This window comes from Pontibacter sp. GD13, from assembly GCF_058216355.1.
Window position 1 is genome coordinate 1 of record NZ_JBYZMQ010000012.1, and the last position, 57,671, is coordinate 57,671.

Below are 57,671 nucleotides of genomic sequence, written 5' to 3' on the forward strand. Positions count from 1 at the left end.
ATGCTCATCTGTTCAATCTTTTAGCCTGTAAAGACAACAAACAAAAGAAGCATATAAGTCAGGGAACAAAAAAACAGCCCCCATACAAAAAATGGTCGGAATTTCTTCCGACCACTCCTGGGCATACACTCGCCTTTTTGAATGTGCTATTTATAAAGTTAAAAACCCGGTGATCCGATTTTCGCCTATTAACCCACTGCGTCTACAGAAACATTCTTCCAAACTTGCAAGGCAGACAGCACTCTGTTTTACTCGTATCGTAACGATTCGATCGGGTCTAGCTTGGAGGCTTTGAAAGCGGGGTAATAGCCGGAAATAACACCGACGACCACACAGATGGTGAGGCCGACCAGAACCCAAAGCCAGGGCACGATAAAACCGCCTTCTCCGATCAGCGAGGCAATGCCGTTACCCATCAGTATACCGAAAAGGATCCCGACCAGGCCACCCAGGATACAGATCACCACTGCCTCGATCAGGAACTGCTGCCTGATTTGCACAGCGGTAGCACCCAGGGCCTTCCGTACGCCAATTTCGCGGGTGCGTTCGCTCACCGATACCATCATGATGTTCATCAAACCAACAGAAGCACCCAGCAAGGTGATAAAGCCGATCACGAAACCACCCACCTTTAGGTATCCCGAGATCTCGTTCAGGCTTTGCAAAGCGGAATCGCTTCTGCGTATCTCAAAAGAGTCCGCTTGCCCTAAATTATCCTGCCGCACGTTCCGCATAATGCCCGTTGCCTCACCCATCACGTAATTCAGTTCTTCCGGCTTTGGTATGGCCGTTTTAATGTCATAATTCAAGCGTGAGCCCTGGGTCGGAATCTGTCTGCCTGTTTCGAGCGGAATAACAATCCGCCTGTCCCCGCTTCCACCCATGCTGCTCCCTTTTGCCTCTAATTGCCCGATGATTTTAAACCGGCGACCCAAAAAAGTGATGTATTCCCCGATCGGATCTTTGCCCTTAAATAAAGTCTGTTGAATCTCATCCCCAATGATCGCCACATTGGACCCGAACTCATGCTCGAAGCTAGAGAAACCTCGGCCCGAGGCAAGGTTTAAGTTCTGTATCTGAAGGTAATATTCGTCCCCGCCTACCACACTGATGTTAGGGTTTGTTTTTTCAGTTGTGCTTTTTACCACTGTGGCGCCGGAAATAAAAGCTGAAAGACTAACATTTGCATTCCCTGACATCCTATCTTTATACTCGGAAGCCTGTTCGTACGTGATCTCCGGGTATACTTTTTCAACGCGGCCCTGCTGGCTTCCGCGGTTGTTGAAGCCTTTCCGGCGTATGTCAAAAGCATTGGCGCCCAGGCTCGAGAAAGTGGCGGTAAGGGAATGTTTCATGCTGTCAACGGCAGTCAGGATACCGACCAATGACATGATGCCGATGGAGATGATCAGGCCGGTGAGGATGGTTCGAAGCAGGTTGCCGTGAATGGCCCTGAGGCTTTCGCGTATATTTTCGAGCAGGTTCATCTATCATCAATATTTATGTGCGCTTTTTACTGAACTTTCGTTATACTATAAAAATGCGGCGTGCTCATAAATATAGCCTCATTATATGAAATAAGAATCAATTTTCTACAGTCGACTATATTTTGATGACGAATCAAATGATTTTCCGCACTTTCATCCTTTTTCTGGTTTGCCTGGCGGCCTCCTTTTCCTCTCTGGCCAGCACCATCCTGGTTCCGATGGACGAATCTCAGAAGGACCACCTGAAATCTTATGGCGCTGCCTATTGGGTGCTCGGCAAGCAGGTATCCGTAGACTGGCTGTTGAACTACCGCGGGGGCAGTTTTGCTTTCCAGTATGCGCAGCCACTGGAGAACGAGCTCATCGTGCGTGGTGTCAGCTACAACGTCATCTCCGACGCACAGTACAACAGCATCCTGACCGAGATCAGCAACCCTGATGCCAACATGGATGTGATGAAGCTGGAGAAGGTGCCTAAAATCGCGGTATACACCCCCAAATCTAAAATGCCCTGGGACGATGCCGTTACCCTGGTGCTAACCTATGCCGAGATCCCGTACGATGTGATCTATGACAAAGAGATTATTCAGGGGGACTTGCCCAAGTATGACTGGATACACCTGCACCACGAGGATTTTACCGGCCAGTACGGAAAGTTTTACGCCAGCTACCGCCACTACCCCTGGTATCAGGAACAACAGCGCGAAGCGGAGGAATCGGCCACTGCGCTAGGTTTCAAAAAAGTATCTGAGTTGAAGCTGGCTGTGGTGAACAAGATAAAGGACTTTTGCGCCGGCGGGGGGTTTCTGTTTGCCATGTGCTCGGCAACGGACACCTACGATATTGCCTTGGCCGCCGAAGGAGTTGACATTGTGGAGGCCATGTTCGACGGGGATGCTGCTGACCCTGATGCGCAACGTAAGCTGAACTATGATAAAACATTTGCTTTCAAAGACTTTATACTTTCCCGCAACCCCCTGGAGTATGAGTACTCTACCATCGACATGCAACCGCAGGAACGGCCGGTAACTGAGGCAAACGATTATTTTCAGCTGTTCACCTTCTCCGCCAAATGGGACCCCATCCCGACCATGCTCACCCAGAACCATGTTAAAACAATAAAGGGGTTCATGGGGCAGACCACCGCATTTCGTAAAGGCCTGGTGAAACCAGAGGTGGTGGTGATGGGGGAAAACAAGGAGTTGGGTGAGATCCGGTACATGCACGGCACCTACGCCCGCGGCACCTGGACTTTTTACGGAGGCCACGACCCGGAAGACTACCAGCACCTGGTAGGAGAAGATCCCACAGACCTGGCCCTACACCCTAACTCTCCCGGTTATCGCCTGATCCTGAACAACATCCTGTTTCCGGCGGCTAAAAAGAAGAAACAAAAGACCTGATTGGTAGCTTCATGGTGGGTTTTTACAGAACCGTTCCAGTGCCTTATACTGTACGATTAATGCATTCTATCGGGCCGGGGCTCCAGGTCGCGCATGATAGCGGCTTCTATTTGTAGCAGTTCTTTTAGCCTGGCATCCACTTCTTCTGCAGGCATGTACTCTTTTGCCAGCTTCACAAAGCCCACATAATGGCCGGCTTCTGAAACCATCAGTTCGTAATAGAATTTTTGCAACTCCTCATCCTGTATGTTTTTCCAGAGCAGCTTGAATCGCTCGCAGCTGCGTGCCTCGATAAGTGCATTAATCAGCAGCTGATCCATGAGCTGACGCTCCCGCAACCCTCCTTTCCGGATATGCTTCACGAGCTCTACAACGTACTCATCGGGGCGGTTACGGCCTAGGCTGAAACCCCGCTTCTTCAACTGGTCCAGCACCCGTTCAAAATGACTCCACTCCTCTGCCACCAGTTCTGTCATCTCCTCTACCAGCCTCGTTTTGTCGGGGTACTTCACGATCAGCGAAATAGCTGAGGAGGCTGCTTTTTGCTCACAATAAGCATGGTCCACCAGTATATCCTCGATATTTTTCTCGGCTATGTTTACCCACCTTGGGTCAGTGGGCAATTCCAGACGAAGTATGGTTTTAGTTGGCTGTGAAGTCATGAATGATGGTGTAGGGAATTGTAGAAGGAATAGAGGTCTGTTCAAGCTTAATCAAAGAACATCCATTTTAAACCAAACACAAAACTGCGGCGCATGCCTGGGTAGAACGGTGTCACAAAATAACCTGGTTCCCAGAGCTCATTGTTCACATGGCTCATCTTCAGGAACACGTTCAGCGTCTTGATATCGGCATTGATAAATACATCAATAACAGGATAGGTAAGCAGCTTAAAGTTATTTTGCAGGTAAAACTGTTGTGTAACTGGCATGTAGGCATCTGCATAGTACCCGGTAGGCATGGTGGCCTGCACCCCAAACTGACCAAACAAGGCTTTCTTAAAAATGTAACCCTCATAATAAAGCTTCGAATCCACAAGCCACTCCGGCACCCTGATCTTGTCTGCTTCATCGGTATTGGTATACGCCACAAAATTTTCGAAATGAACCGGGCCGAAGCGGATATGATGTGTCAGTTCGGCCCCTAAAATGCGTTGTGTATTTGTGAGCTGTTCAGGCACAGCCTCTTCATTAAAATATACCAAACGATTGATATTAATAAAGTTACCAGCCAAACGCAGGAATTGCCGATCCCCCAGCTTTCCTTCGTAGGAAACCCTGGACCTGTCGTACACGGTGTTCAGAAACTGGTCGTTATCCCACAAAAAATGATTGCTTAACATAAAGTGCTCCACCAAAGAGGGCGAACGAAGCACGCGCTCCTGCGAAAACCGCAGGCCTGCCAAAGTTCCCTGGGCCTTTACCCGGTAATCTGAGGTGATCTGAAACTCGCCATCCACCAGGATCTCAGCCTTGTTCTCGTAAAAAAGCCTTAACTGCCCCCCTACAAACAATTGATTATACGTTGCGCCCTGCGAGGGCCTGATCTCCTGCGAACTGGAATCGTTTTTCACAAAATCCAGCACACTGTAGTCGATGCTGGACAGCCGGTGCTTTAAATATGCCTTGTAAAAAGAGATTTTACTGTTGCCCGTCACGCCAAACAGGTTTTGCGCCTCCTTGTAATTGGTCCGGTCCTTGGTCCGGACAGAGGAAAAAATTGTATCCGGGTAAAAGACCAGCCTGCTGCTGCCGTTAATATCCTCACTCTGTAAATCGCTGTCGTTGTACGTATCCACCTGGCGGTGCAGATCCAAGGTATGGTATACTTTCAGGTTCTCACCGGCCAGTTTATAGATATTTGTCACATGCAGGTTGTTGCGCGACTCCTCCGTGGCTGCCTGGTTCAGAAATACAGCCTCCGTCTCATAGCCGAATAAATCATCTCGGGTAGTGTCGCCTGCCTGCGGCCGCACGCCGCCAAACTCCACCTGCTCATGTTTCATGAGCGAGTAATTAAAGAAGATGTCGTACTTTTCGTTTTTAGAGCTGTAGTGCGAGAACAGCTTCACTGCCTGGTTATCGATCAGGCCATCGCGCCGGCCTGTAACCCCGATCTGTTTGTTAGCGGACAATATCTGGTAAGCTGCGCCGGCGTTCCAGCGCTTGGTGATGTTGCGGGCGTACATGCCTTCAAAAACCTGTTCGCCGCGTTGCCCCTGCACATAGTATAAATGGGAGTATGGCGAGCGCGTATCAAAATAATTGATGCGCTCCGGGTCATAGGCATAACGGTCAAACACATTTTTACCCAAGCGTTTGCCGATTTTATCGGGCATCCGGAACAAGAGCGGCTTTGCTGAGGTGCCTACATTGCCCAAGTGCTGGAAATAGGAGGTATCGTTGAACCAGAACCGCTCATTCTGCAGGTTTTGGATAGAGGTATCGACCCGGCGACGCTCCAGAATGCCCTCCAGCACATCTTTCTCATACAGTTGCAAGGTAGTACGAGGGCTATAGAGGACTCTGGTGGTATCATCAATGATCTGCGCAGCGGCGCTATAACCTGACAGCAGGCAGACGAGGAGGATTATTTTGACTAATAACTTTCGATTCACAGTTCAAAATTAGTGATTTTCACAAAACAAGCATACTTCTACCCCATCTATACTTTGCGGTGGCCTAGCCAGCCCTCATACTTTGTAATTTGTCCTGTACGTGCGTGCGAACAAGATCATCAAAGGATGAGCCATTTTGTAAAAACTCAACCTGAATGGGAAGGTAAAAGGCGGGGAGTTCACGGGTAAGGTGCTCCAGGCTCTCATCCATCAATTTAACGGCATCTTTACGGGTCATAATCACACTGATTTCATGCTCCTTGTACCGAGTTGCATACTTTTTAACTTTAGCCATATCCTGGGGGGTATACAGGTGGTGGTCCGGGTAGATCAGCTCCGCTACCACCTGGTAGTTTTGTGCTTGCAGGTACTCACGCAAAGGCCCCGGATTAGCAATACCCGTTAGCAGCAGTACCTGTCGGCTTATTTTTTTCCGGTGCCCCATGGCAACGGGTGCCCCATAGTTGAAATGGGTGAAAAACACCTGGCAACCTGCGCTGGTGTAGCGGCTGATCGAAACGTGCAGCTGGTTCATCTCGGTATCTGCCAACTCATGGGGGCATTTGGTTACCACCACCGCATCAGCACGCGCGGCCCCGGTTCTGAACTCACGCAGCCGTCCGGCGGGCAGCACCAGATCATTCGTAAAAAGGCGCTCGTAATCTGTGAGCATGATGTTCAGGGATGGTTTAATGGCGCGGTGTTGCATCGCATCATCCAGTAAGATGACCTCTAAGCCCGCCACGCGCTGGAGTAGCTGTTGCACGCCAGCAACCCTGCTCTCGCTAACGGCTACCTTTACCTCCGGAAAATCGCTGTGATACTGAAAAGGCTCATCTCCCAGCATGGCAGGCGTAGATTCGGCATCGGCAAGTATAAATCCTTTTGTGTTGCGCTTATACCCCCTGCTCAGTGTAGCCAGTTTGTAAGTTTGCAACAACCGTAGCAGGTATTCCACATGAGGCGTTTTACCGGTGCCACCCACCGTCAGGTTTCCCACGGCTATAACGGGGAGTTCAAAGTGGTGTGTAGCCTTTAGTCCCTCATCATACAAATGGTTGCGCACGGCCATAATTCCTCCGTATACTAGCGAGAAGGGCCACAGCGCATATTTTAGAAATTTTATCATCTGAATTTCAGCTAAAGCAAAATTAAGACTAATTTTATTGCAGCACGCTAAAGTATAGGAATTCGTAAAACTATGATCACATCAATTCAAGAGGTTACACAAGTACTGGAAAAGCTGGCGCCCCTCAGTTACCAGGAAAGTTACGACAATGCCGGCCTCCAGACCGGAAATCCGGCTACTGAAGTACGGGGCGTGCTGGTAACCCTCGACTGTACCGAGGAAGTGGTTGAGGAAGCCATTGAACGAGGCTGCAACCTGATCGTGGCGCACCACCCGGTCATTTTTAAGGGTTTGAAGTCCTTGACGGGGCGCAGCTACGTGGAGCGCACCATTATAAAGGCCATTCAGCATGATATTGCCATATACGCCAGCCATACCAACCTGGACAGCGTGGTGGGGGGAGTAAACACGAAGATCGCGGATAAGCTACAGCTACAGAACCAGCGGCTGTTGGTTAAAAAACCACAGACGCTCCTGCAACTCACCGCGTTTGTCCCGGTTCCGGATACCGATCACGTACTGCAGGCCCTGCACCAGGCTGGCGCGGGCAATATCGGGGAATACAGCAACTGCAGTTTCCAGGTACAGGGCACGGGCCGCTTTCAGCCCTCTGTTAACGCCAACCCGACGATTGGGAAAGCGGCCAAACCGGAGCAGGTGCAGGAAAACAGAATCGAGGTCATCTTCCCGGCGTACCTGCAGAAACAGGTCATGGCTGCCCTTAAAAAAGCCCATCCTTACGAGGAAGTGGCCCATTACCTGCACCCCCTCAAAAACCAGAACCAGGAAGTGGGTACCGGCATGCTCGGAGAGCTTCCCCAGGCCGTGGCGGTTCAGGAATTCCTGGCGTATGTGAAGGAGAAAATGCAACTACCCGGTATACGCTACACCCTGTCCGATACCGATCGTGTTAAAACGGTGGCCGTTTGCGGCGGAGCAGGAAGCTTTCTGATAAAAGATGCGCTGCGGCAGGGCGCGGATGCTTTTGTGACCGGCGATGTGAAGTACCATGAGTTCTTCGACGCTGAAAAGAAGCTGCTGATCGCAGACATTGGGCATTATGAAAGCGAAGTATTTACAAAGGAGATTTTTTATGATACAATTTCCGAAAACTTTGCTAATTTTGCAGTCTATTTATCGGAAGTAAACACAAACCCTATCAGATACACCTATTAATACATGGAAAGTACTGTAGCCAGCAAATTGGACGCATTATTAAAGCTTCAAACCATCGATTCGCAGCTTGATGAGATCAGACGCGTAAGGGGTGACCTGCCCGAAGAGGTTCAGGACCTGGAGGATGAAATTGAAGGCTATGAGGTAAGGGTTCGTAAATTTGATGATGAGGTTGCCGCCTTGAACGAGTCGATCGCGCAGCGCAAGCAGTCTATCAAAGATGCAGAGGGCCTAATTCGCAAGTATGAAGATCAGCAGCAGAATGTTCGCAATAACCGAGAATATGATGCCATTACCAAAGAGGTAGAGCTTCAGAAACTGGAAATGCAGATCGCAGAGAAGAAGATCAAGGAAGCCTATTACCAGATAGAGCAGAAAAATACGGACATCGAAGGCACCAAGCTCCGCCTTGACGAACGCAAGAAAGACCTGACCAACAAAAAGCACGAGCTTGATCAGATCGTTTCTGAAAGCGAAGACGAAGAGTCGAAGCTGGAAGTAGAGCGCAATGCTGCAGCCTCTAACATCGAGGATCGCCTATTGAGCGCTTATTCGCGCATTCGCAAGAACGTAAGAAACGGCCTGGCCGTGGTTACGGTAAAGCGCGATGCTTGTGGCGGTTGCTTCAACACGGTTCCACCGCAGCGCCAGGCAGACATTGCCGCGCAGAAGAAAGTGATTGTATGCGAACACTGCGGCCGTATACTGGCGGGTGTAGAACTGCGTGTATACTAAATACCGAAGTACCTTGAGCGCAAAACGCTTTTATACTATAGTAAAAAGGATGGCTCTGAACCATCCTTTTTTTTTGGTGCTGTTTTTCAGCTGCGCCTTTTGCTGTGAAGCGGCGGCGGCCTCGTCTTCCTATACCCCTGTCGTTTTTAGGGCACACCAGGAATATCTAAAGCTAAAGGTTGTTGCCGGCGATGCTTATTCCCGAAAGGCCCTGCAGGCGGAACCAAAAAACGCATCGGCCCTGCTCATCCAGAACTACGGTGATTTCCTGACGCTGTGCGTGCAACAGGATGCCTCTGCCTACAACAAATTGCTGCAAAACCAGGAAAGGCGGTTAGAGCATTTGGAAAGTATGAGCGAGCGCTCCGCCTGGCGAAATTTCGCGCTGGCAGAGGTCAGGATGCAGGTCGGCATCAGCAAGTTGTTGTTTGGCAACAGGTTAAGTGCTGCCTGGGACATCCGGCAGGCATACCTGCAGTACGAGGCGAATGCCCGGTATTACCCGCAGTTCATTCCGAATAAAAAAACCCTGGGCATGCTGCAAGTGCTTATCGGGTCGGTGCCGGATAATTACCGCTGGTTCCTGAATATCATTGGCATGAAAGGCGATGTGAAAACCGGGATGGAGAACCTCAAACTGGTTGCCACCCGCGAAAACCCTTTTCAGGAGGAGGCACAGTTGATCTATGCGCTCTCGCTGCAACTTCTAGAGCAGGAGCAGGAACAACTGGCCATCAACATGGTGGAGCAACTCGTTGAAAATGAACCGGACAACCTGCTGTATCGCTTCACTGCCATCCATTTACTTAAAAAGACGAAGCACGCCGAGCAAGCCCTTCAGCATTATGCCAGGCGAAAGCAGGGCAGCCAGTACCTCTCTTTCCCTTACCTCCGGCACATGGCCGCCGATTTATACCTTTTTCAGGGGAACTACGGGGCATCCGAAAGGGAAAACCTGCTTTTCCTGGAGCAGCACAAAGGGGAACATTATATCAAGGCAGCTAATTTTAAGCTCTACCTGGCTTATTTCCTGGATAGGCACCAGCCACAGGCGCTCTGGTTTTACAAGCAGATCAACCGCGCGGGCACCACAGAAATTGAGGAGGACAAGTATGCCGCCCGCTTTGTAGAGAAACAGGAAAGGCCGGATAGGAACCTGCTGCTGGCGCGCCTGCGTTCGGACGGGGGGTATTACCGCGAAGCGCTGCTTGCCCTGGAAGAGGTAGACACTACGGCCAGTTCCCCCCTGCCGATTCGTGCCGAGTACCTTTACCGAAAGGCCAGGATCTTCCATGGCATGGAGGATACCCTGCAATCGATCCGGTATTACAAGCATGCCATCACGGCTTGCGGCACATCAGGACTTTATTTTGCCCCAAACGCCGCCTTGCAATTGGGCTACCTGTACGAGGAACTGCATCGGAAAGACCTGGCGCGCGCATACTTTAAGAAAGCCATGGGCTATAAAGGGCATGAGTATAAGAGCAGCATTGACGCGAAAGCAAAGCTCGCCCTCTCTGCGCTGTAAACAGGTTTAACAGATGTACTCAACCAAACTCACCCATGCTGAACTCCCTGTTAGCCCTGAGGCCTTCCGGCAGCAGGCGCTAGCCTGGGCGCAGCAATATCCCCTGGTCGCCTATTATAATCCCCAGGACATCCCCTACCCGCACCAGGGCTTTCAGCATCTGCTTGCCGTTTCGGGTAGCCAGCCCCTCCCGCTTAACCAGCATGATAGCTTCAGGAGCCTTCGGAAAGAACTGCAGCGACAGCACCCCTTGCTTTGCGGCTACCTGGGCTATGATCTGAAGAACCAACTGGAGAAACTGCACAGTGAACATCCGGATGGGCTGAATTTTCCGAATATTTTTTTCTTCTGCCCGGAAGTGGTGTTATACTTTAGCCCGGACCAAATACTTGTTTGCTGCTCAACCGATAGCACGCCGGCAGTTATAGGTGCTATACTTGCCACCCCGCCCTCCTTGCCCCTACAACCGCTGCACATAGAGCCGATGCAACGGGTATCTCCCGAAAAATACATTTCCCAGGTTGCGCGCATAAAAAAGCATATACTGGAAGGAGACGTATATGAGCTGAACTACTGTATGGAATTTTTTGCCGAACAAGTTGAGGTGCCGCCTTTGCCGCTGTTCCTGGCCTTGAGCGCGGCCTCCCCCGCCCCATTTTCTGGATTTTTAAAGTATGACAGCAAATATTTACTGTGCGCCTCCCCGGAGCGTTTCCTGAAAAAAGATGGCAATAAACTGATTTCACAGCCTATTAAAGGCACCATCCGGCGCGGGAAAACAGCTGCGGAAGACAAGGCCTTGCAGCATCGGCTAAGGCACGACGAGAAAGAACTTGCTGAGAACATGATGATCGTAGACCTGGTCCGGAATGACTTGAGCAGGTCCTGCGCCATCGGCACGGTACAAGTGGAGGAGCTGTTCGGCATCTATGGCTTTAAGCAGGTATCGCAAATGATCTCCACCATCACGGGGCAATTGAAGCCCGAACACGATCTGGTGGATGCGATGATGGGGGCCTTCCCGATGGGCAGCATGACGGGGGCACCCAAAATAAGCGCCATGCAACTGATCGAGGAGCTGGAAGAGACCAAACGAGGACTTTATTCCGGTGCTTTCGGATACATAACCGGACAGCAGGACTGTGATTTTAATGTAGTGATCAGAAGCATACAGTACAATGCCTATAAAAAGTACCTCTCCTTTATGGTGGGCAGCGCCATTACCATCGACTCGGACCCACAACAAGAGTATGAAGAGTGCCTTTTGAAAGCGGCGGCGATATTAAAGGTGCTGAACAAGGCAGCTTTTTAATCCAACTTTTCCTGAATTCTAATTTTTTGGCCGGTATTAGCTAAAAGAGCCTGTCATTCTGTCACGGTTTGTTCAGATTATCGTATATTTGCTGCTGTAAAAGTTTAAGTATGGATCCGATTATAGATTTAGATTTTATAGACAACCGCACCCCGGAACAAGCCGCCGCCTGTGACACGCATGTTACCCAGGCAACGCACACGGGCAAATCGCGCAAGCTATACATAGAGAGTTACGGCTGCGCCATGAACTTTTCAGACAGCGAGATCGTGTCGTCGATCATGTTTGAGCAGGGTTTTGACACGACTTCCCAAATTGAGGAGGCTGATCTGGTTTTTCTGAATACCTGCTCTATCCGTGAGAAAGCGGAGCAAACCGTTCGCAACAGGCTAAGCCAGATCAATTATTATAAGAAGAAAAAACCGGCGATGATGGTGGGTGTGCTGGGCTGCATGGCTGAGCGCCTCAAAAAATCGTTGCTGGAGGAAGAAAAGATCGTGGACATGGTGGTTGGCCCCGATGCTTACCGCGACCTGCCTAACCTGATTAGTGAAGTGGACGGGGGGCAAAAAGCCGTAAACGTACTACTTTCACGGGAGGAGACTTACGCCGACATCAACCCTATCCGCTTGAACACGAACGGGGTAAGCGCCTTTATCTCCATCATGCGCGGGTGCGATAACATGTGCTCGTTTTGTGTGGTTCCGTTCACCCGGGGGCGTGAGCGCAGCCGGGATGCCCACTCTATTGTGCGGGAGGCTCAGACCCTGGTTAGCCAGGGCTACAAGGAGGTTACTTTATTAGGGCAGAATGTGGACTCCTATAAATGGACATCAGCGGATGGTTCGGAGCAGATCAATTTTGCGCAACTGCTGGAACTGGTGGCCCTCGTGTCGCCTGAACTGCGGGTCAGGTTCTCTACCTCCCACCCCAAAGACATCACAGATGAAGTACTTTACACCATTAAAAAGTATGACAATATCTGCAAGTACATCCATTTGCCGGCACAAAGTGGAAACTCCCGCGTGCTGGAGCTGATGAACCGTACCTATGACCGGGAATGGTACCTCAATAGAGTGGACGCCATCCGAAGCATACTGGGCGAGGACTGCGGTATTTCATCAGACATGATCGCGGGTTTCTGCACGGAGACGGAAGAGGAGCACCTGGATACGCTCTCACTGATGGACTATGTGCAGTACGATTACTCCTACATGTTCTTTTACTCAGAACGCCCCGGAACCCTGGCCGCACGCAAATTCGAGGACGACATACCTTTGGAAGTAAAGAAACGCCGCCTCGATGAGATCATTACCAAGCAACGCGAAACCTCTCTTGCCCGCAATAAACGCGACATAGGTAAAATACACCGCGTGCTGGTAGAGAACTTTTCTAAGAAGTCGGTGGAGCAGCTAAGTGGCCGCAACGACCAGAACAAAGTGGTCATCTTCGATAAAAAGCATTACAAAAAAGGCGACTATGTGAACGTGTTTGTGCATGACTGCAGCGTAGGCACCTTATTCGGGGAAGCAATAATTTAATGTGCTAAGGATGGCCTGACAAAAACGCTGACCGGAGGCTTTTGCCGGAAAGTCGCGATTCACCTTATGCCATCATCGGCTCATATCCTTCAAGCACGTTATAACATGCGTAATATCGATATCCAAAGTATAAAACAACGTTTTGGCATCATAGGCAACTCACCGCTACTGAACCACGCCATTCAGGTAGCCGCTCAGGTGGCTCCCACCGAAATGACGGTGCTGATCACTGGCGAGAGCGGAAGCGGTAAAGAGTCCTTTTCCAAGATCATCCACCAGTTAAGTCCCCGCAAGCATGGGCAGTTCATCGCCATTAACTGCGGCGCTATCCCGGAGGGCACCATCGATTCTGAGCTGTTCGGGCACGAGAAAGGATCTTTTACAGGCGCCTCCGAAACCCGCAAAGGCTATTTTGAAGTAACTGACGGGGGAACCATCTTTTTGGATGAGATAGGTGAAATGCCGCTGGGAACCCAAGCCAGGCTGCTGCGTGTTCTCGAGAACGGTGAATTTATCAAAGTGGGCTCCTCTAAGGTACAGAAGACGGATGTCCGCGTGGTAGCCGCCACGAACGTGAATCTGATCAATGCCGTGGAAAAAGGCAAGTTTCGGGAAGACCTCTACTACCGGCTCAACACGGTGCCGATTACGGTGCCCTCGCTCCGAGAACGCGGTGACGATGTGTACCTGTTGTTCAGAAAGTTCGCTTCCGATTTTTCTGAAAAGTATAAGGTAAAGCCCATTACCCTTACCCCGGATGCGATACAGGTGCTGCTCTCTTTCCGCTTTCCTGGCAACATCCGGCAATTGAAAAATATTGTGGAGCAAATATCGGTGCTGGAGTATGACCGTGAGATTGATGGCAGCAAGCTGAAACATTATCTGCCCAAGGAACAAAGCAACAGCCTGCCGGCGCTTTTTAACAAGGAGGCATCCTCGGATCAACCTTTTTCGGAGCGGGATCTGCTCTATAAAGTGCTTTTTGACATGCGCCGCGACGTCTCGGAACTTAAAAAGCTGGTGTTTGACATCATGACGCACCAGCCAAACGACCAGGACCTGATCAAAGAGCATGGCCATTTGTTCGATAACCTGGAAACAGTGAACGGAAGAAGTACCTACCAGCAGGAGCACAAGCACGCGGATAACTTTTACCTGCCCGTAAAACACAGTCAGATGCAGGACTATGAAGATCAGAAAGTAGAGGATATTTCGCACGAGACAGAAGAGGAAAGCCTGTCGTTGGAGGATAAGGAAAAGGAGCTGATCCTGAAAGCGCTCAAAAAGCACCATAACAAGCGCAAGTATGCCGCCCAGGACCTGGGCATATCGGAAAGAACACTTTACCGCAAATTGAAGCAATATGACATCGAAGATAAAGTATAGGTTGCTGGCCCTTGTTTTACCGCTGCTTTTAATTGTCTGCGGAAGCTGCGGCATATATTCGTTATCGGGCTCTACCCTGCCCCCGGATGTAGAAACCATCTCGATACAGAACTTTGAGAACCCTACCGGCGAGGGACCCTCCAACCTCACGAACACGGTTACCAATAATTTTAAGAACTTTTATCGCCGAAACACGAATTTAACCATCCTGCAACGCGAGGGAGACTTGCAATTAGAAGGACAGATCGTTAGTTTTACTTACACCCCGGCGGCCATTCAACGGGAGGGTGTGCAGGACATTGCCGGCTTGAACCGCTTGACCCTAGGAATTCAGGTACGGTTCACGAACACCAAGAACCCGGAGAAGAGCTTTGACCAGCTGTTCAGTATTTCCCAGGATTTCCAGCAGAACGTTGATGTTACCCAGATTCCGCCTGCTTCCATCGAGCAAATGACAGAGCGCCTGGTTACAGACGTGTTCAATAAAACTGTAGCTGACTGGTAGTTAAATACCATCAGTTAAATGATCCCTACTACATGAATAAATCAGCTTTCCTTAAACTGATAAAACAGGTTACGGATATCTCGGACCAGCAAACAGAAGAGCTGGAGAAGGTAGCCGCAGCTTTTCCTTATTGCCAGACGGCCCATTTACTGCTGGCAAAATCAGCATACGATAAAGGCAGCATGCTGTCCTCGCAACGGTTGCGCAGGGCTTCTGCTTATGCCACCGACAGGCAGTTATTAAAGCGCATCATTTACACAACTGTACTTGAACCGAGTTACAGTGAGCAGGACCTTCCCCAGCAAACAGAGGTAAATACAGCAGCTGCATATGCTAAAGAAAATTATGAGCCGGAGCTGGATAAGCTCATTGATAGTGAGGAATATATCGTAGGTGAAATAGTAGATGGCTATGACGAGGAGGAAGAACTTATAGAGGAGACGACACAGCTAGCAGAACAGCCCCAGGATTTACCAGAACAGGAAGTACAGCCACTTACCCCCCACGTGCCTGCAACTGAACCGGTTGAGTCGGAGTTGGCCATGCTGCTAACCCTGAACAGCCTCAGCTCTTCGTTTACCGACCTGATGGCGCAACGCAGCGAAGAATCCGCTTTGCCGGAAAAGGATACAACAGGCAATGCAGCGCCACCGGAAAACTCAGATTCTGTAAACCCACATTCTGCAAACCAGACAGCGGAAAACCAGGCAGCTAGCTTTGAGGAGGACCAGGAAACTACTGACGCTGCAACACAAAAAACAGCAGCCGTTTTGATCCCTGACCCGGATGAGGCAGAGGCAGCAGAGATCAATTATACCTTCGATGAAATTGACCGGTTGTTTGCCGATGATCCTTTAGGATACTGGATGGCCTCGAGCAGGATGGGCGAAGCGCTGGAACTGAAAAACGACTATACCCGGCCTGCTGCCAGCTTCCATCCGGAGCTTATTTTAGAATACAGCAAGACCCATGAACTGGAGAAGGCCATTCAGCCCGACACGCATTCGTTGAGCAAGCAACTGGATATCATTGACCAGTTCCTAAAGCTGAATCCGAGGCTTAAAACGATGAACAACATCAAATTAAAGCCCGAGCCGCAGGAAGACCTTTCCCTTAAATACACTAAGATCAAGAAAGGGATGGCATCCGAAAGCCTTGCCACTATCTTTCTGAAGCAGGGCAAGGTGAAAAAAGCCATAAAAATATATGAGCAACTCATTTTGAAAAATCCCGAAAAAAAGAGTTACTTTGCCGAACAGATCGAAAAATTACAAACCTTAAGTTAATATGTACATCGCCCTCATCAGTATCATTGTTTTCATTTGCGTGCTGCTTATTTTAGTAGTGCTGGCCCAAAACCCTAAGGGAGGCGGACTTTCTAGCCAATTCGGTGGAAGCACCTCACAGCTAATGGGCGTGAAGCGCACAGGAGACCTGTTGGAGAAGTTAACCTGGGGCTTTGCCATTGGCCTGGTTGTCCTGACTCTTGCCACCCACATGATCGATGGCTCTGCCGGCGACTCTGGCGTAGTAGAAAGAACCATAAACGAGGAACGCGCGCGTCAGTCTAATTTACCTGGCGGCCCTGCTACATTACCCGGCACAACTACCGATACCACGGCTGCCATTCCAGGTGCTGCGGATATCCCTGCCATGATCGATACAGCTTCAAAATAAGCTTTTTCTTAACGCATCATACAGAAGCCGGCCTTAATAGGCCGGCTTCTTCGTTTTTGGGCCGCTGCATTTACGTCAGGATCGGAATTTGAATTCTGCCAAATATGTCAAACTTGTCAGGTGCGGGTACGTTTAATGCTGAAAAAATGACTTAGAATGGCAGGGAAACAGCCTTGGCACAGGAAATGATAGTACCCATGGGGTTAAGCTAAAATATCAACCGTTAAACTTAATAAAATAACAACTATGTCAATCAGCATTAAACCATTAGCAGACAGAGTAATTGTAGCGCCTGCTGCAGCAGAAGAAAAAACGAAGTCTGGTATCATCATTCCTGACACAGCCAAAGAGAAGCCACAGCGCGGCGAGGTAGTAGCCGTTGGAGAGGGCAAAGTTTCTGAGCAAGGCTCTATCATGAAGCCGCAAGTGCAAGTAGGTGATCAGGTATTGTATGGCAAGTATGCGGGTACTGAGATCGCAGTAGATGGCAATGACTACCTGATCATGCGGGAGTCTGATATTCTGGCTGTCCTTTAATTCAAACCATTTTAATTCATTTATCTAATAGATATAACTATGGCTAAAAACATCACATTTGATGCCGATGCGCGCACAAAAATAAAATCTGGCGTAGACAAGCTGGCAAATGCTGTAAAAGTAACCTTAGGTCCTAAGGGCCGCAACGTGATCATCGATAAAAAATTCGGTGCCCCTACTATTACTAAAGACGGCGTTTCAGTGGCGAAAGAGATTGAGCTGAAAGATCCTATTGAAAACATGGGTGCACAGTTGGTGAAGGAGGTTGCCTCTAAAACTGCTGACCAGGCTGGTGACGGTACTACTACGGCCACTGTGTTAGCGCAGGCTATCTACACGGCCGGTATTAAGAACGTTGCGGCAGGGGCCAACCCAATGGACCTGAAGCGCGGTATTGACAAAGCGGTAAACGCAGTGGTTGAAAACCTACGCGCACAGTCTAAGAAAATAGAGAATTCTTCGGAGATCTCCCAGGTAGGTACCATCTCTGCCAACAACGATCCTGAAATCGGTAAAATGATCGCCGATGCCATGGATAAAGTAGGTAAGGATGGCGTTATCACGGTAGAGGAAGCAAAAGGTACTGAAACAGAAGTGAAGACTGTGGAAGGTATGCAGTTTGACCGTGGTTACCTTTCTCCATACTTCGTGACGAATGCCGAGAAAATGGAGGCTGAGTTCGACAGCCCGTACATCCTGATATACGACAAGAAGGTTTCTACCATGAAAGAGCTGCTGCCGGTACTGGAGCAGGTGGTTCAGACGGGTAAAGGCCTTATCATCGTTGCCGAGGATGTGGACGGCGAAGCACTTGCTACTTTGGTAGTTAACAAATTGCGTGGTTCTCTTAAAATAGCTGCTGTTAAAGCCCCAGGCTTCGGCGACAGAAGAAAGGCTATGCTGGAGGATATCGCTATCCTGACAGGTGGTACCGTTATTTCGGAAGAGCGTGGCTATAAGCTGGAAAACGCGACGCTGGAGTATCTTGGCCAGGCTGAGAAAGTGATCATTGACAAAGACAATACAACGCTGGTGAATGGCGCTGGCCAGAAAGACGATATCGTTGCCCGCGTAAACCAGATCAAGTCTCAGATGGAGACAACCACATCTGACTACGATAAAGAGAAGTTACAGGAGCGTTTGGCAAAACTTTCCGGTGGGGTGGCTATCCTTTACATCGGTGCTTCTACTGAAGTGGAGATGAAAGAGAAGAAAGACCGCGTGGATGATGCCCTGCACGCAACACGCGCTGCAGTGGAGGAAGGTATCGTTGCCGGTGGTGGCGTTGCCCTGATCCGTGCCATCGCTGCCCTTGAAAACGTGAACGTGTACAATGCTGACGAGCAGACAGGTGTGCAGATCATTAAGACTGCGCTGGAGTCTCCGCTTAGAACGATCGTGTCTAACGCAGGTGGTGAAGGCTCAGTGGTAGTACAGGCTGTTAGAGAAGGTAAGAATGACTACGGTTACAATGCCCGCGACAACAAGTATGAAAATATGTTCGCAGCCGGTATCATAGACCCAACCAAGGTGACGCGTCTTGCCCTTGAGAATGCGGCCTCTATTGCCGGACTTTTATTGACTACCGAGTGTGTGGTTTCAGAAGAGCCGGAAGAAGATAAAGGTGGTGCAGCAGGCATGCCTCCAGGAATGGGTGGCATGGGCGGCATGATGTAATTCCATTCCCAACATAAGCTTAAAGCCCCGGGTCGTAAATGGCCCGGGGCTTTTTGTTTTGCTAGAGCAGGTCTCTGATCTTAATGCTTATGTCATGCGGTGCCACTTCATCTCCCCCAAAGTATGGATACAGCCTATAGCCTTCTCCTATCCCATTGCAATGCCTGGGCATTGTCTTGGTTACATCGTTCAGCTGAAAAATATATTGTCCATCTTCCAGGCGCAGTTCCAGGATGTAGGGTTTGCCAAGCGCCACTTCGGACATGAATTCATAGGCCCTTTGCTGGTTAACATAAGTATAAGCCATAATCTCAAGCCTGTTGTTATACCACCTCCATCCAAATCGTGCACTGTTCGTCTGGTGATGCGAATTGCAGTCGGCTACACCGTATAGTTTATTTATATCTGCCTGGTTATTAGGGTCCAGTGTCTTGTATACCGCGGTGCTGTCAAAGGCCACTTCAAAGCGCAATAATTTAGTATTTATGCGCTTAAAACCGAAATGTGCGTAATGGTCTCCTTTTTTTATTATATAGGTTTCAGGGTTTTCATCCGGAATGATTACTTCATCCACAGCTTTCAATACCTCGCAGGCTACAAGGGACAAGCACACAAGTAGAACAACAAGATAGCTTAAGTACAATTTTTTTACAGAAACTGGCATAAAGGCAAATGTTGAAAAGTGCATATAATCAGGCACACTGGATGGCAAACCCCGTTTAAGTTGAACCTGACATTGCATTGCAACAATTGCTCATCCTAAAATAGTTTAAAAAGTAACGCAAAAAAAAGCCCCTGCTATAACTAGCAGGGGCTTTGTAAGACTATTTAATTTAGGTTAATGGATACCGTGCATCCATTTACGCATAACAGGCGTCAGGATAAGAGCTAGCACGGCAAATCCGAAAGCCACATAAGCTATCTGCTCGAAAACACTGGTGTAAGCCAAAAGGGAGGCCATTCCTGAAACCTCGGCTTCTCCTCCATCGCTCACGGCGGTAAGCTTGGCGATGATACCTGCAATGTGGTGCGCAAAAGAAGACGACAGGAACCAAATACCCATGATAAAGGCCACGATCTTTTTAGGAGATAACTCGGTTACCTTAGACAGGCCCACTGGTGAGATGAACAATTCGCCTGTTGTAATGAACAGGTAACCCAAGATCAGGAACCAGATGGATACTTTTCCTTCGGCATCAGCGAAATTCGCACTCCAGGCAAAAACCAGGAAGCCCAGGCCAAGCTGTGCAATACCCAGGGCAAACTTAACCGGAGTAAAAGGGTTGATGCCTTTACGTGAGAACAAAAGCCACATGGCTGAAAATGGCAACGCGAACAACACGATAAAGAATGGGTTGATTGAGTTGGTTTGCGCAGCATTCATAAACGTGAGGTTTACGTTTCGCTCCGCAAACAAGGTAAGCGAAGAACCGGCCTGCTCAAAGAACGACCAGAACACTGTGATAAAGAAGGTGAGCAGGATGACAACCAACAGGCGCTGGCGCTCTACTTTCTCCACCTTAACCAGGTTATACAGTAATACAAGTGCAATCACAGGCAGCAGCACGTAATACATGGCATAATCGATCAGGTGGCCGCTAAACACAGTGGCGCCCAGGCCGGGTAGATCTAATTCACCGTGATAAAGCAGGATAGCGAAGACTGGCAAAGAAAGTATGGTCAGGAGCGGCACCCATGTACCTCTGGCTATACCGGCAACTTTCTCTTTAATAGCCGCAGGATGTGGAGGCAAGCCATTCTCACCGAACACACCTGTTCTAGCACCGTGCCAGAACATGACTAAACCAATAACCATACCTACACCTGCAGCGCCGAAGCCGTAGTGCCATCCATAAGTAACCCCTAACCAGCCACAAATGATCGGAGCCAGCATGGCACCGATGTTGATACCCATGTAAAAGATCGTAAAGCCAGCGTCGCGTCGGGCATCACCTTGTTTGTAGAGTGTGCCAACCAGTGTGGAGATGTTTGGTTTAAAGAACCCATTACCAACAATCAACAGGGCCAGCGCACCATAGAAAAACACCGGGCTCTGTACAGCTAAAGCAAAGTGGCCAATCGCCATCAAGACAGCTCCGAGCATGATCGATTTACGATAACCTAACAATTTATCAGCAACCATACCTCCAATTACAGGCGTGGCATAAACTAAGGCGCCATAAGCTGCGTAGATACCAAAAGCGACACTATCACTGAACAAAAGGTCGTTTACCATGTATAAAACCAACAAGGCGCGCATACCATAGAAGCTGAAGCGCTCCCAAAGTTCAGCAAAGAACAAATAAAACAATCCTTTCGGATGTCCAAACATTTCGGGGCCTGTCGGATCAGCACCTATGGGGGCGTTGTGCTCCGTTATCTTGTCGGTAATCGTATGCTCTCTTAATGACATAGATGTAAAATAGTTGATTGTTTAGATTAGTTTAGCAAAACATAGAAGGTAAATATATCAGTTTAAATGCATTCCGGCAAATATTTTATAGCGCCTCCACACTATTTGTGCAAGACCATGCAATATTTGCAAAACTGGATATTTTGATATAATTTTTTATATTTTTGTGTCATTGAATTGCCGCATAACGTTCATTTTTAAAAACCCATTAATTTCAAATGAAAGAATCTGGAGATAAATCTAATGCAGTAGGTCTGGAAAGCTTAGGCATTCAGGAGGCTAAAGAGGTACTATGGAACCTTACTCCTGCCGAGCTGGTGGAAGAAGCCATTAAAAACGGTGAAGGTGTTTTAACTGACACGGGAGCCCTGATGTGCGATACGGGTGCCTTTACCGGGCGCTCTCCTAAAGATCGCTTTATTGTAAAAGATGCTAAAACAGCAGATACTGTTTGGTGGGGAGACATCAACATCGGTTTTGATCCTGAGAAGTTTGATCAGCTGCAGGACAAAATGGTCGAATTCTTAAAGGATCGCAAGCTGTATGTGCGCGATGCCTACGCAGGCGCACATCCTGATTATCGCCTGAACCTGCGCATTATTAATACGCAAGCATGGCAGAACCTGTTTTGCAATAATATGTTTCTGCGCCTGACACAGGAGGAACTAAAAAACCATAAACCGGAGTTCACGATTATCTGTGCCCCGGAATTTAAAGCGGATCCCGCAGTGGATGGCACACGGCAGGAAAACTTCGCCATCATCAACTTCACCAAGAACATGATCCTGATCGGTGGTACCGGTTATGCGGGAGAGATGAAAAAGGGGATTTTCGGAGTATTGAACTATATTCTGCCTCAGGAGCGCCAAACACTGTCCATGCACTGCTCGGCTAACGTGGGCGAGGATGGGGATACCGCTATTTTCTTCGGCTTGTCCGGTACCGGAAAAACTACGCTATCCGCTGATCCGGACCGCGGCCTGATCGGGGATGATGAGCACGGATGGACGAAGGACAGTGTTTTCAATTTTGAAGGCGGCTGCTATGCCAAAGTAATTGACCTGACCCACGAAAAAGAACCGCAGATCTGGGAAGCGATCACCTTCGGCGCCATCGTGGAGAACACGCGCTTCTATGAAGGCACCCGCACAGTGGACTATACTAATAAATCGGTAACAGAGAACACGCGCACAGCCTATCCGATCGACCACATCGATAATGCCATTGAACCATCCAGAGCTGATATACCAAAGAATATTTTCTTCCTGACAGCGGATGCCTTTGGTGTATTGCCTCCCATCTCTAAGCTGAACACAAGCCAGGCCATGTACCACTTCATTTCGGGATACACGGCTAAGGTGGCCGGAACCGAGGTGGGCATTACCGAACCGCAAACTACTTTCTCAGCTTGTTTCGGGGCTGCGTTCCTTCCGCTGCACCCTACCAAATATGCAGAAATGCTGGGTAAGAAAATGGAAGAGAACAACGTGAATGTGTGGTTGGTAAACACCGGCTGGACAGGCGGGCCTTATGGCGTGGGCTCACGCATGAAACTACCTTACACGCGTGCCATGATCACGGCTGCTCTAAAAGGAGAGCTAAACGACGTGTCTTACACCAAACACCCGGTTTTTGGAGTAGAAATGCCGGACACTTGCCCGAACGTACCCGCAGAAATACTGAACCCGCGCAACACATGGGCCAATAAGGAGGAGTATGACCGGAAGGCCACAGACCTGGGTGGAAAGTTTGTAAAGAACTTCCAGAAATACGCAGATTTTGCTAACGAAAAAATTCTGGCTGGTGCTCCAACAGTGGAAGTAACCGCTTAGATTTTTTTAAACTTTTAAAAAGCCTCTTTGTATAAAGCAAAGAGGCTTTTTATTTACTGCCTTGGCAAGCGGCGCCTGTTTTTTGTATACTTTATATTATCTACTTTTTTCTTTCGGCCAGTGCACCTCTTTTATACCCCCGACATTAGCAGCGACTTTTACACCTTGACTGAAGAGGAGTCGAAACATTGCACCCGGGTGTTGCGCCTGCAGCCCGGCGATACGGTTTACCTGATAGATGGGAATGGCGGAAAGTATACCGCCGTTATACAGGATGCCAACCAGAAAAAATGCCAGCTACAGGTAGTAAACAAACAAATAGAGTATGGCAAATTACCTTATGTGAGCCATATAGCGGTGGCGCCCACCAAAAACATGGATCGCATGGAGTGGTTCGTGGAAAAAGCCGTTGAAATAGGCGTAAATGAAATAACATTCCTGCTCTGCGAGCATTCCGAACGCCGCAACCTGCGACTGGACAGGCTTGAGAAAATAGCAGTAAGCGCCATGAAGCAGTCGCAGAAAGGATATTTACCACTGCTGCATGACCTAACGCCATATCACAAATTTGTTCAGAAAGCGCTTCCCGAAACCACGTTCATAGCGCACCTGGAAGACGATGCAACGAAAAGTATAAAGGACCATTATAAATTCGGCCAGCCGCACTGCGTACTCATCGGGCCAGAAGGCGATTTCTCTACCGCAGAAATCGCCGCTGCTTATGCTTCGGGCATCCGGCCGGTTACGCTGGGCACCAGCAGGTTAAGAACAGAAACCGCAGCGCTGGTCGCCTGTCACACGCTTAATGTACTGCACGACCTGTTTGCTCCGTTATAAAGGCAATATAACTAGCATGCTATTTTTTAATGAATGTATGAAACGATACCTGATCACGTTGCTGCTGCTAGCTGTGCTTTTGCCCGGTGCCTTAGCCCAGAACTACAGCTTTAAGATCGCCAAGCTGAAGTATAACGGCGGTGGAGACTGGTATGCCAACAAAACCTCGCTGCCTAACCTGATCCGTTTCTGTAACCAGAACCTGAACATGAACATTGCCAGCGATGAAGCAGTAGTGGAAGCCGGCAGCCCTGAGATATTCAGCTACCCGTTTGTGCACATGACGGGCCATGGTAACGTGGTTTTTACCGATGCGGAGGCGCAGAACCTGAGAAGTTACTTGTTAAGCGGCGGCTTTCTGCACATCGACGACAATTATGGCTTAGACAAGTATATCCGCGCAGAAATGAAAAAGGTATTCCCGGAATATGATTTTGTGGAACTGCCTTTCAGTCATCCCATCTATCATCAAAAGTATGATTTTTACAATGGCCTGCCCAAAGTGCATGAGCATGACAGTAAACCTCCTCAGGGCTTCGGCATCCTGCATAAAGGCCGCCTGATCTGTTTCTATACTTACGAAACAGATTTAGGGAATGGGTGGGAAGATCAGGAAATTTACAACGATCCGGAACCTATCCGGCAGCAAGCGCTCAGAATGGGAGCAAATATTATCACCTATGCCTTGGTTACTTATCTCTAAACCTAAAAAAATGGTTGGACAAATTTAGTCGTATTTCCGAATGAGTATTTCAGACAGGATCACTGCATCCCGAACAGTAGCCGGGTTCTTTAACAAACTGGCATAAGGGCTTACCATCTTTTTGTTAGGATCGTAAGCCACAAAGCTTGGCACGCCCCGCTCCTTTGCTCTTTTAGCAGCTTCTGAGGCTTCGGCGGGTTTTTCCCATGAAAGTGCTTTAGGGGCTTTGTCCTCGTAACTTCTCACTTTTGGCTTTACAGGAACAACCGGTGCCAAAGGAGGAATATTTTCTTTTACTTTGTCGGATGCCTCTTGTAAAACAGCCCTGCCTTTATCAGCCTGTGGCTGCAGCTCACGCAGCATTTCTTCAAAAGTGGTGGCAGGTTTTGCCGGGTAAGCCCTGGTGGTTCTGCTTTCTCCCTGCGCAGGCAACTCATTATCATCGGGCGATTTAAATGCCTTTCTCCACTGTGTCAGCAAAAAATAAGCGACAGCAGCTACTATATAAATAATGATCTTGTAATCGTCCATGAGAAAGTTCGCTTTACCAAATATAGAGTATTAGCAGCAATTAAAAAATTCAGGATACTTGTACAGTACGCATTCCTCTGAAAATTATCCAAAGCCTAAGGTATCCCCTTGCTCTTTTTAATCCTCCCGCTGCTGTTCATTCTGTGCAACTATCTTCTGTCGCATGCAGGAATTAATTAGGCCGATGATCTGATTTAAAGCTAACATGCTGTCCTTGACAAAGCATTTTAACAATCTATCAGTGTACCGGCGGTATCACATCCCTATAAAATAGTTTAAACTTCCGGTCCACTCCTGCTTTACAAACTAGACTATATTGCAGTAGCTAATTGAGAAAATTACGCTTATTTTTGAAACTGTATAAAGGAATTTTTGCGCAAGCGAATGCAAGTATCAAGATTAGAGATTAAAGGCTTCAAAAGTTTTGGCGACCGTGTCGTGCTTAACTTTGACAATGGAATTACCGGTATCGTAGGGCCAAACGGCTGTGGCAAATCTAACATCGTGGACGCCATCCGTTGGGTGTTGGGAGAGCAAAAAACCCGCAATCTTCGATCAGACAAAATGGAGAACGTGATTTTTAACGGCTCCAAAACCCGGAAACCTACCCAAATGGCCGAGGTTTCCATCACTTTCGATAATAACAGGGGCATTTTGCCTGTAGAGTATTCGCAGGTTACCGTTACACGCAAGTATTACCGCACCGGCGACAGCGAGTACATGCTGAATGGAGTGGTGTGTCGCTTGAAAGACATTAACGAGCTGTTTCTGGACACCGGTATTGGTTCCGATAGTTATGCCATCATAGAGCTGAAGATGGTGGATGAGCTGCTCAATGACAAAGAAAACTCGCGCCGTTTGCTTTTTGAAGAGGCTGCGGGCATCTCAAAGTTCAGGGTACGTAAAAAACAGACGCTCAAGAAACTGGAAGAGACCGATGCCGATCTGGAGCGTGTGGAGGATGTGCTTTTCGAGATTGGGAAAAACATGAAAACCCTGGAACGGCAAGCCAAACAGGCTATTAAGTATTTCCAGTTAAAGGAAGACTACAAGCAACATAGCCTGGTATTTGCGCGCCGTAACATAGCGCAGTACCAACACACGCTGGAACGAGTGGAGCAAGATGTTGCGCAGGAAACCTCGCTGAAAGAAAGCTACGTGGCCGCTGTAGCCGAAGCTGAGGATGCCATGGCCGACCAGAAAGCGGAGCTTAACCATACCCAGCAGGAACTGGCAGAAAGTCAGAAGATGATGCAGGTGCAAACAGCCAAGCTCCGACAACTGGAAAATGATATCAAACTGAAAGCCGAGCGCAGCAACTACCTGCAGGAGCGAATGCTGCAACTACGCCAGCAGATAAGCCAGGACACCGCGAACCTGGACCATACCCAGGAAAGCATTCTGGAACTACGGCATGAGTTAATAGAAGTGCAGGAACATTACGCGCTTGCCGAAGCGCAGGTGGCTGAGATGAAAGAACAACTGCAGGAGGCCAACGAGCAGAAAGCAGCTTTACAAGATGCCTATCAGCAGCTTACCGGTTCGCACAAAGCAAAACAAAATGAGGTATATAATTTAAGCAAATCGCTAGAAATAAGCCAGGTTCAGATACAGAATATAAACCAGGAGTTGGAAAGGCTGCAGCAGCAGCAGGCCAATGCCGATGAGGATGGCCGCCTATTGCAGGAGCAGCTTCAGGAAGCACAGGAAGTGTTGGAGGAGAAGACTACCGAGTTGGTCCGGCTGCAGGCAAGCGAGGAAACCCTGCTACACGAGCTACAGACTACCGAGTTTAACCTGGAAGAACTGAAATCACAACTTGTAGACCTTAACCGGTCGTTAGATTCCAGGCAAAACCAATACTTACTCACCAAATCGTTGGTGGAGAACATGGAGGGCTTTCCGGAGGCGATCAAGTTTTTAAGCAAAACGGATGAATGGCAAAAGCCAGCCCCGCTCCTATCCGACATTCTGATTTGCGAGCCTGATTATAAACCACTTATCGAGAGCTTCCTGGAGCAGTACATGAACTACTTTGTAGTGGATGAACTCAAGGATGCGGTGCAGGCTATTGGTTTATTAAAAGACCAGAACAAGGGCCGGGCGAACTTTATTGTACTTTCAGAGATCGAGGAGCTCGAACCGAATGCTACCTTTAGTGAGGGGGCTTTAAAAGCAGCCTATGAGGTTGTGTCAGCGGATAAAAAGTATGGCAACCTGATGAAGTACATGCTGCGGAACGTATATATTAGCGATGACGCGGAACAGGACCTCTATGGCACCGACTATAAAACCATCCTGCTAAGCGACGGCAGCGCCATTCGCAAGCCACTCAGTTTATCGGGCGGCTCGGTGGGTGTGTTTGATGGCAACAGGCTGGGGCGTAAGCAAAACCTGGAAAAGCTTGAGTCGGAAGTGCAGGAACTGCAGCAGCAGGCAGACCTGCTCCAAAGCCGCATCAACACGCAAAATCAGATCTTGCTGAACCACAAAAACGCGTCAGAAAAAGAGACGATCAAACTGTTGGAGAAAGAAGTTGCAAGGCAACAGCAGGAACTCCTGACAGTGCGTATCAAGTATGAGCAGTACCAGCAGAACCTGAAAAACTTTGACCATAAAAAAGAGGAGTTACAGGAAAGACTAGCTGACCTGCGCGAGCAAAGTATGGAAGTATCGCCGCAGGCAGAGGCTGACCTGAAAGCCCTGCAGCAGCTGGAGCAGGAAATTGCGGAGCTGGCAGCGCAGTTAGAGCAACAGCAGGAACAGCTGATCGTTATTTCCGGCAGGTATAACCAGGAAAACATCCAGTATCATCAATACAAAAATCGATTCAGCAGTCTGCAGCAGGAAATCGGGTACAAGCAGAAAACCGTTGAAACCAACCAGGAGCGTATTCAGCAACTGAAATCGGAATTAACAAAAGCAGCCGAAGAGACCGAAGAGACAAACAGCTTCATAGAAGAAAATGAGGCTGTGGTGCAGACCATGGCGGATGCCCGTTACGAATTCGGCTTGGCCCTGGAGGAAATTGAAAAGAATTATTTTAGCCTGAGAGGCGAGCTCGACGAAAGGGAAAAAACGATACGCGAGTTGCAACGAAAACGCCAGAACAGCGACGAATTGCTCATGCGCATGCAGCAAACAATGAATGATACCAAAATAAAACTGGTATCAGTGCAAGAGCGCCTGGCTGCTGAATTTAATATTACCAGCGAAGAAATGTTGTTCCCAGCTCTTGAAACGGAGCAATTAATTCCATTAACGGATCAGGAATTAAACCAGCACATCAGTTTTGTGAAAGCATCGCTGGATAAAATGGGACCTGTTAATGCCATGGCCGCCGAAGCCTATGCAGAGATAGAAGCGCGTGACAGATTCATCTCAGAACAGCGCGACGACCTTTTAAATGCAAAAAGTATGCTGATCGAAACGATCAATGAAATTGACACCGTGGCGAAGGAGAAGTTCATGGAAGCCTTCGAGCAGATCAGGAGCAACTTTAAGTTAGTGTTCAGAAGCCTCTTTACAGAGGAGGATAACTGCGAACTAGTGGTGTCGGACCCCAAAAACCCGCTGGACTCTAAAATAGAGATCATGGCGCAGCCTAAAGGCAAACGACCGCTTACGATTAACCAGCTTTCCGGCGGCGAAAAAACCCTTACGGCTATTTCACTGCTGTTTGCAATTTACCTGCTGAAACCTGCTCCTTTCTGTATTTTTGACGAAGTGGATGCACCACTTGATGACGCGAATATTGATAAATTCAATAACATCATTCGCAAGTTCTCTGACGATTCGCAGTTTATTGTCGTGACGCATAACAAGCGCACCATGGCATCTACGGATGTAATGTATGGTATCACAATGATTGAAGCCGGAATTTCAAGGGTTATCCCTGTAGACCTACGACAGATAGCCTAGTACAGGAGACTGCGATCAGTATACTTTTAGGGAGAGTCGTGATTATCTATCTAACTCCCTGCTCCGGATATTTGCCAGTTTTGGTGCGATAGAAAGCCAGTATTTTCTCCATATCTGCATCAATGTCACCTGTAGGAATGATAGAAGGCCCGATACCCGCTTCTTTCTTGGCATAGTCCAGGTAACCCAAAACGATTGGCACGCCTGCGCCCTGCGCAACATAATAGAACCCTCTGCGCCACCTGGGCTGATACTTGCGTGTACCCTCCGGGGTAACCATCACGCACATGTCGCCTGGCGTATCCTTAATGATCTTGATCATGGCGTCTACCATCCGCGTATTTTTAGAACGATCGATAGGCAGGGCACCCATGGACCGTAACATGCCTCCGAACGGGAAGCGCATGAATTCTTTTTTGATGGTGAAGCGAATGGGGGCATCCATCAGGTAAAAAGCGGCCCTTGCATAAACAAAGTCCCAATTGCTGGTGTGTGGGCCAGCCACCATCACACTTCGGCGCTGGCCAGGTGTTAAATTGCCCTTAAGCTTCCAACCGGTAATCTTGAAAAACAACTTTGAAAGTAATTTTGCTATCATAAAAACACGCATTAAAAAAGCTATGCGAGGTTTAAATTTCGCATAGCCAATTAAAGATCATCAATACTTATAATAATTCAGATTATAGCGCCCACTTAATTACGTGTGCTTTTTTACGGATGATATAGGCTTGTAGCCCTACACCCAAAATTGGTCCCATGGTCGTATAGCTTTTACCTGCCTCCACTTTCTGAAAGTAACGGAACGACAGCACGGGCTCGATGGAGAATTTCTCATTAATGAAATAAGCATATCCCACCCCAATAGTACCCTGGTAAAGATCATACTTATGCCCTCCCACAGTAAGGTTCTGAAGTCCACCCTGCAAGGACAACTCGCCGAACACCCCATTATCCAAATAGTAGCGTGCAAAAGGGCCTAACAACATATAGGTCTCTCTTTCTGGCTTTCTCTTAACATCGGTAGGTGTAACGTTCATACTTTGATGACTTAGGGTCATGTCTAAGCCCACCACAAAATCATGCTTGATAAAATAGCCGTTTTTTGCAATTACAGATGCGTTGATCTTGGTCCCCTCCAGTGTTTGACCGGGAACAGAAAGCTCATCGGTCACCTGGTTGGCCGTCACGTTTATTGTCCCGCCTAACAGGAAAGAACCTTGTTTCACTTTAGCCCTGATCAGGTGACTTTCATTTTCCTGAGCAAAAAGAACGGTAGGAAATAACAAAAAAAGGAGGGGGAAAAGTCTGTTCATAAAACCAAATTTAGGCTAAGCACAATATACACAACTTTAGATATATAACTAAATTATAACTATTCCGAATCAGGATAATTTACTTTTCCTTAACACAGCCGCCATACCACTCTATTGCAGTAAATGTCGCAAATGTTTTTCCATCTGCAAGGTGTATTTATAGCCTATTTCAAAAATTTCATCCGCTTTTCTGAAATTGGTTAACCTGTAGTACTTCAGTTCCTGGGGTTCCAGCAACAAATCACAAAGATGCATGCGTAATTTCACATTGTTATTGATGGCCAGCAGTACCGTACGCTCTACCATTCCACGCAGCGTAGTAACGTGGGCCTGGTGGTTAATGGGATTTACATGCACGGCCAGCTTAATGTCACAATTTGTATGCAGCGGATCTACAGGAAGGTTGTTAAGCAAGCCGCCATCATTTAACATTTTGCCCTGAAATTCAATTGGTTGATAAAGAATTGGAACGGCTGAAGAAGCCAGTAGCGGCTTTATCAGTTCTCCTGAAGAGAAGTAAACTGTGTTACCTTCGTTCATGTCTGTGGCACTCACTACTACCGGAATTTTCAGATCCTCGAAGGTAACCCCCGCTCCCAGGTAACTGGTATACAACTTTTCTACCTCCTCCAGGTGCAGCAGCCCCACCTTACCAAAAACTGGCCTAACGATTTTAAAAACACTCAATTCCTTGATCATCAGCAGGATCTTGTCCGGTGTAAAGCCCGCTGCATACAGAACGCCCGCTATTGCGCCGGAACTCACGCCTGAGATCATGTCTATCCTGATGCCCAGTTCATCTAATGCTTTGAGCACACCCAAATGCGCAATTCCCCTTGCTCCTCCGCCAGATAGCGCCAGTCCGACACGCATCCTATAATTCGCTCAATGCAAATGTTTGGTTCAAACGAACGCCTTTTTCGGTCTGCGCTACCGTGCAGCATTCGTTTACAGCATCATGCTCAAAAAACAGGACTAGACCTTGGTCAGCTGCTTTATTTAAAAATGTGGCTTTTTCATTTAAGGTTAACAAGGGGCGTGTATCATAACCCATGACATAGGGTATCGGAATATGTCCGACGGATGGAAGTAAATCCGCCATGAAGGCGATTTTCCTTTCTTTGTATGAGATGATCGGCACCATCATTTTGTCCGTATGCCCATCCGCATAAAATATTTCAAACTGCGGAAAAGGAGAAGGACTTTCAGGGGAAATGAAGCGCAGGTGGCCGCTTTCCTGCATCGGAAGTATGTTTTCCTTTAGGAAAGAGGCTTTTTCACGGGCATTTGGCTTGGTGGCCCATTCCCAATGATCTTTATTAGACCAGTACGTGGCATTGGGGAAAGCAAGTGCTAGTTTACCTTCGTTACCGGTATACTTTACGCCCCCGCCACAATGATCAAAATGGAGGTGTGTCAAAAAAACATCCGTTATATCTTCGTGCGAGAAGCCGGCCTTGTGAAGCGAGGATGCTAAACTGGCATCCCCATGCAGGAAATAATGACTAAAGAACTTTGCGTCCTGTTTGTCTCCGATCCCGTTGTCGATCAGAATAAGCCTGTCCCCGTCTTCGATCAGCAGACAGCGCATGGCCCAGGTGCAAAGGTTGTTTTCATCGGCCGGATTGGTACGCTGCCACAGCGTTTTAGGAACAACCCCAAACATAGCACCCCCATCCAACTTAAAAAAACCGGTATCTATAACATGAAGTCTCATGTCGCTATCCTTCTACTGTCACACCCATGTTCGAGAACTTTTCGATCCGTTGCATTATCCGCTCTTCCGCATCCACTGACTCAAGTTCATCAAGTAAGTTGAGTATCTCCTTCTTAAGCAAGCGCATCATTTTATCGGGTTCGGTATGTGCTCCACCGAGAGGCTCTTTAATAATGCCATCAATCAGTTTATGCTGCAGCATATCAGTAGCAGTTAACTTAAGCGCCTCCGCTGCTTGTTCCTTGTAATTCCAGCTGCGCCATAAGATAGATGAGCAGGACTCCGGGGAAATAACGGAGTACCAGGTATTCTCCAGCATCATCACTTTGTCGCCAATGGCAATACCCAGGGCGCCACCTGAGGCGCCTTCTCCGATAATAATACAGATTACGGGCACTTTCAGCATGAACATCTCTTTCAGGTTTCGGGCTATTGCCTCTCCCTGACCGCGTTCTTCGGCTTCCAGCCCCGGGAAAGCACCCGGTGTATCGATAAAGGTTACGATGGGCTTGCCGAACTTTTCGGCCATTTTCATGAGACGCAGCGCTTTGCGGTAGCCTTCCGGATTGGCCATACCGAAGTTGCGCATCTGGCGCTGTTTGGTATTGCGTCCTTTCTGTTGCCCGATAAACATGATGCTGCGTCCGTCAATCTCCCCAAAGCCACCAATCATGGCCTTGTCATCGCCCACGGTGCGGTCGCCGTGCAGCTCGACAAACTTGGAGGCGATGCCATCTATATAATCCAGGGTATAGGGCCTGTCCGGATGGCGGGAAAGTTGCACCCGTTGCCACCTGGTCAGGTTGGCATATGTCTCCTTCTTAAGATTCTTAATTTTCTCTTCCAGTGCCTTCACCGCTTCTGAAACATCCACCTGGCTTTCGCTGGCCAGCGTTTTCATTTCCTGAAGCTTGTTCTCTAAGGCAGCAATCGGCTGTTCGAAATCTAAAAGCATAATCTTTCGCTGTTTACAGCTACAAATTTAACAGTTTAGCCAATTAGTAATAGCGAAACCTGATATTTATAAATGGAAGCAAAAATAATTTGATTGTAAATGAAGACTTTACAGATTATCTCTTGAAAGAAAGGCTAAAAAGATACGTTATGCTTGCACAATCAAAATTAACACTCTACATTTGCATCACTTTAACGGAGAAAGTTAAAGCTAAAAGGTCTGGTAGTTCAGCTGGTTAGAATGCCGCCCTGTCACGGCGGAGGTCGCGGGTTCGAATCCCGTCCAGACCGCAACAAATTGCGATAAAACAAGAGAGCATGTTGCCCTCGCCTAGTAAAAGTATTGGTCCGGTAGTTCAGCTGGTTAGAATGCCGCCCTGTCACGGCGGAGGTCGCGGGTTCGAATCCCGTCCGGACCGCAAAAGCCTGAAGAGAAATCTTCGGGCTTTTTCTTTTTGCGCGTTTTCTAACGTTTGAATACCCTCCTCCTAACCTTCTCCCAATGGATGGAGGAACAAAAAAACAGCCACTCGCATGAAGCTGAGGAACCAAAGGAAAGCTCCCTCTCCCCATGGGAGAGGGCTGGGGTGAGGGCATTGTTTTACTTCTATAGCCCACGCAAAAACCCTCCTCCCGACCTCCTCCCACAGGGAGAAGGAGTAAAAAAGCTCCCTCGCCCCATTTGGGGAGAGGGCTGGGGTGAGGGGTAAGTATTCCAAACTGGCCCTATGCCCAACCACCAGTTACCGCTTCGCTCAAACTGGCGGGATGTATGCTGTTTTACTTTAGCAGCCTTTGCAAAACCCTCCTCCTAACCTCCTCCCAGCGGGAGAAGGAACAAGAAATCAGGAAAAGGAGGTATGGATAAGTTAAATCCAGAACTGATGTAATTTTCGGAGCGGCTTCAGGAATCGGGTGTAAAACCGGGGTTGCAGGCCATTTACGGACCAGGCTTTGGCGTCTTCCCGGTTGGCTCTGATGCGGTTTTTAAGTGAAATGTTGCTCTTGCCGCCGACGCGCATTTTTACCAGTTTTTCAGGCAGGTAGGTAGTTGAGATGGAATGTTTGTACAGGAAACGTAGCATCAGCTCATAATCTGCTGCACTCCTAAAATCGGTATTATAAGCACCATACTTCTCAAAGCAATCCCGTTTTACATAGAAAGTTGGGTGCGGTGGCATCCAACCTTGCAAGAATTTTACGCGGTTATACTTCCCCGAAACCCAATCCCTCACTACTTTCGCTGTATTGCCCTTCTCCACGTACAGCAAATCCGCATAAACACTGTCTGTAGGCAACTTGCTAAACGTAGCTGCAACCAGGCTCACCGCTTCCCTGGAGCAGAAAACATCATCGGCATGCAGGAGCCCCACCACATCACCGGTTGCCAGTGCAATGCCTTTGTTAATGGCATCATACAAGCCCCCATCCCGCTCAGACACGAACTTTGTTATCCGGTCTCCATAGCTTTTAATGATCTCCACAGTGCCATCTTCAGAAAGGCCATCGACCACTATGTATTCCAGGTCAGGGTAAGTCTGCCCCAGCACCGACTCAATAGCCTCTGAAATCGTGTGGCAGTTATTACGGACAATGGTGATAATGGAGATTTTCATAATTTGCTTAGTAGCTTATCCCCTAATGAATGGTTCGCAGGCGCTTTGGCTCGGCAGGATTTCCCTGGTAAATCGTATAAGGCTCCATGTTTCTGGTGGCTACAGAGCCTGCCGCCAATACACTGTGCGAACTACAGGTAACTCCCGGGCAAACCAGCGCCCTCGCCCCGATCCAAACCCCTTGTTCGAGCAGAATTTCACCTATAAGCAAGTCGAAGGTAACCTTGGCGTAATCGTGACTGCCGGTTAACAGCATGGCACCCTGCGAGAGGGTGACATTATCCTCTAGTATAACCGTGCTCAGACTGTCAATCCATACTTTCTCCCCTATCCATACATGGTTCCCCAGCGTCAGGAACCAGGGATACTTAATGTTAACCCCCGGTTTGATAACAACGCCGCTCCCAATCGTAGCCCCGAACAGGCGGAGCAGAAAAACTTTTAAAGCTGAAGAAGGATTTAGCGGGTTGATGAAGAACAGCACATTCACCACAAACCAGGCACTACGCTTCCAACGGCCAGCGCCGGGCCTGTACCAACTGTTGTCGTAATTTTCCAGTTTGACTGTTTTCGTTGGTTGCTGTGTCTCCAATGGTTTTTGTAATGCTGGGTAAGATATTTTTTGTAAGATCGATTAATTAAACCCAGTTTCGATTAACCCACCCCTAACCCCTCCGAGGAGGGGAATTTTACTCGTGCATATAATTCCCTTCCCTGGAGGGGTTAGGGGTGGGTTTATACCTTCAGAGTATTTTATATGGCGCAATTTGAGTTAATTATATGAAAACCTGACAATAGCGCAAACCAAAAATTCAAAATGGTGGTTTATTCTTCCACTTGAACACTATGCTTTTGAAGAATCAGAAGCTTTCACAATCTTCCGCAAGTTTATAACCTACAAGTTAAGCTAAGTTAAGCTTTCTTCTGGTTACCTTCCTACCGCCTAATTAAATTTTAACCTTGTATTTACGTGTAAATTGGCTGTATTTTGATTCATCGCCTACTGCTGTACCTAAAATTTAAATAAGGCCCTGTTCTTCTCCAGGTGTGCCTCATCCTGGCTGTAGGCACGTGCATAACGCAAAGCATCGCCTGACATGTCATTGAACTGTTCCTGATCAAGGGCCAAAAGCTGGCTTATGGCTGCATGGTAGCCGGCAGTATCAGTCAGTGGAATGGTAAACCCCACATTATGTTGCGCCAGATCTTTCCAGGGAGTCCGGTCACTGATAATAACCGGGCAACCGGCCGCTAAGCTTTCTAAAATGATATGTCCGAAATTTTCTCCTTTGGTAGGCATGAAAAGGCCATGATAGGTTTGCAGCGTTTGTGCAACGAGTTCCTTGTCCAGACTTCCCTTGTAACGCACCATTATGTTCGGCGGCATTTGCCCAATGATCTCCTGGCAGCTCCTCCAATAGTTCTCCTCATATACAGGCCCATACAGATCAAACTTTATACTTCCTGATCCTGTGTAAGAGCGCAGTGCCTCCAGGGCAAAGAGGGTGTTTTTCTCCGGTGCGATCCGGGCAACACTCACCATACGTAAATCGCCTTTAGTTTTTGTCCGGGCCACTGCACCGCCCGCTAATGCAGCAGAAACAGCCGCCAGATTAGGTGCCACCCGTATGGTAACTTTTCCCCGCAACGCAGTCAAAATATCAGCTTCCTCACCAGCATTAGTGGCATGAAAAGTGACCCCACGATACAGATCCATTAAATTCGCCACTCGCAGGAATAACTTCTTTTTAAGCCCCTTCACCTGGATGGCACTCTGTGCAAGCATGCCGCGCCCGGCCACCATAATGTTACGGCAGCCAAGCACTTTAGCAAGTATAAGCGGCAACACAGAAAAGTAGTAAGAGTAAATGCCGTTGATGTACACAATGTCCGGCTGAACTTCTTTGATGAGGGCTTTTAACTTACCCGCTCGCAAAGCTTTATGCGAGATATAATATACCTGTGCCCCCTGCACTGTATTCCAGCTATCAGTTTTTACAGTCTCGTAGGGTATGGCGGATGTATAGTCCGTGTTGCGTGTAATAATAAAGAAGTCATGCTCCCTCCCAAGGTGGCTTACCAGGTTGGCACACGACTGTATGGGGCCGCCTGCCTTATAGCCTGGCAGATACCAATCATTAAACATCAAGATCCTGGGGCAAGTACTCACTTGCTTTGCTTTAACACCCTGGCGTAAAGGGCTTCATACATACTTGCCACAGCTTCCGGCTTAAACCGCTGCGCGTTGCGCCAACCGGCCTGCACCAGTTCGTTCCTGAATTGGTCATCTTCTACCAACTTTATAATAGCCTGCCTGAACTCTTCAGGATTCGCCGGATCAACCAACACAGCGCCTTCGCCGGCAACCTCGGGCATTGCGGTGGTGTTGCTGGTAATCACCGGCCTTCCAAGGGCATTGGCTTCCAGAATAGGCAAACCGAATCCCTCAAAGGTAGACACAAACGTGACAATGTCCGCAGCATAGTAAAGCTGCTTTAATTCTTGGGCTGATAGAGAAACATAATTTTCATACTGAATACAGTAATCGGCTAACAAACGGAGCTGTTCGGCAGTCAATTTACCGATAATCAGCAATTTACAGGGCACACCTGCAATAGCCCTGACAAGGTTGTTAAGGTTTTTATTGCTTTTGGTACCCACCTGCAACAATACGGGTTCCTGCTTATTAACATTTAGCCTGGGTTTAAAATCAGCTTCCGTAAAAGGCACACAGTTAGGGATCACTACGACCTTAGCCTCTGCAATACCCGTAGCCTGCAGCAATTTCATTTTACTGTATTCAGAAACAACCGTCACAAATGCCACCCGCCTGACAGGCAGGTAAAGCCAGAAAAAATGCAGCAGTTTGCCTTTCAATTTATTAGAGTTGTGCAATGACTCTATATCATGAATTGTCAGGATGGTGGTTTTGCTTTTTAACGCAAGCGCAATGTAATATACCTCCCCCGTTATATGGTTCACCTGGCCCTGCCTGCGGGAGGCATAAGCACAGTTGTAAAGCACTTTCAGCGGATTACGTGCAGATCTGAACGGCAGGTATACCGGATGTGAATCCACTGCACGCAAACGCCCCATGATCGTGGCAAACAGGGTTTCAACACTATGGAATGCAGCCGTTGTTTTCCTGAAGAAAAATGTCACGTTCATGTCCTGTGGCAACTTATTCTGGTTAAATCTCACAATTTTATTTTAATTACTAAAATATGTGAAGTCAACAATACTGCCTAGCTTTTCACACTTTTTGTTCCTCCGCCCTTTGGGAGGAGGTTAGGAGGAGGGTTTTTGCAAGGGCTGCCGATGTTAAACAGTGCCCTCTCCCCAGCCCTCTCCCACGGGGAGAGGGAGCTTTCCTTTGGTTCCTCAGCTTCATGCGAGTGGCTGCTTTTTCAGTTCCTCCGCCCTTTGGGAGGAGGTTAGGAGGAGGGTTTTTGCAAGAGCTTTCCAAGTAAAAAGATGCCCTCTCCCCAGCCCTCTCCCACGGGGAGAGGGAGTTGATTACTCCACCTCCGCACTACAGCCAGAAGTTAATAATCTCACAGCTCCACCTTCAGCACTTTCCTGAAACCATAGAAAACCAGTAGCATGACAATGGAGGCTTTTACCAGGTAATTTAATGTGGTGGTAAGGTCTGTTTCGGCTTTCACTACTTGTAGGAACAGAAAAGGGATCCAGAACAGAATCGTTGGGTTATTCAGGCTTTTGATAAAGAGCTGCCTGAGTATGATACTGTAGATAAGGCCGATCAGGAACATAAAAAGGATACCGCCATCCCGCCCATAATTGCCATAGCCCTCCCCGATCAGACTTATGTTCATACTGGTACCCGGTTGAAGCTCTATCCCCGTAAACCGTTCCATCATGTCACGGCCACCAGCTGAGGCTTTACTCTGTGCGATAAATCGTGGCAACAGCGCGGCATTAAAGGCACCTTTTACAGACTCCCCCGCAGCATACGGTTTAAAAGCCGGCACATAGTTCATTACTTTTGCAATGATCCAACCCTGGTTCAGCCTGGTAATAGCCAGTTCATTTATCTTCGGATCAAATATTGTGGACGGGGAGATGACCCGCTCCGCCACCATCCCAAAGAAAAGCACAGATTTTTCATAAGCGCCCATTGAAGGATTTGACCAGGCAATCGTCCTGTACTGGTACTTAACCGACTGAAGCACCAACAGGAGTAACAAGCCACAAGCAAGTGCCGCTAATTTTTTATTCAGACTAACCTTATTCTTGATGGTGTATACAAATAAGAAAAACATCACCCATAAAAGCAGGTCATGAAAAAGTGCTGAAACCAAAGCTTGCACAATCAGTGTGGCGAACACAAGGTAGAGTATCCTATTGTCCTTTCTATCGCTGAGAAACAGGTAAAAACATCCGACAAACTTTAACTGGGAAAGCAGATAGGTAAAGAAGAATAAAAAAGGAGGAACAAAATTATTGACAAATCCTGCCAAAAATCCTATCCCGATCAGGTAATAAGCTGCCTTTAATTTAGAGTCAACGCTTTCGCTAAGCTCATCCACTACCGCTTTTGGTATGTTCTTTACGCTGGCTACCGGTAGCATCAATCCAAAATGATACACGATGACACCCGGAATTATAAAGCTAAAATAAGCTTCCTCGGGTACATTCATGCCATAAAAAGGATGGTTTATGCCGGTATAATAGCTGAGGACAGGGCCGATCAACCATTGCAGGCAGGCAATGGTCATGATGACCAGATTAACTGCAATCCCTTCGCCAAAACTTAAAATAAGGCTGTTAAAGATGTAAACCGAGAATAGCACAGCAGCCATGGCAGTGAACGACAGCGAGGTAAAGGCACCCAAAAGCGTAGCAACCAGCAGCAGCGACACCAACTGAAAATTCGCTTTACTTACACCCGGAACTGTAACGTCCATCATACTTGCTTCATCCCCTATGCTAGCTCTCTTTCGCAGCAGACAATACTTCTGATGTAATCGCCTGGCAAATATGCGCAAAAGACCAGTCTTGTATCAGATCTCTCGATTTTTTGCCCATGTCCTTTAATTCCTTTTTTGACTTGCGTGTGCAAGCAGCTAATTTAACTTCCAGATCAGGTTGCGAACCTGCTTCAAAAGTAAAGCCGTTCACCCCTTCACGTACCAGGTCGATGGCACAGCCTACTTTAGTGCTGGCAATAACGGGTAAACCACTGGCCATCGCTTCATTCACACACAAGCCCCAGGTTTCTCCAGGTCCACCGGATGGTAGCACCAGCACATCGCCTGCCCTGTACACTTGCGGCATAGCTGTTTGATTCTGGAAAGGGAGGAAAAAAACGCTGGAATTACCAGCTGCTTCCTTTTTCAAAAGCTCTTCTAAATGCCCGTTTCCTACCAGCAGCAAGCTGCTGTTATGCTGCGGTATATTTTTAAAGGCTTTAACTAAAAGCAGCGGAGATTTTTTAGCCTCAAATTTACCAATGAATAAAAATACAGTATTTTGAGCTGGAATACCTAACGTTTCCCGAATATGGTTTATTCCTTTAGCCGGCTCTCCCCCGCTTTCAAACTGATGGTTATCAATGGCATGCGGTGCAAAAACCAGGTTCTCCTCTTTCAGGCCATGTGCTATAAAATACTGTTTGTTGTGGGTGCCGGTATGAAAAGCCTTATCTACATGCTTATAAACCCACGTTAGCGCCAGCCTCCGCAACACTTGCTTAAATCCCTTTGTCTCATCCAGTAAGGTAGAATCACCCCGAAAGAAAACGGGAATCCTATTTTTGAAATGTCTCAATACTTTCAAGTGGCTGTCAAAGCTCCATCCATACACCAGCAGAACTGATGGCTTATAAGCTTCAATGGCCTCCAGGATAAACGGGTTCACAACCCCTTTGAAGTAAGAAGTTCCCGGCCTAGACGACGTATTCTCTAAGAATTCGTGTTCATAGCCATCCAACAAAGGAATATCCCAGGTAATGGTCTTCCCAAACCCTTTGTCCTTTATCGTGTTGTAAATCTTACCTAAGGTATAAAATACCTTTACATCTAATCCCGGCTGCATAGCCAACAGCTTAAACAAGGGCGCATTGTATTGAATAGGGTGAGTGGAGATTATTGCCAACCTGCTCATACCACCTCATCTAGTTTATCCGCCAATGCTTTCGCAGAAGCCCTGGCAGAATATTTATCCAGCTTATTCAAATCAGGCTGCCACACAATAGTTTCCTTTGTCAGTAAGTCAAGTTTCATTCCTATACTAGCTTCCAGTTCTGCTTTAGTAGTAGTGTGCTTGTACCGTGAAAAAAACTGCGTGGCATTGCATTCTTCCAGCACAGTTACAGCACTGCTTTCTTCATGAAATATCGCAAATACAGGTCTTTTACTAAGAAGGGCCTGGTAAATTTTGGATGCTGTATAATGCTTCTCAGTGCTGCCAATGGTCATCACTACATGTGCGGCAGACAAAAAATTTAAAACATGCAGGTAAGGGAATCGCTCTCTGTACTCATAGACTAAACTTTCTATACCGAACAGCTTTGCATATTCCAGTATTGTAGTTCCGGTGTAAGCACCTGTACCTATAAAGTAAAACTTTTGACGTTCATCCCATTGGCCTAGGGCAACTTTATGTTTTATAACCTTAAATAAAGCTTTTATAAACAGATGCGAATTAGGTAAAAAAGCACCAGCATAAACAAAAGGTTGGTCATTCAAAGACCAGGGCAATTCAAGGTTTTCAAGTATGATGTTATGATCACGTGAGTCAAAGCCATAAGGCATGCCAACATGAGCCACTTGCCTGTTTTTAAAATTTCTTTGTATTACCGGGCGATAATACCCTTCAGAGACTCCTGAAATTAAACTAGCTTTCTTAACTGCAACAGGCTCTAAACACTTTGCCACCTGTAAGCTCAGTTTAGAGCGCCAGTCCTTTCGGTTATGTATATCCCGCACCCAAGGATCAATATAATCGATGCCATAAGGTACGGCTGTTTTCTCATGCAATAAGCGCCCAAGTAGAGAGGTATAAAATGATGGAATAGGTATCCAGATAAAATCTATTCTACGTGTGCTGATCAGTTCTTTAGCTACTTTCCATAAAAAAGGAAAAGCTCGCAAACCAATATCCCCTATTACCCTGGGTTTAGTAACCCGGTAAGCTTTTGCATAGATCACTTCTATATCTCCAGCTACTGTTTTGCTAATATCCGTGTCCGGTATTTCTTCATAATATTCAGGAGAAACAGTCAATACTATAGGATGCCAGCTTAATTCTTTGAGAAAGTTAGCAATCAGCCTTGGGCGGTGAACTCCTGCAAGATTGGAAGGGGGCCAGTGGGGGTATATGATGAGAAGGTTTTTCAATTATTTGCTAACAACTTCTAGTGGAATTGAGCCTATACGAGAAGCTATATCTGAGAACGAACTAGAGTGTGAACCGTAAATTTTACTAGTACATGATAAGCTATATAAATCTATCATAGCGTCTTTAATTCCTTGTGCTGATGCTCTAGAGTAATCTTTATTGTAGGTTATTATCTTATTTGGGAAATGCATCTTAATGTCATTCTCGACCTCATGTGAATCTGATGCTAAGAAAAAGTTGCATTCTGGGTCAAAATCGAGTTCTTGCCTCATTTTTTTTATAAAAAGATCTAATGGACTTTCATTTGTTGATACTAAATGGTCTGTCCTTCTTATATGTACTCCTATAGTCTTATAAGTAAAATTAGAAGTTACATTATTAACACCAGTTTTGATAGAATTTGTAGGTCTTAGATAATCAAGATACTTTTTGTCAAAATAGAATTCATTACAGGTTGAAATGTATAAATTTTTTATATTTTTAGGTAGAATCCTTATATCAAGCTTATTATTCCCTCTACTCCAAATATATTCTGGAAAATCGTTATCAAATAAAGTAAAATCTATAGATAATAACTTATAAACTAAATTCTTATCTTCATATTTATTTTTGCCAATATCAAGCAACTTTGCAAAAAGGCTATGTTCCTTTATTAAGAACCTTTCATTAAACTCAAAAAGCTCATCAAAATTACAGCCTAAGGAATTATCTATCTTCCAAAAAATAGTTAATTTTTGGTCTAGAACTTCAGCAAGATGAATACCTGAGATTATGGCTCTTATTCTGTTCGCAAGCCCTGAATGTGGAAACAAGTAGATCATTTGATATCTTTTTCTCTTTACTGCACTATAAATTAACTTAAATGTCAATCATTTAAGTTAATTTAAATCCTTGTGAGGTAACACCTCTAACCACTTGTGTGATAGAATAGAGTTGCTCCTAGTATTGTATATTTTATAAAATAACAGGGATAAAAGTGATTGATCGTACCGATGATTAGTCTTATTACTACCGTAAGGACAAATTATAGATTTGTTTCTTGCTGCCTCTGTCCACTCAGATACTAATTGAAAATTACGCTTGTTATTGGCAAGACCAATCAAACCGCCGCTTAGCATTTTCTTATTTCCTAAACTAATTAAGTTTAATGCTTTCAAAGTACTTGGATGAGTCCACTCTTTAATAAAGGCACCTGAAAATGGGGAATAGAATCCATTAAATTGTATAGATGCCCTAATAAGTAACAATTGTCTCCTAATAAAACAACCTGCATCTAACCATAATAAGGATTCTCCACTTTCTAAGGTATTATATTCATCTGCAATCAATACTGGCTTCCATGCATATTGCCCAGAATTAATCTTTATATTAAAATATTCAGGATAATCTGAATAGTTAAAATTTTTTATTATAATATCAGGATGTAAATAAACCAATAAACTTATTTCATGATTTTGTAATCCTAAGTTATATATCACAACTTTAATATTCCCCTTTTCAAATACTTTTAATGAGTTAATTAGTTGTAGCATACTATAAAAATGACTACTATCTGCACCTGTAATTATTTTAAGCTTTTTATCACGAAGGAAGAAGTATGCTAAAGCTTGACAAGGTAACAGAAATAGCCTTATGAATATACTTGACATTTTTTTCTAATTCTTTAAAAATAATGGTTTAAAAGGGTTAAATTTGGAGTAAAACTTATTAAAATAAAATTACATTAAAGTACATCTAAGTTTCAAGTAAAGCCATTTTAATATATATGTCTCCAAATCCTTGGCCTTCAAACTTTTCATTCTTAAGTAGTGACAAAAAGCTATAGTAATTTACCCAATCTTTAAGAGCCCATAACATACTTTCCCCAACGGAATAATTAATTAAAATACTTTTATCTATTTGATGTAGATGCAACAAACATTGAATTAGGTTTTCTCTAAGCTCAGGTAATGTATATTCTATGCTGATCATTTTTAACCCTGAGCTTAGACCTTTTAAAACTTCAAATTCAAAACCCTCAACATCAATTTTGACAAAAGCTGGAGTGCCATACAACTTAATTAACTCATCAAGTGTAGTCATATCAACACGTTCTACTCTATCATAATTAATTTTAAATCTATTTGGAGCAACTGTATCAATCCAATCATTTGAAAATGTTGCTAAAACAGAATACTTGGTCTTAAAAAGTTGCTTTGTTTCAACTTTAGCACCTAATCCTTTTTGAATGATTGTTATTCGATCCCTGTATTTTAGTTTTAATAATTTACAACATTCTTTCTGAGGTTCTACTGCAACAACTTTAGCATTCAAAGCAAGAAATGGTAGAATTCTATTTCCTTCATTAGCGCCAATATCAAATACTAAGCTTTTTTCATCAATAAAAGACGAGTAAAAAGCTATTCTTGAATTTACAAGCTGTTTATCTAACTTAAATTTTTGATTATTTATTAAAAACAATGCTTTCTCATAAATAAAAGAATAAATAGTCGCTCCAAGATTTTTTTTTAAGTATTGAATTAAATGGTGTTTCATACAAATTCTTTTTATTATTAAAAAACATAATTAAGATTAAGCACTTATATTAGATATATTTACACATACTTCAAACCCGTGCATTATTTCTAACTTTTTTAATAGTTCCCATTGAATAAACCGTAACATTATCATAAAAAACGAATGCTGTCAACGGATTTTTTAGTTAAATAGTGATCATTTTTGTTACATGCAATTACCTTATGAATAAGGATATTTTTATTTCCTATCATAAGGCTTTAGTAATTGTTAAATTCTCCTAGACTTGGATTATTCTTTCCGCCATATTTAAGAACCTTTTACTTTCTAATTCCCAGTTATATTTGATTTCTGCTAGATTCCTTGAATTCTCTTTGTGCAGTTTTAACAGCGCAGGGTTCTGGATATAGTTTTTGAACACTTTGGCTAAACTTTCCGAATCCCCGTTCTTATACACAGAGCCTATTCCAGGATTGGCTTCTAAAAATTCAAGTTGCGCTTTTGTGTCGGATAGCACTAAAGCGTTCCCAGCTATTAAATAAGTAAATATTTTGTTAGTTAGGCAATATTCTCTGTTCAAACAATAGGGTAATTCCGAACAAATACCAATATTATGTGTTACTGCAATATTAAAGAGTTCCTCTTCAGGTACAGGAGCTATAAATGTGATTAGATCCGGCAATAACGCCGCTTCCTTCGCAGTCTGTAGTATATAATCCTGCATATCAGAAGAAAGATTACCTAAAAGAGTAAGCTTTACTTGCTCTCCCTTTAGTAATCCCATAGCCTTAACAACCTGTTCTATTCCTCTATTTCGTCCTATCGTTTGAGAGAACCAGAACAGGCGCAACCCGGCTGTATTCTCTTTGGCATAAATATGTCTTAATCTGCTTAAAGGAAAAACATTGTTGATAATAACAGGCTTGAGCTCCGGAAATAAACATTTATATGCCTCTCCAATTAAAGGACTGGCAACGGTGAGATAATTTACTTTAGGAAAGTATTTGTTTTCAATCAATGTAGTTAGTCTATTCTCCGTACTATCCGTTTCAAACTCTCCTCTATGAAAATCTTCAGCATCAAAGCCTACCTTAGCGTTATGAAAATCAGCTGCTTTAACAGCTACCGGTAAAGCTCCTAAATTATGTGCAATGTATAGATCGGCTTTATGTTGCTTCGCTGTCTTCAGTAGTTCCTGCCCAAACAAAATGGTACTGTAGTCTGCTAAATTCAGAATATCGCCAACCTTTCCAAAGATACCAAAAAGCACCTTCCGCCTCATTCGGGCCCATTTATAAAGGTTTTTATGCTGAAGAGGATGGTAGCCTGCCTGTATAAAGCTAATTCGGGGATGTTTCTGAAATAACTGCTTATCGAAAGTATCTGCCCAGGGAGAGATCGGCACATAGATAACCGTAACATTATAACCTGCCTGGTCTAAAACAACAGCCTCTTTTACTAAACGAGGATTGGCGGAGGGCTGGCCTGAAGAGATGAGAAGAAGATGCTGCTTCATCACTAAAATGCTTGCAATCTTTTATTAGCCAGCAAAAGATCATAAACTGCGAAATAGTTCTCTCTTTCCTTTGTAAAGCCTATAGGTAGTAATTCGTTTGCAACCACATCATATTTACAGAGAGTATAGTTATACAAGCTTAATAATTGTAATAAACTGTTAATACTTACACCTGAGTTTTTTACAGCCTGATTTATTTCCAACTGTAAAATATGAATTAACTTGTCGGCTAACAGCTGCTGGGCTCCTTTTAGAACATTATACTCAAAGCCCTCAACATCTATCTTAACATAAGTAAAATAGCTAATATTAATCTGCTTAACATAATTATCTAATTTTATTGAATTAATTTGTATCATTCCTTTCTTAAATTGAGGTGAAATATGATTCTCTCCATCTAATCCTGTAGTAAAATTAAAGTTTACCATCATAATCAATTACTACCACATTATCTGATATAATTATGTTTTGCAGATTATTTGCTTCTAATTTTCTTGAAGTCTTTTATAATTCTTCTGATCGGGTTCAAATGAGTGTATCTTGCCAAGCTTAGAAACAAAAATTGACATCCATATGCTATAAAAGCCCATGTTAGCTCCTATATCCGCAACATGATCATCTTCTTTGATGTATTTGCTTATAAGATTAAATTCTACCCAATCCACTAAGTAGTTATACATCAGCCACATACTCTGAAAAGAATCGTGATTCTAATACAGGAACCTTTTGCCCCAGAATTTATATTTAATTCCTTCTAATTTCAGAAGCTTAATAGATTACCATGTAAGAAAACGCCACAGTGCAGCTACAGGGTAATTTTTATTATAGGGCGCTTTAAACAGAAAGCGTAGAGAATTTAGTGCCATTTTTATATTGCATTTAATTCTTAGTCAAACAGGCTTAAATACTTATTTGAAACCACCGATACATCAAATCGCTGGGCAGCAATTGAACGACAGATTCTCCGATCAATGCTCTTTATTTTAGAAACCTTATTTACCATTTCAACAAAATTATTAACTACAAAACCTGTCAAACCATCCTTAATAACTTCAGGCACAGACCCTCTATTGAATCCAATTACAGGAGTGCCACAAGCCATTGCTTCAGCCATTACCATCCCAAATGGTTCATTCCATTCTATAGGAAACAACAATGCTTTTGCCCTTCCAAGATAATCGTTCTTCTGTTTATCATTTACCTGTCCGATGTAAACAATCTGATTATTGTCAATAAAAGGCTCAATCTCTTTTTTAAAATACTCCAATTCTTCTGGCAATGGTGATACATTACCAGCAATAATTAATTTATTTCCTGTAACTTTAGCAACTTTAATAGCAGTGTGGCAGCCTTTCACTTTTTCTAATCTACCCAGAAATATAAGTGGAGCATCTTCTTCAACTGCAGTATTCAAGGAGTAATTGTAAAATGGAATGGCGTTATAAACTGTCTTCCAATTACCCGCCACATTACCTCTGGAAACTAAATCATTGCTGCAGCCAGTAAAAACAATATTCCTATTTGGCAGCATGTTAATCAAACTAATATTTCTTTTGCTGATTTCACGGCCATAAGTCATAATTTTTTTTACATTCTGATTCAGAATAGGCAACAGGTACACCAACCGACCGAAGTTATGAATCAGGTCAAAATCTACATGGTGCTTCCATAAAAACCTCCATGCTACCGGAATAGCTTTTCTCGCATCCCACTTTTTAGGTGGAAAACCTTCTTTTCCAAAAGGATGCATCACGCATCCTTCTACTAGCGAACCCGTTGTAACTAACAAATGAACCTCATGTCCAAGCTGTTGGTACTCTTTCGCAAACATATATACCAGCCGTTCATGCCCTCCGTAACCTTGCGGCGGCACAAGTATACCTGGATCCATTACGAGAAGTATTTTCATGATAATTTTAAAGGAATTGTCTATATAAATTATATAATATAGAAGAGTTTGCTATATTCCATTTATTCAATAGTATGAATCATAATTATACAGTACCATCTAATTGATAAGCTTATATAGCAATAAATTACCCTGAGCTATATTTACTTTATAAGCTCTTATTAAATTGTTAAAAAGCAATTTATGTTGATTAAATAAGTATCTTGCTCTACTATAGAAAGGGATAGGAGAAGCCATATCTATAATTATTTGACAATGCATCTTATACCTCAGAACAACATAATCAGTGTCAGTTGTACCTTTTGAATATTCTTGTTCAGGATGTCTGCGCCAGTGTATGAGGCTTGGTTGTATTAATGTCATTGAATGACTTTTCGCTAATAACAACCAAAAAGCAGTGTCACCAATAAAGCGTTTTTCAGGAAATCCGTTTAAATTTCGAAAATTATCAGTTCTGATGATAGCGCATGAAGGGCCACAATTAAGAATACCTCTACCATCAAAATATTCTTTATAAATTTCCCTTCCGCTCTTGATTGGAGTTGTACCTAAAGCATATAAGCTATCATGAGAGAGACCGAAAGCAGCGTCAGGATGCTTTTCCATAGCAAAGTAAAATTTACTAAGCCCTTCTGCTATTATTAAATCGTCTGAGTCCAGATATTTTAAATATTTGCCTACTGCATAACTTGCAGCCTTATTCCTATTTGGATAGTCGCCTAAGTTTTTGTCATTTCTATACAACCTTACTCTTTGATCCTTTTGTTGATAAGAAAGTGCTATATCAAAAGTATTGTCGGTAGAACAGTCATCAACAATTATCAATTCGAAATCTCTAAAGGTAGAGACTAAAACACTTTCAATAGACTCCGCGATATACTTTTCCCGGTTATAGGAAGTCATTAGTACACTAATAATGGGAAGAGACATAGCAATAGATGTAAAACTAGGTTAATTGAAGAGATGAAGTATCGTATATCTCTAACAATCTCAGTAGATATTTCAAAAATAATTATTTAAACATAAATATTGCTTTCTCTATGAAATTTTTTAAACTAGTAAAAAATGTTTTTTAACATTCCATGAAGAGTAATGTGAGGGTGGAGATCTACCACACCTAGTACTTTATCTCTTGATTTTTTACCATAGTACAGCCACATTTCTCTTTTCAGCCATGCTCGTTCCATCGCATTAGCGAATGAAGATACAGTGGGAGCCTCTGCAATAAAACCTGTTTCGTTTTCAGTTACCAACTCAGCGTTACCTCCAACATCTGTTACGACAGACGTTCTTCCACAAATCATGGCTTCAACAAGAGATATAGACATGCCTTCTGTTGCTGATGGAATAAGTAAAATATTGTTTTTTTTCCAGACCTCCTGAATGTCTTTTGTATATCCATGAAAACAGATCTTATTTTTTATAGAATAAAATTCCGCGAGCTTTTCTAAATAGTCACGACCATAACCACTTCCATAAATATTTAAATACCAGTCCCTACTTTTCCACTTATTATCTGATAATACTTTAAAAAGGGTATCATGACCTTTACTTGCTGTTAAAGAACCTACTATAGCAAAATTTATCTCTCTGGAAGTAGGATAATGTACATAATCATAATTAGGTAAGTTTAATGGATTCCAAGTAATGAAGGCGTTGGTCAAATTTAAGCACAATTTCCTTTCCGTAATTTCCTTCATTCTTTTAGATACAAACAAAACATGAATTGCATTTCTAAAAATGTCAACGGCTTCAGGAAAAATATATGAATTTGGTATATCACTATATTGCGCATGGCTATGGCAAACGAGCGAGTATGGAATATTGTTCTGACGTAGTAAATGGTACAGCCTTTTATGGTGTATAGCAAGATCAAAATTATCACCCTGACTAATCAAAACTATATCTGGCGCAAAATTAATGATTTTGTTATACCCTGTATCTAACATAGGTATTCGGGATTTTAGAGCAGTAAGTACCTTTCGAATTACATTTGCAGAAGGATTATGTTTATCTCTAAAGTGTATCTTAGCACCTTTATCTTGGAGCCTGACCAGTGCTTCTGGTAGCTTGTCCCACTTATACACAGAAGCTAATATAGAGTCTCCTGTTTGTAAAGCATAGCTTGCAGTAGTACTCCATAGTGCTTCACTCCCACCCCACGGCAAACCTCCCATTAATGAGACAAATGCTATTTTCATCATTTAGCTTTTATGAGAACAGTTGACAGTTAATTTATTTATTTAACTTTTCTATTAATAACTTTTTTGTAGAAGGTAATATAGTTATGAACTAAGCTGTCTTCTTCATTAATAACAATTCGTCTGCATGATAATTGTTTTTGGTCAAGACCAGGTTGTAAAGCAAGTTTAGTAACAGCTTTATATATCTGCTTCGCAGACATTGGATTAATCAAAAGGCCAAACTTATCTGAAGTTATCATGTCAGCCATGCCACCTATTTTGCTACCAACTACAGGTAAACCTGCTGCTAGTGCTTCTTTACATGTGTATGAAAAGCTTTCAAAAAGACTTGGCAGCAAAGCAAAATCAGCTCGAGCAAGTTCAGCAGGAATTTGCTCGTAAGCCATGCCGTCCATAAACTCTACCTGATGAGCAACACCTATTAACTGTTGATGCATCCACTCTCTCATACTCAAGTTCTGTTTATGTGAAGGACCATCATTCCCGATGATTTTCCAGGACCAGTCTGGGTTTCGGGATAGAAAAAGCTTCATAGCTTTTGTCGCATCAACCATACCTTTCAATACATTCAGTCTACCAAAGAAAACGACTACTTTGCTGGAAGACGGTCTTGGGATAGACAAAAAATCATTATTAGGCATGAAGATGTTAGGTAAAACTTTTATAGTCTCCTTTTGAAGTTTCCAGTTTATAATAGCCCAGTTTTTCATCGCATTTGAGGGTGCTACAATTGCATCAGCTAATTTTACAAACTGATAATCTAAATCAGATAAATAATCATTTTTGCGCCAAAATCCCAAGTCCCATTTTCCTCTTTTTAATGCACCCGCTACGAATCGCAACTTTGTTTTAAGAGGCGTGTAGGCTTTTTTTAACTTTTCAATAAGATAGTTGGGGGCATGAAGTCTTACAATTAGTGGTAAGAAAGGTAATGCTTTCTTTATCTCTTCAGCATTTCCATGAATTTCAGGGGACTCTATTAAATCAAAAGGTAGTAAATGATGTTGCTCTAAAAATGGTTTAGTAATATTTTTTTTGAAAGTGTATGGATCATCACACTTGACACAAATCACTTTCACTCCATGTTCATCTAATGTGCTATCATGCATAAAACTTCCACAAAATACAGTAACATCTAAACCTTCTTGTTTTAATGCGTGAGCTACTTGTTTTGTATAAGTACCGATGCCTCCTAAGCCAACATAAGAGGGGTATTCGTACGTGATAAAAGCAATACGCATAAACTACTGAATGTATTTTTTTATTTGCTTCAACTTCATTAAGTAGCTCTGCGGTACTACATTTGTTTTTAGCCACAAATCCCACTGCTTCTTTTTCATCTTGAATCCTTTCAGAGACTTTACATAATGCATTAATGCTGCTGTTGATTGAATATTATTTTTAACATAACATTTGGTAGCATAATGCAAGGCGAACTCTGCTAAAAGTGCAGTAGTGTTAACAGCATTAATGTCCCAGTATTTGATATATTCATCATGATTTACTTTGATCTGATCAGTAAGTATGGACGGAGCATTTAGCTGACTCAACAAGGACAATCTAAGTTTATTAAATTCTTCATCAAATCCTTCGCTTTCAGCAATAGATTTAGATTTTAGATGTAATCTAAAATAAGTATAAATATCATTTGTTTGAATTATTCCTGATTGTCCAAATTTTAATAAATAGCTCCACCACAACTCCCTGTCCATTACATACTGAAGCGAAACATTCAATGGAAAAAATGACTCTACAGCAGATCTTCTAAAAAAAGTACATGGTTGATCTATGATGCCTATTAAAATTGTTTCTTCTAAGTTAGGTTTAATAATTGATCCATAGTGTAGAACTTTTTTATCAGCAACACCATCTTCGAACGCCCATTCCTTTCCACATACAACATGCACGTCAGAATTTTTAGAAAAAGCTTCAGCGACTTTCCAAAGGGTATTACTTTCATAATAGTCATCACTGTTCAACCAGTTGAAGATATCACCTGTGCTTTTAGCAAAACCCTTATTGATGGCGTCTGTTTGTCCTTGATCAGGCTCGCTTATCCAATAACTAATTTTGCTCTTGTACCTTTTGATTATGTCAACTGTACAATCTGTACTTCCACCGTCGATAATGATATATTCTAGATTAGGATAGTTTTGATTTATAACTGACTGTATAGTTTGTTCAATAAAATTACCTTGATTATAGGATGGAGTAATTATTGTAATCTTAGGTAGATTAATCATCTATTTTATAACCTAATATTTTGAGATGAGGTTTCCAGAACTCTATATTATCCTTATGATACCAGGCATGGCAGCCAAAGGGCAAGTCCCCTCTTGTAAATTTTAAACACTCAGATGGTGAAGTTTCAAATGAAAAGTATACAGCTTCACTACTCAAAGGTATTCTAAAATTTTTCTCTCTAGAAGATACAAACTTTGCCCAGAAAACATCTTCATTAAAATTTAGATGAGGAATAATTAACTTATACTTTTCTAACATTTCAATATGAGAACTTACTTTTCTTAGAGAAAAACCACCATTACCAACTAATCCATCTTTATTCATTAACAATCTCATAAGACAACTATACCTTGCCCATATTGGTAACTTTGTGTTTATATAATTATAATTTTGCCATTTAATTTTAAACCATGGAGCTCCAACATAATCATAATTTTGTTGAGTCCAATATTCCAACTTGTTTTGCAAAACTAAAGCGTCAAGCTGATAAATTAATATAAACTCAAAGGAAGAAAAGGAAGAAAAGAAATCAATGCTAAGAAGTAAATGATTATAACTATCCGTAGAAACAAAAAAATCGGGTTCAAAATATACAGATTCAAAGTTTAATCCATTCTCTATAAACCTTTTTTTATAACTACTTATATTTAAACCTATAGGATGTACAAAGAAAATAGGATAGTTTGGCAGAACTTTAATTAATTGATTTAAAGAAATCTGTTCAAACTCACTTATACTTGACTTGTATAGAGGAATTACAATTGCTACAAGTTCCATTTTTCAATCTCTGTAGGCGAATATATTTACTTGTAAGTCCATGTTAACCATAGTTTCTCTATCAATAAATGGCCTAGTTCTATTGAAAGCTTCAGTAATGTGATATCTAAACCCACTGTTTTGTATTCCCCTCAAAATATCATGCAACTTCTGAGGTTTAGTAGCATATGAATGGTACTCTATAAATAATTTGTTAACGTTATTTAAAGATGATTCAATATCAAAAAAGACTTCATTTTCAGCTCCTTCTATATCAATTTTTAACAAATCAACCTTTTCATTTAAAAGATCTTTCAACCTTTGAGAAGGCACATTTATTAGTTCGTTTATGTCCTTTTCATATGCTATTCGACCAGAGAATCCACCCTCAGAACTAAAACTTATCCCATCATTATGAATCCATATTGCTTTTTGTTCTAATATAACATCTTTGTGTTCTAGACTTTGAATATTCTTCTCAAGAACTTTAAATATGTTAGGATCTGGTTCAAAACCACGAATTAAACTATTAGGGAAAATTCTTTTAAAATATATAATACTAAGACCGATATTTGAACCACAATCAATTATGTAAGGTGATTTTGTATCAGTACAAAATTTATAAATTTCTTTAAATAATATTTCACTACCGCCATATAGAAAAGTAACCGCATCACAAAACTTAATAGAGTCTCCAAAAAGGTCAGACTCACCAGGTGTAAATCTTTCTAAGCTTTTTAGTCTCTTTTCTTCGCAGTGTACTTTCCTTCTTTTAGAAACATAATTTTTATAGACATATTGTAATGACTTTTTTATTTTCATTTTTCCAATTATATTATTGAGAATGAATAATTTGCAAGAATAAAATATATAAAAGCAGGGTTTATTAGAACCTGTTTTATATCATGATAAAAAAAGATCTTAGGCTAAGATAATACCTTCATTGTATAGTACAGCATTATTAAAGATTATATCATTAAGATAGTTTATAAAATATTTATTAACATACCGTCTATAATATTTTAGCTTTTGAGTGCATTTCTTAATTTCATAAACCACTTAACTATAAAAATTTTTTTTATAGCTATTTTAAAATAAAAGAAATTTTGAAAACTTTCTTTCAAATACAAAGGTTTAAGTATATCTTTTTCGTAATTATAATTTATTCTAAAGTTATTTGTATGAATTAATGGAAATTCAAGTTTATTCACCTCTAAATTTGCAGCAACATGATTTATAGATTTTGTATGTGTGGCATACTCGCCAAAGCCAATATTTTTAATTAAATTCTGTGAAGATATTATACTCTTTTTTCTCCATAATAACTGATAAAATACCCATTGGTAATCCCATGTATCATATTTATTATCAACTAAAAAGTTAAAAACGCTTTCCCAATATTTAAACCATTTTAAATCGTAATCAAAAATACTATCCTTTAATCTACTTCTAATAAAAGTTTGCTGATTCAGTGTTTGCCACTCATCAATATCATATTTTACATTATTAGCTACTCTTCTCCAAGTACCCCACCCCCATACATTCATCATTCTTGAGTAAAAATAGGATGTTTTATTATAATCGTAACCAAAATTACATCCATTCACTGACATGATGTCTTCATTGTATTGATACCGAATAAGCATTTCTTGGCAGAAATAAAAAAAAGAAACAGATGGCAAACAATCATCCTCAAGTATAATACCTAACTCTTCTTGTTCAAAAAACCAATCTATTGCGCCACTAACAGCTAGTTTACAGCCCAAATTGCGGGTTCTATAAAGGTATTTTACTTCACAATCCCATGTGACATAGGTTTGAATTACTGCCCTCGTAGCAGTACAAAGGTTTTCTTCATCTAATTTATGTAATCTAGGTCCATCAGCTGCTACATACAGCTTTTTTGGTTTTATTTTTGCAATTTGCTTTAACACTTTAGTTGTAGTATCAGGGCGATTAAATATTAAAAACAAAATTGGTGTGTTATACATAATATTTAATCAATAAAAGATTAAGTAATAAAAAAGTAATAAGAGTAAGTATTAAAATTGAAATAATCAGGATGTAAGCTGACATTCTCTGGCATAGAACAATAGTTTACCTGACATGCTCCACTTAACATTTTACTTTCGTAATCCCCTCACACTAAATTATGGAGGGGTTGCGAAAGAAAAATGAAACTGTAAGCCTTCTGCTACTATTGTTAGCAGTAGTGTAAGGTCAAGTAGTGGCTATTACAATTAAATTAAAATCTATTTACTCATTCTTTTAACAATTACCTCAAGTTGTTCTATATCAACAATCAAATTAGCAGTATGTGAATCTTCATCAACGTTTTCTTTATTACACATATAGTAGTAATAATTCAAGCCCAAAGCTGACGCCAAAGAAAAATAGCAATTATTATGATTATCATTAACAGCTCTTAATTCCATTACATTACTACCTTGTTGCATAAACAACATATTTGTTAAGCCTGCCCCATGATTAGAAATCAAATATTTTGTTTGGCTGAATAATTCTAACTGCTCCATAAAACTCATTTCTTCACAAAATACTTTATCAAAACCTTCAACCTCTAGTATACTTTCTAGCTCAATCTCATTTAGAATTTTTCTACGCGAGGCTCTACTTCGGCTAATATATATTTTTCTACTACCTACCGAGAGGTCAATTTTACTTAAAAGAACTTCTCTAAGCCTTTGTAATATTTGCTCATTATAATTGCCTGTTAAAGCTAAATGTTTAGGAAAAGTAATTTTCCTAAAGAAATAGTAATGGCTTTCTTTTAGGTAAGTAACCTTAGTAATGCCAAAAAAGGAAAGGCTATCTTTAATGAATTGGTATTTTGCTGCTTCTGAAGCCAGTACTATTCCATCTCTTTGTGCATTTTCCAGTATCAAAAACAACCTAGGCAATGAATCTAGCAACCAGTGAAAATAACCGTAACTCCAAGCATCACTAATCATACAAGTATTATTATCTGATACATGAGCTTTTCTTTTTTGCACCTTTCTCAAAAAATTAAATAGCAAATGCCATTTCGATCTGTATGAAAATGTAAGCATATGATACTTAGCGCTTTCTGGAAGAAGATCCCCTACAGTTAACAAACGTAAAGAACCGTCTACCACGATGTTTTTTAATTCTAAAATCTCAGGTAGTGGAATCTCTTTTTCAACCTCATGAAAAAATATGCTCGCATCTTCTGCGCAATAATTAACCGGAAGTTTTCTAACTAATTTCAATACTATAGGATGAAATAATAGAAATGTATTTTTTATTTAACTAACAGCTTTTAACAGTATATTATGTAACTTTTCAGTTATTATCTCAATACTTAGGCTTTCTTCAACTTGATCATGTGCGTTAGTACCAATGATATCAGCAAATGCTGGATTCTGTAGGACACTTATCATATTTTCAGCCATACCTTTATAATCTAATTCATCACACAGTAATCCAGTATGTCCATGCTTAATGACGTCAGATATACCGTTATGATTGGTAGATATTACAGGTAAACCTTTCGCCATCGCTTCTATGACCGCTACTGGTGTACCTTCAGAATCATTGTTACTAGTATGGATAGAATGCTGTACAAAAGCTCTACAATTATCCATTTTTTGAGAGACTTCCTCGTTTGTTAACACTCCAGTAAATTCGACTTTATCTTGTATCTTCAAAGCTTTTACCAGCTGAATGCAGCAATCCAGGAGAACGCCAATGCCCCCCATCACAAGCTTAGCATTGGGGTATTGTTTTTGTACCTCATTAAATGCTAAAATTGTTAAGTATGGAGCTTTCTTATCTGTGAACCTGCCTACACAAAAAAATATATCTTCGTTAAGAGATGGTTTAGTTAACTTAAATAATTTTAAATTTATACCATACCTCAATTCGACTAATTTGCTTTTCGGCAATCCCGCTTTTAGCAGCTGCGCAGTAGAAAAGCTATCGACAGAAATTATCTTTGTTGCGATTTCAAAGAGTCTATCAAAATCTTTTTTATAAACTTCCGCATGCTTATTCTGAATAATATCACCACCTCCATGCGTATGTACAACTAAAGGAATATCTAATTCCTTGCAAGCTTCCATTACTACAATGCCCTTAAGCATGAATTCAGCTAATACTACATCAATTTTATTTGTTACTAGATAAGACTGAAAAGCTTTTTTTTGAAGTTTAAAGTCTGTTCTTGGTAAACCTGAGATATAGGCGGGTGCTCTGTTGAAAAGAAAAGCTGGTAAAAGTTTAACAGCTTTTCTAAGAAAGTTTTTAAGTTTGCCTTTCTTGAAGTATATATCCTGAAGCCTAATATTAGACACATCAAATTCGGGTAATCCAGGACCATTAACAGGAAAAATATTACCAGGTAGGTAACATATATGATTTTTAATAAATGTTTCTGAATACACATCCTTATTAGGATGAACAATACATATATTCAATTTTGAGTACATCAAAAAATAAAATTTGAATATCCGAAGTTTAAATTTTATTAAGCTTTCTGCTACTACAACTCTTCAGCAGAGATCTAAATTCTATGAATTTTATTTTTTTGACTAGCTGACTGTTTGAAAAATATAAATACTGCAATGTTGTTATTTCTTTTT

The 57,671-nt window shown here is 43.5% G+C and carries 50 protein-coding genes, 2 tRNA genes and 1 pseudogene (1 of these 53 running past the window's edge); 18 read left to right on the forward strand and 35 right to left on the reverse strand.

The window, feature by feature from the left end:
* Positions 1 to 248: 248 nt before the first annotated feature.
* A complete protein-coding gene (locus AC4BAN_RS14870; RefSeq protein ID WP_490565203.1) occupies positions 249 to 1,487 on the reverse strand; it encodes an ABC transporter permease in 1,239 nt (412 codons plus the stop codon).
* A 137-nt stretch (positions 1,488 to 1,624) separates the two neighbouring features.
* Here AC4BAN_RS14870 and AC4BAN_RS14875 point away from each other — a divergent pair, with 137 nt between their 5' ends.
* Positions 1,625 to 2,890, forward strand: a complete 1,266-nt coding sequence (locus AC4BAN_RS14875) for an asparagine synthetase B (RefSeq protein WP_490565204.1) — start codon at positions 1,625 to 1,627, stop codon at positions 2,888 to 2,890.
* Positions 2,891 to 2,946: 56 nt separating this feature from the next.
* On the opposite strand, the gene AC4BAN_RS14880 is transcribed toward AC4BAN_RS14875, so the two are convergent.
* The 3 genes from AC4BAN_RS14880 to lpxK all read right to left on the reverse strand — a co-directional run bounded on the left by AC4BAN_RS14880 (position 2,947) and on the right by lpxK (position 6,636).
* The gene (locus AC4BAN_RS14880) at positions 2,947 to 3,552 is read right to left on the reverse strand and encodes a MiaE family protein (RefSeq protein WP_490565205.1); all 606 of its coding nucleotides are present in this window, start codon (positions 3,550 to 3,552) and stop codon (positions 2,947 to 2,949) included.
* A 47-nt stretch (positions 3,553 to 3,599) separates the two neighbouring features.
* Positions 3,600 to 5,507, reverse strand: a complete 1,908-nt coding sequence (locus tag AC4BAN_RS14885) for a putative porin (protein ID WP_490565206.1) — start codon at positions 5,505 to 5,507, stop codon at positions 3,600 to 3,602.
* A 64-nt stretch (positions 5,508 to 5,571) separates the two neighbouring features.
* On the reverse strand, positions 5,572 to 6,636 hold the full coding sequence (lpxK, locus tag AC4BAN_RS14890; protein ID WP_490565207.1) for a tetraacyldisaccharide 4'-kinase: 1,065 nt from the start codon (positions 6,634 to 6,636) through the stop codon (positions 5,572 to 5,574).
* Positions 6,637 to 6,708: 72 nt separating this feature from the next.
* Between lpxK and AC4BAN_RS14895 the strand changes: the two genes are divergently transcribed.
* The 11 genes from AC4BAN_RS14895 to groL all read left to right on the forward strand — a co-directional run bounded on the left by AC4BAN_RS14895 (position 6,709) and on the right by groL (position 18,710).
* The gene (locus AC4BAN_RS14895) at positions 6,709 to 7,812 is read left to right on the forward strand and encodes a Nif3-like dinuclear metal center hexameric protein (RefSeq protein WP_490565208.1); all 1,104 of its coding nucleotides are present in this window, start codon (positions 6,709 to 6,711) and stop codon (positions 7,810 to 7,812) included.
* A 3-nt stretch (positions 7,813 to 7,815) separates the two neighbouring features.
* Positions 7,816 to 8,547 carry a zinc ribbon domain-containing protein gene (locus AC4BAN_RS14900; protein WP_490565209.1) on the forward strand — a complete coding sequence of 244 codons (732 nt, stop codon included), beginning with the start codon at positions 7,816 to 7,818 and terminating at the stop codon, positions 8,545 to 8,547.
* A gap of 49 nt (positions 8,548 to 8,596) precedes the next feature.
* Positions 8,597 to 10,075 carry a tetratricopeptide repeat protein gene (locus tag AC4BAN_RS14905; protein WP_490565210.1) on the forward strand — a complete coding sequence of 493 codons (1,479 nt, stop codon included), beginning with the start codon at positions 8,597 to 8,599 and terminating at the stop codon, positions 10,073 to 10,075.
* 13 nt (positions 10,076 to 10,088) lie between these two features.
* Positions 10,089 to 11,387 (forward strand): anthranilate synthase component I family protein, encoded by a 1,299-nt coding sequence (locus AC4BAN_RS14910; RefSeq protein WP_490565211.1) that lies wholly within the window; start codon positions 10,089 to 10,091, stop codon positions 11,385 to 11,387.
* A gap of 110 nt (positions 11,388 to 11,497) precedes the next feature.
* A complete protein-coding gene (gene miaB, locus AC4BAN_RS14915; protein WP_490565212.1) occupies positions 11,498 to 12,928 on the forward strand; it encodes a tRNA (N6-isopentenyl adenosine(37)-C2)-methylthiotransferase MiaB in 1,431 nt (476 codons plus the stop codon).
* Between the two features lie 105 nt (positions 12,929 to 13,033).
* Complete coding sequence (locus tag AC4BAN_RS14920; RefSeq protein ID WP_490565213.1) at positions 13,034 to 14,314, forward strand: sigma-54 interaction domain-containing protein; 1,281 nt, start codon at positions 13,034 to 13,036, stop codon at positions 14,312 to 14,314.
* On the forward strand, positions 14,292 to 14,819 hold the full coding sequence (lptE, locus tag AC4BAN_RS14925) for an LPS assembly lipoprotein LptE (protein WP_490565214.1): 528 nt from the start codon (positions 14,292 to 14,294) through the stop codon (positions 14,817 to 14,819). The genes AC4BAN_RS14920 and lptE overlap by 23 nt, the downstream gene beginning before the upstream one ends.
* Positions 14,820 to 14,851: 32 nt before the next feature.
* Positions 14,852 to 16,105, forward strand: a complete 1,254-nt coding sequence (locus tag AC4BAN_RS14930; protein ID WP_490565215.1) for a DUF8458 domain-containing protein — start codon at positions 14,852 to 14,854, stop codon at positions 16,103 to 16,105.
* A 1-nt stretch (position 16,106) separates the two neighbouring features.
* The gene (secG, locus tag AC4BAN_RS14935) at positions 16,107 to 16,496 is read left to right on the forward strand and encodes a preprotein translocase subunit SecG (protein WP_490565216.1); all 390 of its coding nucleotides are present in this window, start codon (positions 16,107 to 16,109) and stop codon (positions 16,494 to 16,496) included.
* Between the two features lie 246 nt (positions 16,497 to 16,742).
* Positions 16,743 to 17,033, forward strand: a complete 291-nt coding sequence (gene groES, locus AC4BAN_RS14940) for a co-chaperone GroES (RefSeq protein WP_490565217.1) — start codon at positions 16,743 to 16,745, stop codon at positions 17,031 to 17,033.
* A 39-nt stretch (positions 17,034 to 17,072) separates the two neighbouring features.
* Positions 17,073 to 18,710: a chaperonin GroEL gene (gene groL, locus AC4BAN_RS14945; protein WP_490565218.1), complete on the forward strand. Its 1,638-nt coding sequence runs from the start codon at positions 17,073 to 17,075 to the stop codon at positions 18,708 to 18,710.
* A gap of 61 nt (positions 18,711 to 18,771) precedes the next feature.
* On the opposite strand, the gene AC4BAN_RS14950 is transcribed toward groL, so the two are convergent.
* Positions 18,772 to 19,284 (reverse strand): hypothetical protein, encoded by a 513-nt coding sequence (locus tag AC4BAN_RS14950; RefSeq protein WP_490565219.1) that lies wholly within the window; start codon positions 19,282 to 19,284, stop codon positions 18,772 to 18,774.
* Positions 19,285 to 19,548: 264 nt separating this feature from the next.
* Positions 19,549 to 21,123: a peptide MFS transporter gene (locus AC4BAN_RS14955; RefSeq protein WP_490565220.1), complete on the reverse strand. Its 1,575-nt coding sequence runs from the start codon at positions 21,121 to 21,123 to the stop codon at positions 19,549 to 19,551.
* A 218-nt stretch (positions 21,124 to 21,341) separates the two neighbouring features.
* Between AC4BAN_RS14955 and pckA the strand changes: the two genes are divergently transcribed.
* The 3 genes from pckA (at position 21,342) to AC4BAN_RS14970 (ending at position 24,495) form a co-directional block, all read left to right on the forward strand.
* Positions 21,342 to 22,955, forward strand: coding sequence for a phosphoenolpyruvate carboxykinase (ATP) (pckA, locus tag AC4BAN_RS14960; RefSeq protein ID WP_490565221.1), 1,614 nt, complete (start codon positions 21,342 to 21,344; stop codon positions 22,953 to 22,955).
* A gap of 120 nt (positions 22,956 to 23,075) precedes the next feature.
* Positions 23,076 to 23,792, forward strand: a complete 717-nt coding sequence (locus tag AC4BAN_RS14965; RefSeq protein WP_490565222.1) for a 16S rRNA (uracil(1498)-N(3))-methyltransferase — start codon at positions 23,076 to 23,078, stop codon at positions 23,790 to 23,792.
* Positions 23,793 to 23,829: 37 nt separating this feature from the next.
* A complete protein-coding gene (locus tag AC4BAN_RS14970; protein ID WP_490565223.1) occupies positions 23,830 to 24,495 on the forward strand; it encodes a DUF4159 domain-containing protein in 666 nt (221 codons plus the stop codon).
* Between the two features lie 24 nt (positions 24,496 to 24,519).
* On the opposite strand, the gene AC4BAN_RS14975 is transcribed toward AC4BAN_RS14970, so the two are convergent.
* On the reverse strand, positions 24,520 to 25,026 hold the full coding sequence (locus tag AC4BAN_RS14975; protein WP_490565224.1) for a hypothetical protein: 507 nt from the start codon (positions 25,024 to 25,026) through the stop codon (positions 24,520 to 24,522).
* A gap of 384 nt (positions 25,027 to 25,410) precedes the next feature.
* Between AC4BAN_RS14975 and smc the strand changes: the two genes are divergently transcribed.
* Positions 25,411 to 28,947 carry a chromosome segregation protein SMC gene (gene smc, locus AC4BAN_RS14980; RefSeq protein WP_490565225.1) on the forward strand — a complete coding sequence of 1,179 codons (3,537 nt, stop codon included), beginning with the start codon at positions 25,411 to 25,413 and terminating at the stop codon, positions 28,945 to 28,947.
* 46 nt (positions 28,948 to 28,993) lie between these two features.
* Here the strand turns inward: smc and AC4BAN_RS14985 are convergent, their stop codons facing one another.
* From AC4BAN_RS14985 to AC4BAN_RS15005, 5 genes are all read right to left on the reverse strand, one after another.
* Positions 28,994 to 29,545, reverse strand: a complete 552-nt coding sequence (locus AC4BAN_RS14985) for a 1-acyl-sn-glycerol-3-phosphate acyltransferase (RefSeq protein WP_490565226.1) — start codon at positions 29,543 to 29,545, stop codon at positions 28,994 to 28,996.
* An 82-nt stretch (positions 29,546 to 29,627) separates the two neighbouring features.
* Positions 29,628 to 30,260, reverse strand: a complete 633-nt coding sequence (locus AC4BAN_RS14990) for an autotransporter outer membrane beta-barrel domain-containing protein (protein ID WP_490565227.1) — start codon at positions 30,258 to 30,260, stop codon at positions 29,628 to 29,630.
* A gap of 111 nt (positions 30,261 to 30,371) precedes the next feature.
* On the reverse strand, positions 30,372 to 31,133 hold the full coding sequence (locus AC4BAN_RS14995) for a patatin-like phospholipase family protein (protein ID WP_490565228.1): 762 nt from the start codon (positions 31,131 to 31,133) through the stop codon (positions 30,372 to 30,374).
* Position 31,134: 1 nt separating this feature from the next.
* Positions 31,135 to 31,977, reverse strand: coding sequence for an MBL fold metallo-hydrolase (locus AC4BAN_RS15000; RefSeq protein ID WP_490565229.1), 843 nt, complete (start codon positions 31,975 to 31,977; stop codon positions 31,135 to 31,137).
* A 4-nt stretch (positions 31,978 to 31,981) separates the two neighbouring features.
* Positions 31,982 to 32,932, reverse strand: a complete 951-nt coding sequence (locus AC4BAN_RS15005; RefSeq protein WP_490565230.1) for an acetyl-CoA carboxylase carboxyltransferase subunit alpha — start codon at positions 32,930 to 32,932, stop codon at positions 31,982 to 31,984.
* 216 nt (positions 32,933 to 33,148) lie between these two features.
* Here AC4BAN_RS15005 and AC4BAN_RS15010 point away from each other — a divergent pair.
* A tRNA-Asp gene (locus AC4BAN_RS15010) sits at positions 33,149 to 33,222 on the forward strand.
* Positions 33,223 to 33,276: 54 nt separating this feature from the next.
* A tRNA-Asp gene (locus AC4BAN_RS15015) sits at positions 33,277 to 33,350 on the forward strand.
* A gap of 450 nt (positions 33,351 to 33,800) precedes the next feature.
* Here the strand turns inward: AC4BAN_RS15015 and AC4BAN_RS15020 are convergent.
* From AC4BAN_RS15020 to AC4BAN_RS15130, 23 genes and pseudogenes are all read right to left on the reverse strand, one after another.
* A complete protein-coding gene (locus AC4BAN_RS15020) occupies positions 33,801 to 34,547 on the reverse strand; it encodes a glycosyltransferase family 2 protein (protein WP_490565231.1) in 747 nt (248 codons plus the stop codon).
* Between the two features lie 22 nt (positions 34,548 to 34,569).
* Positions 34,570 to 35,139, reverse strand: a complete 570-nt coding sequence (locus AC4BAN_RS15025) for a WcaF family extracellular polysaccharide biosynthesis acetyltransferase (protein WP_490565232.1) — start codon at positions 35,137 to 35,139, stop codon at positions 34,570 to 34,572.
* A 420-nt stretch (positions 35,140 to 35,559) separates the two neighbouring features.
* Positions 35,560 to 36,693, reverse strand: coding sequence for a glycosyltransferase family 4 protein (locus tag AC4BAN_RS15030; RefSeq protein ID WP_490565310.1), 1,134 nt, complete (start codon positions 36,691 to 36,693; stop codon positions 35,560 to 35,562).
* A 20-nt stretch (positions 36,694 to 36,713) separates the two neighbouring features.
* Positions 36,714 to 37,748, reverse strand: coding sequence for a glycosyltransferase family 4 protein (locus tag AC4BAN_RS15035; RefSeq protein ID WP_490565233.1), 1,035 nt, complete (start codon positions 37,746 to 37,748; stop codon positions 36,714 to 36,716).
* Between the two features lie 353 nt (positions 37,749 to 38,101).
* A complete protein-coding gene (locus tag AC4BAN_RS15040) occupies positions 38,102 to 39,478 on the reverse strand; it encodes a hypothetical protein (RefSeq protein WP_490565234.1) in 1,377 nt (458 codons plus the stop codon).
* A 19-nt stretch (positions 39,479 to 39,497) separates the two neighbouring features.
* Positions 39,498 to 40,604, reverse strand: a complete 1,107-nt coding sequence (locus AC4BAN_RS15045; protein ID WP_490565235.1) for a glycosyltransferase family 4 protein — start codon at positions 40,602 to 40,604, stop codon at positions 39,498 to 39,500.
* Positions 40,605 to 40,669: 65 nt separating this feature from the next.
* Entirely contained in the window at positions 40,670 to 41,908 is a 1,239-nt protein-coding gene (locus AC4BAN_RS15050) for a glycosyltransferase family protein (RefSeq protein WP_490565236.1), read from the reverse strand.
* Entirely contained in the window at positions 41,909 to 42,730 is an 822-nt protein-coding gene (locus AC4BAN_RS15055) for an O-fucosyltransferase family protein (protein ID WP_490565237.1), read from the reverse strand.
* Between the two features lie 57 nt (positions 42,731 to 42,787).
* Entirely contained in the window at positions 42,788 to 43,558 is a 771-nt protein-coding gene (locus AC4BAN_RS15060) for a DUF1647 domain-containing protein (protein WP_490565238.1), read from the reverse strand.
* 85 nt (positions 43,559 to 43,643) lie between these two features.
* Complete coding sequence (locus AC4BAN_RS15065) at positions 43,644 to 44,444, reverse strand: FkbM family methyltransferase (RefSeq protein WP_490565239.1); 801 nt, start codon at positions 44,442 to 44,444, stop codon at positions 43,644 to 43,646.
* A 259-nt stretch (positions 44,445 to 44,703) separates the two neighbouring features.
* The gene (locus AC4BAN_RS15070; protein WP_490565240.1) at positions 44,704 to 45,939 is read right to left on the reverse strand and encodes a glycosyltransferase family protein; all 1,236 of its coding nucleotides are present in this window, start codon (positions 45,937 to 45,939) and stop codon (positions 44,704 to 44,706) included.
* A gap of 2 nt (positions 45,940 to 45,941) precedes the next feature.
* Positions 45,942 to 46,628: pseudogene (locus AC4BAN_RS15075) on the reverse strand (FkbM family methyltransferase).
* Positions 46,629 to 46,825: 197 nt separating this feature from the next.
* Positions 46,826 to 47,848: a glycosyltransferase gene (locus AC4BAN_RS15080; protein WP_490565241.1), complete on the reverse strand. Its 1,023-nt coding sequence runs from the start codon at positions 47,846 to 47,848 to the stop codon at positions 46,826 to 46,828.
* A 99-nt stretch (positions 47,849 to 47,947) separates the two neighbouring features.
* Positions 47,948 to 48,778: a glycosyltransferase family 2 protein gene (locus AC4BAN_RS15085; RefSeq protein WP_490565242.1), complete on the reverse strand. Its 831-nt coding sequence runs from the start codon at positions 48,776 to 48,778 to the stop codon at positions 47,948 to 47,950.
* A gap of 125 nt (positions 48,779 to 48,903) precedes the next feature.
* Entirely contained in the window at positions 48,904 to 50,052 is a 1,149-nt protein-coding gene (locus AC4BAN_RS15090) for a glycosyltransferase (RefSeq protein ID WP_490565243.1), read from the reverse strand.
* A 35-nt stretch (positions 50,053 to 50,087) separates the two neighbouring features.
* On the reverse strand, positions 50,088 to 51,293 hold the full coding sequence (locus tag AC4BAN_RS15095) for a glycosyltransferase family 4 protein (RefSeq protein WP_490565244.1): 1,206 nt from the start codon (positions 51,291 to 51,293) through the stop codon (positions 50,088 to 50,090).
* Positions 51,294 to 51,296: 3 nt separating this feature from the next.
* Positions 51,297 to 52,295: a glycosyltransferase family 2 protein gene (locus AC4BAN_RS15100; RefSeq protein WP_490565245.1), complete on the reverse strand. Its 999-nt coding sequence runs from the start codon at positions 52,293 to 52,295 to the stop codon at positions 51,297 to 51,299.
* The gene (locus tag AC4BAN_RS15105; protein ID WP_490565246.1) at positions 52,288 to 53,073 is read right to left on the reverse strand and encodes a DUF5672 family protein; all 786 of its coding nucleotides are present in this window, start codon (positions 53,071 to 53,073) and stop codon (positions 52,288 to 52,290) included. Before AC4BAN_RS15105 ends, AC4BAN_RS15100 begins: the two co-directional genes overlap by 8 nt.
* 3 nt (positions 53,074 to 53,076) lie before the next feature.
* Positions 53,077 to 53,874, reverse strand: a complete 798-nt coding sequence (locus AC4BAN_RS15110) for an FkbM family methyltransferase (RefSeq protein ID WP_490565247.1) — start codon at positions 53,872 to 53,874, stop codon at positions 53,077 to 53,079.
* A 200-nt stretch (positions 53,875 to 54,074) separates the two neighbouring features.
* Positions 54,075 to 55,043 (reverse strand): nucleotide-diphospho-sugar transferase, encoded by a 969-nt coding sequence (locus AC4BAN_RS15115; RefSeq protein WP_490565248.1) that lies wholly within the window; start codon positions 55,041 to 55,043, stop codon positions 54,075 to 54,077.
* A 261-nt stretch (positions 55,044 to 55,304) separates the two neighbouring features.
* Complete coding sequence (locus AC4BAN_RS15120; RefSeq protein WP_490565249.1) at positions 55,305 to 56,300, reverse strand: glycosyltransferase family 61 protein; 996 nt, start codon at positions 56,298 to 56,300, stop codon at positions 55,305 to 55,307.
* A 36-nt stretch (positions 56,301 to 56,336) separates the two neighbouring features.
* Complete coding sequence (locus AC4BAN_RS15125) at positions 56,337 to 57,518, reverse strand: glycosyltransferase family 4 protein (protein ID WP_490565311.1); 1,182 nt, start codon at positions 57,516 to 57,518, stop codon at positions 56,337 to 56,339.
* Between the two features lie 28 nt (positions 57,519 to 57,546).
* Positions 57,547 to 57,671: the 3' end of a glycosyltransferase family 2 protein gene (locus AC4BAN_RS15130; protein ID WP_490565250.1), read on the reverse strand. It continues 649 nt past the right edge of the window; only the last 125 of its 774 coding nucleotides appear in the window; the start codon falls outside the window, past its right edge — the gene reads right to left on this strand; its stop codon occupies positions 57,547 to 57,549.

What these genes read in the sequence shown, in the direction of transcription:
- AC4BAN_RS14870 (WP_490565203.1), bottom strand. Translation starts at nt 1,487, where the DNA reads ATGAACCTGCTCGAAAATATACGCGAAAGCCTCAGGGCCATTCACGGC.
- AC4BAN_RS14875 (WP_490565204.1), top strand. Translation starts at nt 1,625, where the DNA reads ATGATTTTCCGCACTTTCATCCTTTTTCTGGTTTGCCTGGCGGCCTCC.
- AC4BAN_RS14880 (WP_490565205.1), bottom strand. Translation starts at nt 3,552, where the DNA reads ATGACTTCACAGCCAACTAAAACCATACTTCGTCTGGAATTGCCCACT.
- lpxK (WP_490565207.1), bottom strand. Translation starts at nt 6,636, where the DNA reads ATGATAAAATTTCTAAAATATGCGCTGTGGCCCTTCTCGCTAGTATAC.
- AC4BAN_RS14895 (WP_490565208.1), top strand. Translation starts at nt 6,709, where the DNA reads ATGATCACATCAATTCAAGAGGTTACACAAGTACTGGAAAAGCTGGCG.
- AC4BAN_RS14900 (WP_490565209.1), top strand. Translation starts at nt 7,816, where the DNA reads ATGGAAAGTACTGTAGCCAGCAAATTGGACGCATTATTAAAGCTTCAA.
- AC4BAN_RS14905 (WP_490565210.1), top strand. Translation starts at nt 8,597, where the DNA reads ATGGCTCTGAACCATCCTTTTTTTTTGGTGCTGTTTTTCAGCTGCGCC.
- AC4BAN_RS14910 (WP_490565211.1), top strand. Translation starts at nt 10,089, where the DNA reads ATGTACTCAACCAAACTCACCCATGCTGAACTCCCTGTTAGCCCTGAG.
- miaB (WP_490565212.1), top strand. Translation starts at nt 11,498, where the DNA reads ATGGATCCGATTATAGATTTAGATTTTATAGACAACCGCACCCCGGAA.
- AC4BAN_RS14920 (WP_490565213.1), top strand. Translation starts at nt 13,034, where the DNA reads ATGCGTAATATCGATATCCAAAGTATAAAACAACGTTTTGGCATCATA.
- lptE (WP_490565214.1), top strand. Translation starts at nt 14,292, where the DNA reads ATGACATCGAAGATAAAGTATAGGTTGCTGGCCCTTGTTTTACCGCTG.
- AC4BAN_RS14930 (WP_490565215.1), top strand. Translation starts at nt 14,852, where the DNA reads ATGAATAAATCAGCTTTCCTTAAACTGATAAAACAGGTTACGGATATC.
- secG (WP_490565216.1), top strand. Translation starts at nt 16,107, where the DNA reads ATGTACATCGCCCTCATCAGTATCATTGTTTTCATTTGCGTGCTGCTT.
- groES (WP_490565217.1), top strand. Translation starts at nt 16,743, where the DNA reads ATGTCAATCAGCATTAAACCATTAGCAGACAGAGTAATTGTAGCGCCT.
- groL (WP_490565218.1), top strand. Translation starts at nt 17,073, where the DNA reads ATGGCTAAAAACATCACATTTGATGCCGATGCGCGCACAAAAATAAAA.
- AC4BAN_RS14955 (WP_490565220.1), bottom strand. Translation starts at nt 21,123, where the DNA reads ATGTCATTAAGAGAGCATACGATTACCGACAAGATAACGGAGCACAAC.
- pckA (WP_490565221.1), top strand. Translation starts at nt 21,342, where the DNA reads ATGAAAGAATCTGGAGATAAATCTAATGCAGTAGGTCTGGAAAGCTTA.
- AC4BAN_RS14970 (WP_490565223.1), top strand. Translation starts at nt 23,830, where the DNA reads ATGAAACGATACCTGATCACGTTGCTGCTGCTAGCTGTGCTTTTGCCC.
- AC4BAN_RS14975 (WP_490565224.1), bottom strand. Translation starts at nt 25,026, where the DNA reads ATGGACGATTACAAGATCATTATTTATATAGTAGCTGCTGTCGCTTAT.
- smc (WP_490565225.1), top strand. Translation starts at nt 25,411, where the DNA reads ATGCAAGTATCAAGATTAGAGATTAAAGGCTTCAAAAGTTTTGGCGAC.
- AC4BAN_RS14985 (WP_490565226.1), bottom strand. Translation starts at nt 29,545, where the DNA reads ATGATAGCAAAATTACTTTCAAAGTTGTTTTTCAAGATTACCGGTTGG.
- AC4BAN_RS14990 (WP_490565227.1), bottom strand. Translation starts at nt 30,260, where the DNA reads ATGAACAGACTTTTCCCCCTCCTTTTTTTGTTATTTCCTACCGTTCTT.
- AC4BAN_RS14995 (WP_490565228.1), bottom strand. Translation starts at nt 31,133, where the DNA reads ATGCGTGTCGGACTGGCGCTATCTGGCGGAGGAGCAAGGGGAATTGCG.
- AC4BAN_RS15000 (WP_490565229.1), bottom strand. Translation starts at nt 31,977, where the DNA reads ATGAGACTTCATGTTATAGATACCGGTTTTTTTAAGTTGGATGGGGGT.
- AC4BAN_RS15005 (WP_490565230.1), bottom strand. Translation starts at nt 32,932, where the DNA reads ATGCTTTTAGATTTCGAACAGCCGATTGCTGCCTTAGAGAACAAGCTT.
- AC4BAN_RS15020 (WP_490565231.1), bottom strand. Translation starts at nt 34,547, where the DNA reads ATGAAAATCTCCATTATCACCATTGTCCGTAATAACTGCCACACGATT.
- AC4BAN_RS15030 (WP_490565310.1), bottom strand. Translation starts at nt 36,693, where the DNA reads ATGTTTAATGATTGGTATCTGCCAGGCTATAAGGCAGGCGGCCCCATA.
- AC4BAN_RS15040 (WP_490565234.1), bottom strand. Translation starts at nt 39,478, where the DNA reads ATGATGGACGTTACAGTTCCGGGTGTAAGTAAAGCGAATTTTCAGTTG.
- AC4BAN_RS15045 (WP_490565235.1), bottom strand. Translation starts at nt 40,604, where the DNA reads ATGCAGCCGGGATTAGATGTAAAGGTATTTTATACCTTAGGTAAGATT.
- AC4BAN_RS15055 (WP_490565237.1), bottom strand. Translation starts at nt 42,730, where the DNA reads ATGATCTACTTGTTTCCACATTCAGGGCTTGCGAACAGAATAAGAGCC.
- AC4BAN_RS15060 (WP_490565238.1), bottom strand. Translation starts at nt 43,558, where the DNA reads ATGTCAAGTATATTCATAAGGCTATTTCTGTTACCTTGTCAAGCTTTA.
- AC4BAN_RS15065 (WP_490565239.1), bottom strand. Translation starts at nt 44,444, where the DNA reads ATGAAACACCATTTAATTCAATACTTAAAAAAAAATCTTGGAGCGACT.
- AC4BAN_RS15070 (WP_490565240.1), bottom strand. Translation starts at nt 45,939, where the DNA reads ATGAAGCAGCATCTTCTTCTCATCTCTTCAGGCCAGCCCTCCGCCAAT.
- AC4BAN_RS15080 (WP_490565241.1), bottom strand. Translation starts at nt 47,848, where the DNA reads ATGAAAATACTTCTCGTAATGGATCCAGGTATACTTGTGCCGCCGCAA.
- AC4BAN_RS15085 (WP_490565242.1), bottom strand. Translation starts at nt 48,778, where the DNA reads ATGTCTCTTCCCATTATTAGTGTACTAATGACTTCCTATAACCGGGAA.
- AC4BAN_RS15090 (WP_490565243.1), bottom strand. Translation starts at nt 50,052, where the DNA reads ATGATGAAAATAGCATTTGTCTCATTAATGGGAGGTTTGCCGTGGGGT.
- AC4BAN_RS15095 (WP_490565244.1), bottom strand. Translation starts at nt 51,293, where the DNA reads ATGCGTATTGCTTTTATCACGTACGAATACCCCTCTTATGTTGGCTTA.
- AC4BAN_RS15100 (WP_490565245.1), bottom strand. Translation starts at nt 52,295, where the DNA reads ATGATTAATCTACCTAAGATTACAATAATTACTCCATCCTATAATCAA.
- AC4BAN_RS15105 (WP_490565246.1), bottom strand. Translation starts at nt 53,073, where the DNA reads ATGGAACTTGTAGCAATTGTAATTCCTCTATACAAGTCAAGTATAAGT.
- AC4BAN_RS15110 (WP_490565247.1), bottom strand. Translation starts at nt 53,874, where the DNA reads ATGAAAATAAAAAAGTCATTACAATATGTCTATAAAAATTATGTTTCT.
- AC4BAN_RS15115 (WP_490565248.1), bottom strand. Translation starts at nt 55,043, where the DNA reads ATGTATAACACACCAATTTTGTTTTTAATATTTAATCGCCCTGATACT.
- AC4BAN_RS15125 (WP_490565311.1), bottom strand. Translation starts at nt 57,518, where the DNA reads ATGTACTCAAAATTGAATATATGTATTGTTCATCCTAATAAGGATGTG.